The organism is Clostridium sp. AM46-21 (genome assembly GCF_003480025.1).
Taxonomy (GTDB): Bacteria; Bacillota; Clostridia; order Lachnospirales; family Lachnospiraceae; genus Coprococcus; species Coprococcus ammoniilyticus.
Window position 1 is genome coordinate 57,672 of sequence record NZ_QUIB01000009.1, and the last position, 57,671, is coordinate 115,342.

The 57,671-nt window shown below is 41.8% G+C and carries 49 protein-coding genes, 3 pseudogenes and 1 riboswitch (2 of these 53 cut by a window edge); of the genes and pseudogenes, 8 read left to right on the top strand and 44 right to left on the bottom strand.

All coding sequences use genetic code 11. From position 1 onward, the window contains the following. The 11 genes and pseudogenes from DW959_RS07730 to leuC all read right to left on the bottom strand — a co-directional run. A protein-coding gene (locus tag DW959_RS07730) for a hypothetical protein (RefSeq protein WP_118615824.1) crosses the window boundary here: on the bottom strand, window positions 1-524 show its 5' portion. 178 nt of this gene lie to the left of the window's left edge; 524 of the gene's 702 nt are visible here — the first part of the coding sequence; the start codon lies at window positions 522-524; the stop codon falls past the left edge of the window. A 41-nt stretch (window positions 525-565) separates the two neighbouring features. Next, window positions 566-1,171 carry a hypothetical protein gene (locus DW959_RS07735; RefSeq protein WP_147353072.1) on the bottom strand — a complete coding sequence of 202 codons (606 nt, stop codon included), beginning with the start codon at window positions 1,169-1,171 and terminating at the stop codon, window positions 566-568. Between the two features lie 2 nt (window positions 1,172-1,173). Beyond that, window positions 1,174-1,878 carry a hypothetical protein gene (locus tag DW959_RS07740; protein WP_147353073.1) on the bottom strand — a complete coding sequence of 235 codons (705 nt, stop codon included), beginning with the start codon at window positions 1,876-1,878 and terminating at the stop codon, window positions 1,174-1,176. Between the two features lie 405 nt (window positions 1,879-2,283). Then, window positions 2,284-3,369 (bottom strand): aspartate-semialdehyde dehydrogenase, encoded by a 1,086-nt coding sequence (gene asd / locus DW959_RS07745; protein WP_008402908.1) that lies wholly within the window; start codon window positions 3,367-3,369, stop codon window positions 2,284-2,286. A 26-nt stretch (window positions 3,370-3,395) separates the two neighbouring features. Continuing rightward, a complete protein-coding gene (locus DW959_RS07750; RefSeq protein WP_117821899.1) occupies window positions 3,396-4,559 on the bottom strand; it encodes a phosphoglycerate dehydrogenase in 1,164 nt (387 codons plus the stop codon). A 69-nt stretch (window positions 4,560-4,628) separates the two neighbouring features. Continuing rightward, the gene (gene serC / locus DW959_RS07755; protein ID WP_008402910.1) at window positions 4,629-5,711 is read right to left on the bottom strand and encodes a 3-phosphoserine/phosphohydroxythreonine transaminase; all 1,083 of its coding nucleotides are present in this window, start codon (window positions 5,709-5,711) and stop codon (window positions 4,629-4,631) included. A gap of 33 nt (window positions 5,712-5,744) precedes the next feature. Then, entirely contained in the window at window positions 5,745-7,427 is a 1,683-nt protein-coding gene (gene ilvB / locus DW959_RS07760) for a biosynthetic-type acetolactate synthase large subunit (RefSeq protein WP_117785426.1), read from the bottom strand. Window positions 7,428-7,452: 25 nt separating this feature from the next. Next, complete coding sequence (gene ilvD / locus DW959_RS07765; RefSeq protein ID WP_118615830.1) at window positions 7,453-9,129, bottom strand: dihydroxy-acid dehydratase; 1,677 nt, start codon at window positions 9,127-9,129, stop codon at window positions 7,453-7,455. Between the two features lie 14 nt (window positions 9,130-9,143). After that, a pseudogene (gene leuB / locus DW959_RS07770) lies at window positions 9,144-10,228 on the bottom strand (3-isopropylmalate dehydrogenase). Window positions 10,229-10,487: 259 nt separating this feature from the next. Beyond that, window positions 10,488-10,972, bottom strand: a pseudogene (gene leuD / locus DW959_RS07780) (3-isopropylmalate dehydratase small subunit). A gap of 18 nt (window positions 10,973-10,990) precedes the next feature. Beyond that, window positions 10,991-12,256 carry a 3-isopropylmalate dehydratase large subunit gene (gene leuC, locus DW959_RS07785; RefSeq protein WP_021944394.1) on the bottom strand — a complete coding sequence of 422 codons (1,266 nt, stop codon included), beginning with the start codon at window positions 12,254-12,256 and terminating at the stop codon, window positions 10,991-10,993. 165 nt (window positions 12,257-12,421) lie between these two features. On the opposite strand from leuC, the gene DW959_RS07790 reads away from it, so the two are divergent. Beyond that, window positions 12,422-13,441, top strand: a complete 1,020-nt coding sequence (locus tag DW959_RS07790; RefSeq protein ID WP_243023366.1) for a LysR family transcriptional regulator — start codon at window positions 12,422-12,424, stop codon at window positions 13,439-13,441. 47 nt (window positions 13,442-13,488) lie between these two features. Here the strand turns inward: DW959_RS07790 and DW959_RS14170 are convergent, their stop codons facing one another. The 9 genes from DW959_RS14170 to DW959_RS07835 form a co-directional block, all read right to left on the bottom strand. Continuing rightward, on the bottom strand, window positions 13,489-13,863 hold the full coding sequence (locus tag DW959_RS14170) for a hypothetical protein (protein WP_118615832.1): 375 nt from the start codon (window positions 13,861-13,863) through the stop codon (window positions 13,489-13,491). Beyond that, entirely contained in the window at window positions 13,794-15,188 is a 1,395-nt protein-coding gene (locus DW959_RS07800) for a DUF6541 family protein (RefSeq protein WP_182430067.1), read from the bottom strand. The genes DW959_RS14170 and DW959_RS07800 overlap by 70 nt, the downstream gene beginning before the upstream one ends. Window positions 15,189-15,385: 197 nt before the next feature. Continuing rightward, entirely contained in the window at window positions 15,386-19,141 is a 3,756-nt protein-coding gene (locus DW959_RS07805; protein ID WP_117807396.1) for a phosphoribosylformylglycinamidine synthase, read from the bottom strand. A 169-nt stretch (window positions 19,142-19,310) separates the two neighbouring features. Next, complete coding sequence (locus tag DW959_RS07810; protein ID WP_117821904.1) at window positions 19,311-20,249, bottom strand: M14 family metallopeptidase; 939 nt, start codon at window positions 20,247-20,249, stop codon at window positions 19,311-19,313. Beyond that, window positions 20,242-21,186: a M14 family metallopeptidase gene (locus DW959_RS07815; RefSeq protein ID WP_117785519.1), complete on the bottom strand. Its 945-nt coding sequence runs from the start codon at window positions 21,184-21,186 to the stop codon at window positions 20,242-20,244. Before DW959_RS07815 ends, DW959_RS07810 begins: the two co-directional genes overlap by 8 nt. 168 nt (window positions 21,187-21,354) lie before the next feature. Then, on the bottom strand, window positions 21,355-22,167 hold the full coding sequence (gene spo0A / locus DW959_RS07820; protein ID WP_117821905.1) for a sporulation transcription factor Spo0A: 813 nt from the start codon (window positions 22,165-22,167) through the stop codon (window positions 21,355-21,357). Window positions 22,168-22,339: 172 nt separating this feature from the next. Then, the gene (spo0A, locus tag DW959_RS07825; RefSeq protein ID WP_117821906.1) at window positions 22,340-23,164 is read right to left on the bottom strand and encodes a sporulation transcription factor Spo0A; all 825 of its coding nucleotides are present in this window, start codon (window positions 23,162-23,164) and stop codon (window positions 22,340-22,342) included. Between the two features lie 230 nt (window positions 23,165-23,394). Beyond that, window positions 23,395-24,507, bottom strand: a complete 1,113-nt coding sequence (locus DW959_RS07830) for a 4-hydroxybutyrate dehydrogenase (RefSeq protein ID WP_117821907.1) — start codon at window positions 24,505-24,507, stop codon at window positions 23,395-23,397. Window positions 24,508-24,610: 103 nt separating this feature from the next. Then, a complete protein-coding gene (locus tag DW959_RS07835) occupies window positions 24,611-26,029 on the bottom strand; it encodes a DUF512 domain-containing protein (protein WP_117821908.1) in 1,419 nt (472 codons plus the stop codon). A gap of 161 nt (window positions 26,030-26,190) precedes the next feature. Between DW959_RS07835 and DW959_RS07840 the strand changes: the two genes are divergently transcribed. After that, window positions 26,191-27,033 (top strand): M15 family metallopeptidase, encoded by an 843-nt coding sequence (locus DW959_RS07840; RefSeq protein ID WP_201815385.1) that lies wholly within the window; start codon window positions 26,191-26,193, stop codon window positions 27,031-27,033. Between the two features lie 67 nt (window positions 27,034-27,100). Here the strand turns inward: DW959_RS07840 and DW959_RS14175 are convergent, their stop codons facing one another. From DW959_RS14175 to clpX, 5 genes are all read right to left on the bottom strand, one after another. After that, the gene (locus tag DW959_RS14175; protein WP_179960532.1) at window positions 27,101-27,904 is read right to left on the bottom strand and encodes a hypothetical protein; all 804 of its coding nucleotides are present in this window, start codon (window positions 27,902-27,904) and stop codon (window positions 27,101-27,103) included. A 159-nt stretch (window positions 27,905-28,063) separates the two neighbouring features. Beyond that, window positions 28,064-29,806, bottom strand: coding sequence for a S8 family peptidase (locus DW959_RS07850; protein ID WP_226800984.1), 1,743 nt, complete (start codon window positions 29,804-29,806; stop codon window positions 28,064-28,066). Between the two features lie 62 nt (window positions 29,807-29,868). Continuing rightward, window positions 29,869-30,324, bottom strand: a complete 456-nt coding sequence (locus DW959_RS14865) for a DUF885 family protein (RefSeq protein WP_279220994.1) — start codon at window positions 30,322-30,324, stop codon at window positions 29,869-29,871. After that, on the bottom strand, window positions 30,324-31,745 hold the full coding sequence (locus DW959_RS14870; protein ID WP_279220992.1) for a DUF885 family protein: 1,422 nt from the start codon (window positions 31,743-31,745) through the stop codon (window positions 30,324-30,326). Before DW959_RS14870 ends, DW959_RS14865 begins: the two co-directional genes overlap by 1 nt. Before the next feature lie 346 nt (window positions 31,746-32,091). Beyond that, a complete protein-coding gene (gene clpX, locus DW959_RS07860) occupies window positions 32,092-33,558 on the bottom strand; it encodes an ATP-dependent Clp protease ATP-binding subunit ClpX (protein ID WP_117821909.1) in 1,467 nt (488 codons plus the stop codon). Window positions 33,559-33,876: 318 nt separating this feature from the next. Here clpX and DW959_RS07865 point away from each other — a divergent pair, with 318 nt between their 5' ends. Next, entirely contained in the window at window positions 33,877-34,215 is a 339-nt protein-coding gene (locus tag DW959_RS07865; RefSeq protein WP_008402931.1) for a P-II family nitrogen regulator, read from the top strand. A gap of 261 nt (window positions 34,216-34,476) precedes the next feature. Here DW959_RS07865 and proC read toward each other — a convergent pair. The 12 genes and pseudogenes from proC to ribD form a co-directional block, all read right to left on the bottom strand. Further along, window positions 34,477-35,270, bottom strand: a pseudogene (gene proC, locus DW959_RS07870) (pyrroline-5-carboxylate reductase). A gap of 80 nt (window positions 35,271-35,350) precedes the next feature. Then, the gene (locus DW959_RS07875) at window positions 35,351-35,740 is read right to left on the bottom strand and encodes a DUF6465 family protein (protein ID WP_117807390.1); all 390 of its coding nucleotides are present in this window, start codon (window positions 35,738-35,740) and stop codon (window positions 35,351-35,353) included. A 253-nt stretch (window positions 35,741-35,993) separates the two neighbouring features. Continuing rightward, window positions 35,994-37,361 (bottom strand): UDP-N-acetylmuramoyl-tripeptide--D-alanyl-D-alanine ligase, encoded by a 1,368-nt coding sequence (gene murF, locus DW959_RS07880; protein WP_117821912.1) that lies wholly within the window; start codon window positions 37,359-37,361, stop codon window positions 35,994-35,996. A 142-nt stretch (window positions 37,362-37,503) separates the two neighbouring features. After that, entirely contained in the window at window positions 37,504-40,047 is a 2,544-nt protein-coding gene (locus DW959_RS07885) for an ATP-dependent DNA helicase (RefSeq protein WP_226800982.1), read from the bottom strand. 32 nt (window positions 40,048-40,079) lie between these two features. Beyond that, the gene (locus DW959_RS07890) at window positions 40,080-40,622 is read right to left on the bottom strand and encodes a DJ-1 family glyoxalase III (RefSeq protein WP_117821914.1); all 543 of its coding nucleotides are present in this window, start codon (window positions 40,620-40,622) and stop codon (window positions 40,080-40,082) included. Between the two features lie 16 nt (window positions 40,623-40,638). Continuing rightward, complete coding sequence (locus DW959_RS07895; protein WP_117821915.1) at window positions 40,639-41,163, bottom strand: CYTH domain-containing protein; 525 nt, start codon at window positions 41,161-41,163, stop codon at window positions 40,639-40,641. 24 nt (window positions 41,164-41,187) lie between these two features. After that, window positions 41,188-42,000, bottom strand: coding sequence for a DUF1189 domain-containing protein (locus tag DW959_RS07900; protein WP_117821916.1), 813 nt, complete (start codon window positions 41,998-42,000; stop codon window positions 41,188-41,190). Continuing rightward, entirely contained in the window at window positions 42,000-42,563 is a 564-nt protein-coding gene (locus DW959_RS07905) for an HAD-IIB family hydrolase (protein WP_279220993.1), read from the bottom strand. Before DW959_RS07905 ends, DW959_RS07900 begins: the two co-directional genes overlap by 1 nt. Window positions 42,564-42,922: 359 nt before the next feature. Next, window positions 42,923-43,384 (bottom strand): 6,7-dimethyl-8-ribityllumazine synthase, encoded by a 462-nt coding sequence (gene ribE, locus DW959_RS07910; protein ID WP_008402941.1) that lies wholly within the window; start codon window positions 43,382-43,384, stop codon window positions 42,923-42,925. 100 nt (window positions 43,385-43,484) lie between these two features. Beyond that, a complete protein-coding gene (locus DW959_RS07915; protein WP_117821918.1) occupies window positions 43,485-44,681 on the bottom strand; it encodes a bifunctional 3,4-dihydroxy-2-butanone-4-phosphate synthase/GTP cyclohydrolase II in 1,197 nt (398 codons plus the stop codon). Between the two features lie 29 nt (window positions 44,682-44,710). Beyond that, window positions 44,711-45,367 (bottom strand): riboflavin synthase, encoded by a 657-nt coding sequence (locus DW959_RS07920; RefSeq protein WP_117821919.1) that lies wholly within the window; start codon window positions 45,365-45,367, stop codon window positions 44,711-44,713. Window positions 45,368-45,809: 442 nt separating this feature from the next. Next, a riboswitch (FMN riboswitch) is annotated at window positions 45,810-45,941 on the bottom strand. A 33-nt stretch (window positions 45,942-45,974) separates the two neighbouring features. Then, window positions 45,975-47,069: a bifunctional diaminohydroxyphosphoribosylaminopyrimidine deaminase/5-amino-6-(5-phosphoribosylamino)uracil reductase RibD gene (ribD, locus tag DW959_RS07925; RefSeq protein WP_117821920.1), complete on the bottom strand. Its 1,095-nt coding sequence runs from the start codon at window positions 47,067-47,069 to the stop codon at window positions 45,975-45,977. 123 nt (window positions 47,070-47,192) lie between these two features. Between ribD and DW959_RS07930 the strand changes: the two genes are divergently transcribed. Further along, window positions 47,193-47,699, top strand: a complete 507-nt coding sequence (locus DW959_RS07930; protein WP_117821921.1) for a YqeG family HAD IIIA-type phosphatase — start codon at window positions 47,193-47,195, stop codon at window positions 47,697-47,699. 136 nt (window positions 47,700-47,835) lie between these two features. Here DW959_RS07930 and DW959_RS07935 read toward each other — a convergent pair whose 3' ends face one another. Then, window positions 47,836-49,908 carry a hypothetical protein gene (locus DW959_RS07935; protein WP_117821922.1) on the bottom strand — a complete coding sequence of 691 codons (2,073 nt, stop codon included), beginning with the start codon at window positions 49,906-49,908 and terminating at the stop codon, window positions 47,836-47,838. A gap of 183 nt (window positions 49,909-50,091) precedes the next feature. Beyond that, entirely contained in the window at window positions 50,092-51,870 is a 1,779-nt protein-coding gene (locus tag DW959_RS07940) for a mutS domain V protein (protein ID WP_021944366.1), read from the bottom strand. Window positions 51,871-52,162: 292 nt separating this feature from the next. Here DW959_RS07940 and DW959_RS07945 point away from each other — a divergent pair, with 292 nt between their 5' ends. After that, a complete protein-coding gene (locus DW959_RS07945; RefSeq protein ID WP_021944365.1) occupies window positions 52,163-52,579 on the top strand; it encodes a hypothetical protein in 417 nt (138 codons plus the stop codon). 77 nt (window positions 52,580-52,656) lie between these two features. Here the strand turns inward: DW959_RS07945 and DW959_RS07950 are convergent, their stop codons facing one another. Genes DW959_RS07950 through DW959_RS07960 form a run of 3 tightly spaced genes read right to left on the bottom strand, consistent with a single transcriptional unit; the run spans window position 52,657 to window position 55,467 of the window. After that, complete coding sequence (locus DW959_RS07950) at window positions 52,657-53,535, bottom strand: hypothetical protein (RefSeq protein WP_147340229.1); 879 nt, start codon at window positions 53,533-53,535, stop codon at window positions 52,657-52,659. Between the two features lie 54 nt (window positions 53,536-53,589). Beyond that, on the bottom strand, window positions 53,590-54,480 hold the full coding sequence (locus DW959_RS07955) for a TPM domain-containing protein (RefSeq protein WP_117785438.1): 891 nt from the start codon (window positions 54,478-54,480) through the stop codon (window positions 53,590-53,592). Then, entirely contained in the window at window positions 54,481-55,467 is a 987-nt protein-coding gene (locus DW959_RS07960; protein WP_117821924.1) for a hypothetical protein, read from the bottom strand. A 222-nt stretch (window positions 55,468-55,689) separates the two neighbouring features. Between DW959_RS07960 and DW959_RS07965 the strand changes: the two genes are divergently transcribed. Beyond that, window positions 55,690-55,941, top strand: coding sequence for a chorion class high-cysteine HCB protein 13 (locus tag DW959_RS07965; RefSeq protein WP_117785440.1), 252 nt, complete (start codon window positions 55,690-55,692; stop codon window positions 55,939-55,941). Here the strand turns inward: DW959_RS07965 and DW959_RS14180 are convergent. After that, window positions 55,938-56,102: a hypothetical protein gene (locus DW959_RS14180; RefSeq protein WP_173783371.1), complete on the bottom strand. Its 165-nt coding sequence runs from the start codon at window positions 56,100-56,102 to the stop codon at window positions 55,938-55,940. The genes DW959_RS07965 and DW959_RS14180 overlap by 4 nt on opposite strands. 109 nt (window positions 56,103-56,211) lie before the next feature. On the opposite strand from DW959_RS14180, the gene DW959_RS07970 reads away from it, so the two are divergent. Both DW959_RS07970 and DW959_RS07975 read left to right on the top strand, forming a co-directional pair. Beyond that, window positions 56,212-56,823 carry a hypothetical protein gene (locus DW959_RS07970; RefSeq protein WP_021943384.1) on the top strand — a complete coding sequence of 204 codons (612 nt, stop codon included), beginning with the start codon at window positions 56,212-56,214 and terminating at the stop codon, window positions 56,821-56,823. A 77-nt stretch (window positions 56,824-56,900) separates the two neighbouring features. Continuing rightward, window positions 56,901-57,158, top strand: coding sequence for a hypothetical protein (locus DW959_RS07975; RefSeq protein WP_021943383.1), 258 nt, complete (start codon window positions 56,901-56,903; stop codon window positions 57,156-57,158). A 218-nt stretch (window positions 57,159-57,376) separates the two neighbouring features. Here the strand turns inward: DW959_RS07975 and leuS are convergent, their stop codons facing one another. Continuing rightward, window positions 57,377-57,671 carry the final stretch of a leucine--tRNA ligase gene (gene leuS / locus DW959_RS07980; RefSeq protein ID WP_021943381.1) on the bottom strand. 2,123 nt of this gene lie beyond the right edge of the window, so the window shows 295 of its 2,418 coding nt (coding positions 2,124-2,418); its start codon lies beyond the right edge, outside the window; it ends in the stop codon at window positions 57,377-57,379.

Consider the following 57,671-nt stretch of genomic DNA (forward strand, 5'->3'; position numbering starts at 1 on the left):
CGATTTTCATCCGCTTCATAATCATAAATGGTTTTATCTTTGCTTTCACCTGTAATAAGCTTCATGATCGTTGGCATAAACTCTTCCGCACTTACCGGAGAACTGCAAACTGCAAGCCTGTCATTCTTTTTATAGGGTTCTTTGATAAAGAAAATAGGCTGAATACCATCTACCGTCATGATTTTTCCATGATCTGCCGTTATTATGATCGTTGAATTATCATAAACTCCCATATTTTTCAATTCATCAAGAAAAACGTACACATCATTTAGATTATCGTAAGCCGCTTCTGGCAGATTTTTTCCCTTTCCATCCCCATAATCATGCATTCCGCTAAAATGGTAAATTGCAAATGTTCCAGAACTGCTGTTATATTCTAGTCCCTGTGTCTGTAATTTTAAATAAAAATCATCATCCAGGTCCGGCGAATCTTCCCCTCCGCCGGAAGAACTGACCGCACCATCAAAATCACTGGTAACAACTAAAGAAAATCTCTTTAATGCCAGCGGCAATACTTTATACATTGCCCCCTTTATAATATTTTTCCGGACTGCGTGGTAATCGACTAAGATCTCACCATCTGCATTTTCCTGTACATTATCATAATATTCATATAGATTCTTTGCATTAAGAAACTAACTGTTGCTTTATCCGTATATATATTACAAGAATACTGTTGTTCTTTTAGTGTATTATAAAATTCGACAGCCTTTTCTGAATGAAATGCTTCTTTAGAATATTCCCGACAAGGAATCGTATTATCAAATTCCTGTCCCGTTAACAGATAATTCATTGCCAGCGCTGTTCCGTCATATTTGCTGTCATAATTATCATAATATGTAAAATCATGCAGCGGCTCTAACGCATCCGGATATTGCTCTGTCATTTCGTCAATAAAATCATTGCTGTATGTATCAAGAACAAATACAAAAATATTTTTTTCTTCCGATACTGTATATTCATTTTTGCCTGAAACATAGTAATTTGTAATCTCTGCTTCTGAAGTATTCCTATAACCTCCGGATTTTATAACCAGATATACAGTTGCCGATATCTGAATACATAATAAACACACTGCTACATATTTCAAAATACTAAAGAATTTATTTTTAAATTTTGCAAACAAAATAACCGGAACTACAATACAGATTCCCCATACAATTCCGGTCATGATCATCTTGCCGGAATAATCACTCCATTTAATTGCATAAGCTCCGTAATACCAAGGTCACGATCAAATATCATAACCTGAATATAGGAAGCTACCGCTAATCCCCATAAACAACAACTGATAATCTTTGTTACATTCGTTTTCAATAAACTGACCAGAACAGATATGATAACGGATAAGAAAAAAGACTGCACGATCATACTACCCCAGAAATCAGATAAGTTAAATTCCAAGGTCTTTCGATTGGTATAATAAAATTCCAGTGTATTCTCTATAAATACCCAAAACATCAACAAAAACAGGGAAAGGAAGATATTAAAAAATCTTTTTATAATTCTTTTATATCGAACAACCTGTACTTTTCGGTTTTCTGCTGTTTCTGTAAACAGCCAGTATAACATTCCCGGATTTTTATCAACTGCTCCAAAGGTAAACAAACATAATAAAACAAGCCAGATGATCAATAATAAAGCAAACAGCCAATTTGAAAAATATTGAAAATCATCTGATCTTGCAACGATCATACATATAATAAAGGCAAAGAAGCCTGCAATATTCTGAAGCATATGCATTTCCCAAATGGATTCCCGCAGCTTTTTCATCACCATAAAGAAAGCATTTACCAGATATGACATAATAAAGAATCCCCCGCTGATCCCCCATTCGCCATTTGGAAGATATAACAGGATCAACATTCCCCAAAACATAAACGAACTCATCACTTGTTCATGCCAGTTCTTCAGCACTTTAATTACCCGATTATCTCTTCCAATATGATTGAAAAGGAATGGTAATCCTATTTGAAGAATAACCATGAAAAGAACAATTAGCAGATACAGTATTTTTACACGGCATTTACCAACAAGCACATAGTAAAACAATCCAGTCACATCATACAAATATAAAAAATACGAAAATAACATACATGGATTATTTTCCTTTCTTTTCCATATATAACGAAACACTGTAAGAAAAATAACACATATAATAAACCAGACCCCCAGCATTTTATCCTCCTCATACAAATCTTGCATTATGTTATGAAAGAAAAGAGGCTCTTTTTGTATATTCTAAAAGAACCTCCTTTTTTCAACTTATTGCTTTATGAACATTTATTTCTTTGTGATATATCCCTGTGCTTTTAATAACTCTGCGCAAAGGACAGCACCACCTGCTGCACCTCTGACTGTATTATGGGATAAACCAACAAACTTCCAGTCATATACAGTGTCTTCACGAAGACGACCAACGCTGATTCCCATACCATGTTCAAAGTCAACATCCATTGATACCTGTGGGCGATTGTCTTCTTCCAGATACTGGATGAACTGCTTTGGTGCGCTTGGAAGCTCAAGCTCCTGAGGAACGCCCTTATATGATACCAACTTTTCGATCAACTGTTCCTTTGTAGGATTCTTCTTGAACTTAACAAATACAGCTGCTGTATGTCCGTTTAATACAGGAACACGGATACACTGACATGTGATAACCGGTGTTGTTGCAGGAACGATCACTCCATCCTCGATCTTACCCCAGATACGAAGTGGTTCCTTCTCTGACTTTTCTTCTTCTCCACCGATATATGGAATGATATTTCCAACCATTTCCGGCCAGTCCTTAAAGGTCTTACCTGCACCTGAGATTGCCTGATATGTGGTAGCAACCACCTCATATGGCTCAAACTCTTTCCATGCTGTAAGAACCGGTGCATAAGACTGGATGGAGCAGTTTGGTTTTACTGCTACAAAGCCTCTGGTTGTTCCAAGTCTCTTCTTCTGGAAATCAATGACCTTCATATGCTCCGGATTGATCTCAGGTACTACCATAGGAACATCCGGTGTCCAGCGATGTGCTGAGTTGTTGGATACTACAGGAGTCTCTGTCTTTGCATATGCTTCTTCAATCGCCTTGATCTCTTCCTTTGACATATCAACTGCACTGAATACAAAATCTACAGTTGCAGCAACCTGTTCTACTTCATTTACATTATGAACGATGAGCTTCTTAACGCCCTCCGGCATCGGAGTATCCATCTTCCATCTATCGCCGACTGCCTCTTCATATGTCTTTCCGGCACTTCTTGGGCTTGCAGCCACTGTTACAACCTCAAACCATGGATGATTCTCTAATAATGCTATAAATCTCTGTCCTACCATACCGGTAGCACCAAGAATACCAACTTTCAGTTTATCACTCATTTTTACTAATCTCCTAATCTTTTTTCTTAGATCGCGCGAACCTTGATAACACCATCAATTGCAAGCAATGCATTGATATCGTCTTCTGTAGGAACCTTATCAATGTCAAGGATTGAGTATGCATATTCACCCTTTGCCTGACTGATCATTCCCGATACATTTCCGCCCTGCTTTGCAAATACGCCTGTAAACTGTGTCAGCATGTTAGGAATATTCTTATGGCAGATTGTAACTCTGGCAGTATCACCACATACGCCCATATTTACATTTGGATAATTTACGGAGTTCTTGATATTACCATTCTCCATAAAGTCTGTGATTTCTTTACATGCCATGATCGCACAGTTATCTTCAGATTCTTCTGTGGAGGCACCAAGATGTGGTAATGCAATTACATTTTCTGTACCTGCGATTGCCGGATTAGGGAAATCTGTTACATATTTTGCTACCTTGCCGCTTGCAAGTGCTGCCTTGATATCTTCATCATTTACAAGAACATCTCTTGCAAAGTTCAGGATTCTGACACCATCCTTCATCATGGCAAATGCATCTGCATTCAACATTCCCTTTGTTGCAGGAAGTGCTGGAACATGGATCGTGATATAATCACATTCCTTATAGATATCTTCTACATTTGTAATATGTTTGATGTATTTGGATAAGCCCCATGCTGCATCAACGGATACAAACGGATCATAACCATATACTTCCATTCCAAGTCTGACTGCGATATTTGCTACCTTGGCACCGATCGCACCAAGACCGATAACGCCGAGCTTCTTGCCGGCGATCTCATTACCTGCATACTGCTTTTTCTGCTTCTCAACTGCTTTTGCAAGGTTCTCGTCAGAAGCATTGTCCTTTACCCAGTTGTATCCGCCCATCAGATCACGGGAAGCAAGAAGCAGACCTGCTACAACCAGTTCCTTAACACCATTTGCATTTGCACCTGGAGTATTGAATACTACAACGCCCTTTTCTGCGCATTTATCAAGTGGAATATTATTTACACCTGCACCTGCTCTTGCAACACACAGGAGTTTGTCTGAAAGTTCCAGATCATGCATGGATGCACTTCTTACCAGGACCGCATCTGCGTCTGCATAATTATCCGTTATTTCATATGTATCCGGTAACAGCTTCATGCCACATGCAGCGATCGGATTTAAACAATTCACTTTAACTGCCATTTTTATTTAACTCTCCTTTATATCCGCCTCCGCATGCAATCCCAAAGGACTGCATGCAGAATGCTCTTATTATGAATTCTTCTCTTCGAAATCCTTCATGAATTCTACTAACTTCTCAACACCTTCGATCGGCATTGCATTGTAGATCGATGCTCTCATGCCGCCAACCGTTCTGTGTCCCTTCAGATTTACAAAACCAGCTTCTGTTGCAGCCTTTACGAACTTGGCATCTAATTCTTCATCACCTGTAACAAATGGAACATTCATTAAAGAACGATCCTCTTTTACTACAGTTCCCTTAAACATCTTGGAGCTGTCTAAGAAATTGTAAAGGATTGCTGCCTTCTTCTCATTGTGCTCCTTCATAGCTGCAAGACCACCCATCTCTTTTACCCATTTGAATACCTTGCCACAAATATAAATACCGTAGCATGGTGGTGTATTGTAAAGAGAATCTGCATCTGCCTGTGTCTTATACTTTAACATGGTTGGTGTAAATGGCATAACGTCATCACGGATCAGATCTTCACGGATGATCGCAACTACTACACCGGCCGGACCTACGTTCTTCTGTACGCCAAAGTAGATCATACCATAGTCAGATACATTGACCGGCTGAGACAGAATGTCGGATGACATATCTGCTACCAGAATCTTACCCTTTGTATTTGGAAGCTTGTGATATGTAGTTCCATAGATTGTATTGTTGTGACAGATATATACATAATCTGCATCCTCATCAATCGGAAGATCAGAACAATCCGGGATATAGGAGAATGTCTTATCTGCTGATGAAGCAACAGCATTTACCTTTCCATATTTTTTAGCTTCTTCGTACGCTTTCTTTGCCCACTGACCTGTGATGATGTAATCCGCTACACCATTCTTCATAAGGTTCATAGGTATCGCAGCGAACTGCTGGGAAGCACCGCCCTGTAAGAATAATACTTTGTAATTATCAGGGATTTCCATGATATCTCGAAGATCCTGTTCTGCCTCTTTGATGATCGTATCGAATGCTTTCGATCGATGACTCATCTCCATAACACTCATGCCTGTTCCTCTGTAGTCAAGCATTTCTTCTGCTGCTTCTCTTAATACAGATTCAGGAAGCATGGATGGACCTGCTGAAAAGTTAAATACTCTTGCCATTTTTTATCTCCTTCTTTTTTATTATTGTTATTTTTAATTATCAAGATCTTTGTCTGTGAAACAGGTGTCGATTGCAGCACCCGGAGCTACCATAGGCCATACCTTATCATCGGAATCGATCATAACATCCAGTACGGTCGGACCATCTGCTGTCAATGCCTTCTTAAACTCTGTTTCAAACTCTTCGATCGATGTGATCTTACTTGCATTTGCCCCAAGTGCTTTTGATACTGCTACAAAATCAACAGAATCATCTAATACTGTATTCGAATACCGCTGTCCGTAGAACAGATTCTGCCACTGTCTTACCATTCCGAGAACGTGATTATTTAATACCACCTGAATGATAGGTACTTTATAACGGGCTGCTGTCGCAATCTCGTTCATATTCATACGGAAGCATCCGTCTCCTGCGATATTTACTACAGTCTTATCCGGTCTGCCATATTTTGCGCCGATAGCTGCACCGACACCGTATCCCATAGTACCAAGTCCGCCTGATGAAAGGAAAGTTCTTGGCTCCTTATAAGTGTAATTCTGTGCCGCCCACATCTGGTGCTGACCTACATCAGTAGTGATTATAGCATTTCCTTCGGTAATTTCATAGATTTTTTTGATAGTTGCCGGTCCATTTAAGTGATCCATGTCGTATGTGACCGGATTTTTCTCTGTTAAATCCTTGATTTCTGCCATCCAGGAACGATTTGACTGAGTTGGAAGTTTACTGTTTAATATCGTCAGAACTTCTTTAGCATCACCCACAATGCTTGCATTTGCCGGAATATTCTTATCAATCTCGGCTGCATCGATATCAATATGAATGATCTTTGCATTTGGTGCGAACTTGGAAGCATTTCCAATGACACGGTCGGAGAAACGTGCTCCTACCACGATCACAAGGTCGGATCTGGATACTCCAAGATTCGATACCTTGGTTCCGTGCATTCCGATCATGCCGGTATAACGCTCGCTTGTACCATCATATGCGCCCTTTCCCATAAGTGTATCACATACAGGTGCATCTACCTTCTCGGCAAATTCTTTTAATTCTTCGGAAGCTCCTGAAATGATCACTCCGCCACCTGCCATGATATATGGTCTTCTGGATACTTTGATCATCTCGATCACTTTATTTATATCTTCTTCCCGGATTGTATCTGTCTTACGCTCGATCACTGCCGGTTCTTCATATGTATACTCTGCCTCTGCAGCCGTAACATCCTTTGTAATATCAACAAGGACAGGACCTGGTCTTCCACTCTTTGCGATCTTAAATGCACGTCGGATCGTCGGTGCCAGATCTTCTACATTTTTTACGATAAAGCTATGCTTTGTGATCGGCATTACAACACCTGCAATGTCGATCTCCTGAAAGCTGTCCTTACCAAGCATATTTACTCCGACATTTGCGGTGATCGCAACCATCGGAACGGAATCCATATATGCAGTTGCAATTCCCGTTACAAGGTTTGTTGCACCGGGACCGGATGTAGCCATACAGACACCGACCTTACCTGTTGCTCTTGCATATCCGTCAGCGGCATGTGCTGCCCCCTGCTCATGTGATGTAAGTACATGCGTGATCTCTTCCTGATGCTTATATAAGGCATCATAGACATTTAAGATTGCGCCCCCCGGATACCCGAACACAATATCAACACCCTGTTCTTTTAAACATTCAATTACTATCTCAGAACCTGATATCTTCTTTGCCATTTTCCTTTTGCTCCTTTAATACTCTCTACTTATCAGCCTTTGGTACCTCTAAGATCGCTCCACGATTTCCTGATGTTACCATAGCGGCATATCTTGCAAGATAACCGGTTGTTACCTTCGGTGTTCTTGGCTTCCATGCAGCCTTTCTCTGTGCAAGCACATCATCCGGTACATCTAACGTGATCGTAGTATTGTTAATATCAATCTTGATGATATCTCCCTCTTCTACGAGTGCGATCGGACCACCAACTGCTGCTTCCGGTGAAACATGTCCGATGGATGCACCACGGCTGGCTCCTGAGAATCTTCCGTCTGTGATCAAGGCTACTGATGATCCAAGTCCCATACCTGCGATCGCTGATGTTGGATTTAACATCTCACGCATACCAGGGCCTCCTTTCGGTCCTTCATAACGGATAACAACGACATCACCGGGTACGATCTTACCGCCCTTGATCGCTGCAATCGCATCTTCTTCACAGTCAAATACTCTTGCAGGTCCTTCATGCACCATCATCTCAGGTACAACAGCGGAACGCTTTACAACAGAACCGTCCGGTGCAAGATTTCCCTTTAATACTGCAAGACCACCGGTCTTACTATATGGACTATCCAGTGTACGGATAACTTCCGGATTCTTATTTGCTACGCCGTCAACAGCTTCACCGATCGTCTTACCGGTTACTGTCATACAGTCTTCATTTAACAGACCTGCGGATTTTAATTCATTCATAACAGCGTATACGCCACCGGCTTCATTCAGATCTTCCATATAAGTAGGACCTGCAGGAGCCAGATGACATAAGTTTGGTGTCTTGGCACTGATCTCATTTGCATAGGAAATATCAAAGTCAAACCCGATCTCATGTGCGATAGCCGGAATATGAAGCATGGAGTTGGTAGAACATCCAAGCGCCATATCAACGGTTAATGCATTGATGATCGCTTCTTTTGTAATGATATCTCTTGGTCTGATATTCTTTCTGTACATATCCATAACAGCCATACCTGCATGCTTTGCAAGCTTCAGACGCTCAGAATACACCGCAGGTATCGTTCCGTTTCCAGGAAGTCCCATACCAAGTGCTTCTGTTAAGCAGTTCATGGAATTCGCTGTATACATACCGGAACAGGAACCGCAGGTAGGACATGCCTTACATTCAAATTCATTTACATCTTCTGCTGTCATGGTTCCTGCCGAATAAGAACCAACAGCCTCAAACATACTGGAAAGACTGGTCTTATGACCTTTTACATGACCTGCAAGCATTGGGCCACCGGATACAAATACGGTAGGTACATTTACTCTTGCTGCAGCCATTAACAGACCAGGTACATTCTTATCACAGTTCGGGATCATAACCAGTGCATCAAACTGATGTGCAGTTGCCATTGCTTCTGTAGAATCAGCGATCAGATCTCTGGTTACTAATGAATATTTCATACCGATATGTCCCATAGCGATACCATCACAGACTGCAATTGCCGGGAACATGACAGGTGTACCACCAGCCATAGCAACTCCCATCTTAACTGCCTGTGCGATCTTATCCAGATTCATATGTCCCGGAACGATCTCATTGTAAGAACATACGATACCTACCAGCGGACGTTCCATTTCTTCCTTTGTCATACCGAGTGCATTAAACAGGGAACGATGTGGCGCCTGCTGCATTCCGACTTTTACATTATCACTCTTCATCTCTATACTCTCCTTTATTTTATGCGTTCTGCAATTAAATCTCCCATTTCAGAACAGCTTACCGGTGTCATTCCTTCCGAAATGATATCACATGTTCTGTAACCATCTACCAGTACCTGTTTTACAGCCTGCTCTACTGCATCTGCTTCCTTATCCAAGTCAAATGTGAAGCGAAGCATCATAGCTGCCGACAGGATCGTTGCGATAGGATTGGCCTTGTTCTGTCCTGCAATATCCGGTGCTGATCCGCCGCTTGGCTCATACATACCAAACTTCGTCTCATTTAAGGATGCAGACGGAAGCATACCGATCGAACCTGTGATCATGGATGCCTCATCGGAAAGGATGTCACCGAACATATTCTCTGTTAATACAACATCAAACTGTGCAGGATCCTTTACAAGCTGCATTGCACAGTTATCAACTAACATATGCTCGTAGCTTACTTCCGGATAATCCTTTGCCACTTCTTCTACGATCTTTCTCCATAATCTGGAAGAATCCAGAACATTTGCCTTATCTACAGATGTAACTTTCTTTCTTCTCTTCATTGCGATATCAAAACCCTTAATCGCAATACGATGGATCTCATTCTCATTATATACAAGGTTATCATGTGCAGTTAACACACCATCGATCTCCTCTGTACTTCTTGCTCCAAAATACAGGCCACCTGTCAGTTCACGCATGATCATCATGTCAAATCCACGATCTGCGATCTCTTCCTTTAACGGACAGGCACTCTTTAACTCCTCATAAAGATTTGCCGGTCTTAAGTTTGCAAATAATCCAAGCTCCTTACGGATCTTAAGAAGTCCTGCTTCCGGTCTTAAATTTGGAGGAAGCTTATACCATGGCGAGGTAGAAGTATTTCCACCAATGGAACCTAACAATACGGCATCCTTTGATTTTGCTACTGCTACTGCCTCATCTGTAAGCGGCACTCCGGTTGCGTCGATCGAGCATCCACCCATCAGGATCTGCTCATAATCAAATGTATGACCATATACTTCACCAACTTTATCCAGAACCTCATTGCTTCTGTTACGATCTCAGGGCCAATACCGTCACCCTTGATCACTGCTAAATTAAATTTCATCTTTTATTCCTGCCTTTCTTTACCAAGTAATGCAACCTCGCCTTTCGGCTCGGTTTGTGCTGCGCACTATACATTTGAATAACTTCTATGCTATATGTAAGCAAGCTTGCATAGCATAGAGTTATTGGCATATGCCTTTTCTTTACCAAGTAATGCAACCTCGCCTTTCGGCTCGGTTTGTGCTGCGCACTATACATTTGAATAACTCCTATGCTGTATGCAAGCAAGCTTGCATAGCATAGAGTTATTCAAATGTGCATTACTTGTTGTTAATGTAGTTAATCAGGCCTTCATTCTTAATGATCTCCTGCATGAATGGAGGAAATGCCTGCCCCTTATACCGGGTATCCTTTGTCTTATCGTAGATGATACCACTGTCAAAATTGATCTCTACTTCATCACCGTCCTCGATACCTTCTGCTGCTTCCGGGCACTCAATGATCGGAAGTCCGATATTGATCGAGTTACGATAGAAAATTCTTGCAAATGTATCTGCGATAACACAGCTTACACCGGATGCTTTAATCGCGATCGGTGCATGCTCTCTGGAGGAACCACAGCCAAAGTTCTTCTTTGCCACAATGATATCTCCTGCTTTTACGTTGTTTACAAATTCCTTATCTATGTCTTCCATACAGTGTTTTGCAGCTCCGCAGGATCTGATGAATTCAGATATCTTGCAGGGATAATAACATCTGTATCTACGTTGTCACCATATTTGTGTACTGTACCATATGCTTTCATTCTGCGTACCCTCCTTAATTATAATCCAAGTTCTTCCGGACTGCTGATCTTGCCTGTGATCGCTGATGCTGCTGCAACAGCCGGGCTTGCCAGATATACTTCTGAATCAACATGACCCATACGTCCTACAAAGTTACGGTTGGTTGTGGATACGGCTTTTTCTCCTGCTGCCATAACACCCATATGTCCACCAAGACATGGTCCACAGGTAGGAGTGGAAACTACAGCGCCTGCCTTTACAAATATCGTCATGAGTCCTTCTTCGATACACTGTAAGTATACTTCCTGTGTTCCGGGGATCACGATGACACGAACACCCTGTGCTACCTGTCTGCCCTTGATGATATCTGCTGCAATACGCATATCGGAAATACGTCCATTTGTACAGGATCCGATCACAACCTGATCGATCTTGATATCGCCAACTTCATCAATTGTCTTTGTATTCTCCGGCAGATGTGGAAATGCAACTGTTGGACGAAGTGTAGAAAGATCAATCGTATACTCTTCATCATAAACTGCATCTGCATCTGCTTCATACTTCTTGTAAGCCTTTGTGGAATGTTCCTTCATGTATGCTTCTGTTAATTCATCCACCGGAAAGATTCCGTTCTTGGCACCTGCTTCGATTGCCATATTTGCGATAGTAAAACGATCATCCATGGTCAGGTTCTTAATACCGTCACCAACAAATTCCATAGATTTGTATAATGCGCCGTCTACACCGATCATACCAATGATGTGAAGGATAACATCCTTACCGCTGACCCAAGGTGCTTTCTCTCCTACAATATTAAACTTGATCGCAGATGGTACCTTAAACCATGCTTTGCCTGTCACCATACCGGCTGCCATATCAGTACTTCCAACACCGGTTGAAAATGCACCAAGTGCACCATATGTACATGTATGAGAATCTGCACCGATACAGGTCTCGCCTGCAACGATCAGTCCCTGCTCCGGTAACAGAGCGTGCTCAATACCCATAGAACCTACATCAAAGAAATTCTTGATCTGGTTCTCTGCCGAGAATTCTCTGACACATTTACAATGCTCTGCACTCTTAATATCCTTATTCGGTGTAAAGTGATCCATTACAAGTGCAATCTTATTCTTATCAAATACTTCTTTCTTATTGAATTTGTCCATCTCATGAATTGCTACAGGTGTTGTAACATCATTTCCAAGTACAAGGTCCAAATCTGCCTCAATCAACTGTCCGGCTTCCACGCTGTCAAGTCCTGCATGTGCAGCTAAAATCTTCTGAGTCATTGTCATACCCATGTGCTTTGTCCTCCTGATCCTAAATCTTATTTTGTAAATAACTGTCGCTATTTCACGCATTTTGTTATTGAATATTTTTATTGATTTTACCACACCGGCTGGTATAATTACAATATATAATAGTAATACATTGTATAACTTGTATTTATATATCGGAGGGACGCCATGATCAATAATCTGAATTATTATAATGTGTTTTACATGGTTGCAAAGACTGGCAGCATCAGCCGTGCCGCAAACCAGCTTTATATCAGCCAGCCCGCAGTCAGCAAGGCGATCAGCAATCTGGAAGAAAGCATAGGGATTGCACTCTTTGTCCGCAATTCCAGGGGCGTTGCCCTGACCGAAGAAGGAACGATCCTGTATGACTATATCGAACGTGCTCTGGATAACATTGTAAAGGGAGAAGAAAGTCTGAAAAAATACAACGAACTTGGGATTGGTCATATCCGTATCGGTGTCAGCACCTCTCTCTGCAAGCATATCCTTTTGGACTACTTGAAGCCCTTCATCAAAGATAACCCGAATATCAAGGTCAGCATCGACTGCCACTCTACCAAAAATACGATCCGACTCTTAAAAAATGAAGAAATCGACATCGGTCTGATCTGCGAAACGGAACTACCTAAAAATATCACTTATTCCCATATACGCTCCATCCATGATATTTTCGTGGCAAATAGTGATTATATCGATAATTTTCCATACCGGGAAACAGAAGCCGGTCTGGAAGCAGGCGAAGAAACCGCCGATACACAACCGGAAGCTGCCAGCTATCCGATATTTTCCGGCTCGATCATAGGGAACCTGATCCCGCTTATGAATGTACAGCAGTCCGTTTCGGATTCTGAAGTCCTGACCGAAGATCATATCCGGGATATCTTCCGCCACTCTACACTTATGATGTTAGAGGAGGCAAATGTAACCAGAACCCATGTCGATAACTATCTGAATAAACATTCATTCCACTGTAACCAGCTTCTTGAGATCAATAACATGGATCTCCTGCTTGACTTCGCAGCGATCGGTATGGGAATCGCCAGTGTTGTCCGGGAATTCTCTGAAAGCTACCTGAAGGATGGACGTATCGTAGAAATCCCCCTTCCAACACCTATTCCAAAAGAAGTGTCGGCTTCGCCTATCTGCAAAACCGACACCAGTCAAAAGCGTTATGTACTTTTTTAGATTATTGTAATATTTCGTGATTTCATCACTTAATGCATTCCACAAAATCAGATGTATTGTGTGTCTGTATTTTCCCGTCCACTTTTATACTTTGTAAGGAACTGGATCACACCAAAAGCAACGATAAGCAACAGACTAAGCAGAGATATCCATTTCGATACTGTCTGCATTGTGGTTTTTCCGTACCAGACACAAATCGTTCCGCTTTTCCCATTCAGTTCCAGTCTGACCAGTCCGGTATCCGGATCTTTGGAAACCGGAAGCAGTTCCTGACTGCCGGCCGGATCGGCTACAGTTGCTTCATATCCTTTGTAGTAATATTTCGGAACAACACAACTGTCATAAGTACCATTTACATCAAAGGAATAGCTTCCATCTGAATGATATTCACCTGTCTCCGTCTTCTCATTCTCTCCATACAACCATATCGTTCCACTGTTATCACTGAACACTGTCTGTCCTCTGTCCGCTTCTGATGGCAGCCATTCACAAAAGCCGATCTCATTTGTATTTGCTGGTGTCTCGATATAGTCATATGAATAATCCATGTGCCGAGGATCTCCACCTGCCATACGACACTCAGATTAAAGACACCGGCCAATACGCAGAGCACAAAACACAGTTTGCAGTTTTTCTCGGATAAAAGACTGTGTCTGTATAATACATATAACTGGTTTCCGATTCCAAATGCTACAAAAAATTCTGTGAACATATTCAGTCTCCATGGAAACTGCAGACTGATAAGCGGTGTTTTATCTAATAATTTCCATGGGAACAACCGTGTTTCTATGAGTAACAAACCAACTGCAAGGCAAAGGCACAGAATTGCCTTTTTATTTTTTATCTGTGACCGTAGTCCAAGCATTACCAGTAACAGGAAAATACCAAGCTCTGCAAAGGAAACTGACAGTCTTCCACTTACAATACCAAGCATCGTCATCATCTCATCCTGTGTCTCAAATGCCGGATTCGTACTGACATAAAATGTTCCATCCGCAAATTGTTCCAATACCGGAATCCAGTAAAATGCAGTCAGCAGTACACAACCTAAAATCTCAGCCAGCACGCCCAGAATATGCTTTTTATCCCATACCTTTCGGATACGGATCAGCACCCATACCACAGCGATTCCAACACATAACACGAAGCTGATCGTGTGACAGAGCAGCAAACCGGAAAATACCAGACATAACAACCCTTTTCTCCGTTCTTCCCGTTCTGTATAATCATACAATGCCAGAAATACCAGAGGAATGAATGCCATAGCGACAACTTCTCCCATTGCCGACCGTCTGTATATATCTTCCAAATGATAATGTCCCATTGTATACAATACCATCGTAACAAGCCCCACAAAATGACTTTTTCCAATTACTTTTCCTGCCCGGTATGATGTATAACAGGTCAGTAACAGCAACAGGAAAATATATCCCTTCATGGCTCCTGCCGGTGACAGTCCCATAAAACGAAGCAGGATTGCAGGAAGCAGCAGGATATCCGGATAAAAGATTCCTGCTCCATAACCATACCCCTCCAGCAGTTTATCATAAATATATGCAGGGAAACCCTGTCCGGTCTTTATTGCATGATAAACACTTTCTATTCTCAGAATATGAAAAGTCATATCGTCTCCCTGCGGAAGCAGTTTCCCCATACATGGTATCATGCACAGCAGACTGACAACCAGCATTATAACCAGCCATTCCATTCGTTCTCTTCTGTTGTACCCTTTCTCTTTTAAATCCATAGTCCCTGACTCCTTTATATTTATCTCAGAACCCATGAGAAACCTTTTCCCATTTTCCGATTGCCATAGCACTTGTCAAAATCATCCGCTTATATGGGCTTTGATAAATAATAAAGCCCGCATAATCCTCTCTCAGCCACCAAACGGTTATGCCTCAATCCTATCATGCGGGCTTTTATTTATGATCTATTATTCTCTTACTTGAAGTAATCTACACCACTTTCAAAAATCTTCTGGTTCTGGTCGCCATAGATATTGACTGCAACCGCACGACCGGTACGCTCTGAATGTCCCATCTTACCAAGTACACGACCATCTGGGCTTGTGATACCTTCGATCGCATAGTAAGAACCATTGACATTGTAGTACTCATCCATTGTCGGGTTACCATTCATATCAACATACTGTGTTGCAACCTGACCATTTTCAAACAGCTTCTCGCACCATTCCTTGCTTGCAACAAATCTTCCCTCACCATGTGAGATTGGGATTGTGTATACACCACCAAGTTCAGCTTCCTTTAACCATGGGGACTTGTTTGTTACCACCTTGGTATAAACCATCTTGGACTGATGACGGCCGATGCTGTTGATCGTCAATGTAGGTGAATCATCTGTCTGTGGACGGATCTCACCGTAAGGAACCAGTCCGAGCTTGATCAGTGCCTGGAATCCGTTACAGATACCAAGTGCAAGACCATCTCTCTGCTGTAACAGCTTCATAACCTCATCTGCGATCTTCGCATTACGGAATGCTGTTGCGATGAACTTACCGGAACCATCCGGTTCATCACCTGCGGAGAATCCACCCGGGAACATGATGATCTGTGACTGGCTGATTGCCTTTGTAAATGCATCTACAGAATCACGAATGCCCTGTGCTGTCATGTTGCGGAATACGATCGTCTCAACCTCTGCACCTGCACGTTCAAATGCCTTTGCAGAATCATATTCACAGTTTGTACCCGGGAATACAGGAATGAATACCTTTGGCTTTGCAACCTTATTCTTTGCTGTATATACGGTCTTTGCATCAAAAAGACCGGTCTCGATCTTCTTCTGTTCTACACCTGACTCTGTCGGGAATACCTTCTCCAGTGTCTTTGTCCATGCAGCAAGTGCTTCATCCATTGTAACTGTTACATCACCATAGGTGAATGCTGCACTGTTATTTACAGTACCGATCTTCTTAACCGGAATACCAAGTGTATTTACATTCTCCGGCTTCACTTCAAGGATGATTGAACCATAATCCTTGGAAACCAGTTCTCTCTTTGTAATACAGGTATCAATATCTACACCCAGTTTATTACCAAATGCCATCTTGCTGACAGCTTCGATCATACCACCAAATCCTACAGCGTAAGCAGATTCTACCTTGTCTGCAAGGATTGCCTGATGTAACAGATCGTACATGGCAAGTACATTCTGATATACCGGGATATCATTTTCATCTTTTTCTATATCAAGCTTAACAAGCACATTGCCTGCTTTCTTAAGCTCCGGTGTTACTACGTTCATGTAACTTGCAACATCAACTGCAAAGGAAACCAGTGTCGGAGGAACATCGATATCATTGAAGGTTCCTGACATACTGTCTTTACCCCCGATAGATGGAAGTCCAAGTCCGACCTGAACATCATATGCACCAAGCAGGGCTGCAAATGGCTGACCCCATCTGTATGGATCTGTTCCGAGTCTCTTGAAATACTCCTGGAAGGTCAGACGGATCTTTGAAACATCACCACCAGCTGCTGCGATCTTTGCTGCAGATGTTACAACTGCATATACAGAACCATGATATGGGCTCCAGCTTGACAGATATGGATCAAATCCATAACTCATCATTGTGATCGTATCGGTCTTACCCTTCATAACAGGAAGCTTTGCGATCATTGTCTGTGTCGGTGTAAGCTGATACTTTCCACCATATGGCATCGTTACTGTGCCTGCTCCGATTGAGCTGTCGAACATCTCAACAAGACCCTTCTGTGAACATACATTCAGATCTGATAATGTGTCGATCCATGCTTTCTTTACATCTTCCGGTTCTTTTACAGAATCGAAATAATTATCTGCCTTTGCAGGAATCTCTACCTTAACATCTGTTTCCTGATGTGCGCCGTTTGTATCAAGGAATGCACGGGAGATATTTACGATCTCTTTTCCTCTCCATGTCAGAACCAGTCTTGGTTCTTCTGTTACTTCTGCTACAACAACGGCTTCCAGATTCTCTTCATCCGCATACTTAAGCATCGTATCTACATCTTTTGGATCTACTACGATAGCCATACGCTCCTGAGATTCTGAAATAGCAAGCTCTGTTCCATCCAGACCTGCATATTTCTTTGGAACCTTGTCCAGATCTACAACCAGACCAGGTGCAAGTTCTCCGATCGCTACGGATACACCGCCGGCACCAAAGTCATTACATTTCTTTATGATAGAAGCAACTTCTTCTCTTCTGAACAGTCGCTGGATCTTTCTCTCTGTTGGAGGATTACCCTTCTGTACTTCTGCACCACAGGTCTCAAGAGACTGGCTGTTATGTGCCTTGGATGATCCGGTTGCTCCACCACAACCGTCACGACCGGTACGTCCGCCGAGAAGGATGATCTTATCTCCCGGATCAGAATTCAGACGTTTTACCGCACGTCTTGGAGCTGCACCCATAACTGCTCCGATCTCCATTCTCTTTGCTACATAATCCGGATGATATATTTCATTTACAAGTCCTGTTGCAAGACCGATCTGGTTACCATATGAGCTGTAACCTGCTGCTGCGGTCGTAACGATCTTTCTCTGTGGAAGCTTTCCAGGAAGAGTATCCTTTAAAGACTTTGTAGGATCTGCTGCTCCGGTTACTCGCATAGCCTGATATACATATCCTCTACCTGACAACGGATCACGGATCGCACCACCAAGACAAGTAGCAGCACCACCAAACGGTTCGATCTCAGTTGGGTGGTTATGTGTCTCATTCTTGAAGAATACGAGCCATTCCTCTGTCTCACCGTCTACTTCTACAGGAACGATGATACTGCAGGCATTGATCTCATCGGATACTTCCATATCGTCTAATTTGCCTGCTGCCTTTAACTGCTTCATACCCATAAGGGCTATATCCATCAGACAGATGAACTTATCATCTCTGTCCTTATACATTTCTTTCATCTCTGCCCGGTAAGCATCAAATGTCTTCTCAAGCATATCCTTATAATCACCATCATCAAATTCAACATTTGTAAGCTCTGTTGAGAATGTGGTATGACGGCAATGATCAGACCAGTATGTATCCAGCACACGGATCTCTGTCATAGATGGATCACGCTTCTCTTCACCCTTGAAATACTTCTGGATATGAAGGAAATCCTTAAATGTCATCGCAAGTCCGAGGGAATCATATAACTCCTTTAACTTGTCCTCAGCCATATCCTTAAAACCATCAAAGATAATAACATCGGCCGGTTCATCATACTCGGTAACAAGTGTCTCAGGGATCTCCATACCACAGGCTCTGGAATCTACCGGGTTGATACAGTATTCCATAACTGCTTTTAACTGCTCATCCGTTACATTACCGGATAAAATATATGTTGTGGCTGTCTTTATGATAGGATCTTCATCTTCATTTAAAAGCTTAACACACTGTTCTGCTGAATCTGCTCTCTGATCGAACTGTCCCGGAAGGAACTCAACAGAAAATACCTTATCTGTATCTGCCATTGGAAGATTATCTCCCTCGTAGATCATATCGATCGGTGGCTCTGAAAATACTGTAACCAGTGCTTTTTTGTATGTTTCTTCAGACAGATTCTCAATATCGTAACGAACCAGTACTCTTACATACTCGGCATCGATATTCAGATAGTTCTTGATCTCGTCATGAAGTTCCTTTGCCTTAACTGCATAGTCAGGCTTCTTTTCAACATAAACTCTCTTAACTGTGCTCATAAAAACCTCCATTTTTATCATATGTTTTTTCCCATATTTCGGGAATTCATATTATTACAAGCGTTTCACAACGCCTATGATACCACTTTTGAAATTCATTGAATAGCTTTTTTCAGCTTTTCTTTTTAAATTGTTGCTGTTTACCGAATAAACCTCAAAACAGCCATCTTTAATTGTGCAGTCTGCGGATAAGCTTGAATACCACTGAATTCTGATAGATCATCGGTGCATTCTGCGCATAGAAAATAATTCCATCTGTCGGTGCGTAAATATCGGCTGCGATCTCTCCGGTCATCGGATTTATAACATTTGCAATAACATTTCCCCGAACCACTTCATCTCCCGGACTTACAAACCGCTTTAAAAAACCACCGGATTTATCTGACTTTACAGACAGCAGTTCCTCCTCATCAAGAACAGTCGATATATAACCTGCATGACAGTTGTACCGGATGATTCCCATTCTGGTCAGGAATCGGAGTACCGCTGAAACCGCATGTGCTGCACTCTCACCGTCAATCTTCTCCGTCACACCGGAATACACGGAAAACGCCTCGGTTCCTCCGATCTGCCAGTTATAATTTAAAGTTGCCTTATCATATGCCCTCGGTTCTGCTGTCAGAACATAAGGAAGACCAAACAGATTGGCCAGACTGGTACTCTGCTTTCCCGTCTCCATCATTCTGACATGCGGGATAAATTCTCCATCCATATAAAAGCTTGCAAACTGTATTCCATACGCATAATCTTTTACATGATCCATAACCGCTGCCGCTATCCTGCTGGTCGCCTGTCCTTCCGGATTTCCCGGAAAAGCACGGTTCACATCAGAATTATCAGAGATCCAGTATTTCTTACCGACATTAAAGGAACTGTAATTTAAGGATGGAATCAGCAGTATCTGTTTTCCCGATACGATTGCTCCTCTTGTCTCAAGTTCACTTAATTTTTTTGACAGCAGGGAGCAGATGTATAACTGCTGGAATTCATTTCCGCGCATAGCGCCCATGATACATGCCGCCTTTTCTCCTGTTCCGAAGCTGAAGCCTTTAATGGAATATTCTCCACGATAGGCGGTGTTCATCGTATATATGATCTCTTTACGCATTATTTGTCACACCTCCAAATATTCTGGCAACCAGCGAGCCTTCCTCGATCACCGGATAAGCACGAAGTGAGAATACCACGCCTCTTCTTGGTGACAGGATCGTCTCTTCGACAGAACCGGTCAGTACATTTACGATCTGTCCGATCACATCTCCCTTTTCGACTACGCCTGAGTGCTTTACCTTTGGTATAAAGATACCACTGCTCTCTGCATTCACAAAAGAAACATCCGTATCTCGGGCAATCTTCGGCATATGTGTATTATATGCGCAGCCGTCCCAGATCCCCATATATTCCATCAATGAAAATAATCCTTCAACGATCTGATCCGCATAGTCATAATCGATCATAAGTGCAACACCTGATTCTACGACCATACTCTTTACTCCAATCTCATTTAACGAGTATGCAAGGCTTCCTTCCATAACGGTAGAGGATGGATGCACCCATACAACATCCGTATTCATTCTGGCAGCATACGGAAGAATATCATCGGCAATATCCGAATTCACCCGTACCTGTGGTAATTCTTTCAAATATACGCTGCTGGAATGCAGATCGACGCAGATATCCGAACCTTTAATATCCTGCAGCACAAGTGCCGCCGTATACTCCCCGACCGTTCCTTCTGTAGAACCCGGAAACAATGTGTTCATATCAATATCAAACACGGGAACATCTCTCACCTGTGCTTCTAAGCCCATTGGATTAATAAACGGATATATGTCCACGATTCCTTTTAATTTATCAAAATCCTTTTTGATCCGTCGGATCACCTCATAGCAGATATACTGTCCTGCCACTTCATCTCCATGTACACCGGATACAATACTTAATCTTTTTTCTTTTCCTGTGGCAAAATCGGGAGCCAGACGATTTTTCTTTACCCGCATTACCTCATCGATCAGCATATCTGCTGACGCTACTGTTTCTATCATTTCTTCTTCCTTTACAGCAAAAAACAGAGCCCCCATGGCGCTCTGTTTTGTTTTTTATTTATTAGGATCCCTGTCTTATACGGGATTTCCATCTTTTATTTCAGCACCTTATCTATTATACACGTTTCTCTCATTATACGTCAACAAACAAGGAACTTTTTATACACATCATGCTCTTTTTCGATATTCGATTCGGAGCTTATCTGCGATCAGTGCAATAAATTCTGAATTCGTTGGTTTTCCTTTACCAGCATTCACCGTATATCCAAAAATATCATTGATCACATCGATCTGTCCTCTGCTCCATGCAACCTCGATCGCATGACGAATCGCACGTTCTACGCTGGATGATGTCGTTTTATATTTCTTTGCAATCGTCGGATATAAAAGCTTCGTTATGTAATTCAACATATTGACATCGTTTACTGCCATAATGATTCCTTCACGAATATATTGATAACCCTTTATATTAGCCGGAATTCCTATATCCCTGATAATATCCGTTACATCACTCTCAATATTATTCGCTGCACCAGACAATTCCTCTCTATTCTGGATGCAGATCAGATCTTTTGAGATCTCAGTCTGTACCTCTTTTCTTCTGTTGTAAATCTGATGAATTCTTGCAATGAGCTGCTCAGAATTATATGGTTTCAATACATAAAAAGATGCCCCCAGTTCGAACGCGCACCGTATCAGTCTCTGCGAACCAACCGATGTTACAATGACAAATAATGTATCTGGGCATTCGCCTGATTCCCGGATCTGTTCCATTACCCCTAATCCATCCAGAACCGGAAGACAGATATCTAAAAGTACAACATCTGGCTGATATTTTTTTATTGATTCGATCGCACTCTCCCCATCACTTACCTTATCAAGAACCCTCATCCCTGTTCTTGTGTTCGCTGCTGTAAGCTGACGTGCTATTAATTCACAGTCGCTATCAGCAATAATAATACTGATTTCTTGATTGTTCATTATTCAATCCCCCTTAATCTTTTTTGTTTGAAAAATCGACTGTTTCTAAAGTATATTTGTGATTTCGACAAATGTCAAGAACTTACCAGGTTCACAGAACCCCCTCTGATAAGTGAATTTTTATCCATTTTTCGACATATTTCGTCGTCACCTGATGGAATGCACCATATTTCTAAGAAATACTTTGCAGGGAATACTCCGTTTTCTGAAGCATACTGCGATTATCCAGTCGAATTTTGTCTGCAATCAATGCAATAAATTCCGAATTTGTCGGTTTGCCCTTTCCCGCATGGATCGTATATCCAAATAATTCATTGATCGTATCCATACTGCCTCTGCCCCAGGCAACCTCGATTGCATGACGGATCGCACGTTCCACTCTGGAGGCTGTCGTTCCATATTCCTCTGCAATCGATGGGTACAACTGCTTTGTAATTGAATTCAGGATGTCCATATCGTGAACTGCCATCAGGATCGCACTGCGAAGATACTGATATCCTTTTATATGTGCAGGAACGCCAATCTCATGTATGATATCAGTCACTACGGCTTCCAGCATGGTTCCATCCGAACCTGTTTCCACCAATTTCTGATAATTATCATTTCTTTTAGCCTTCATAACATCCTCAATGATCTCCCGGATCTTTCGTTCATCATATGGCACATCAAGAATTCGCAATACAAGGCGGTCTGCAATCTTATAGTAGATGAAGTCAAGATATTCTTTATGTGTTTTCGATCCACACAGAAGAATCCTTGTATTCTTCAGATTCTTATAGTGCATGATCTCTTCTGTTATCTCCAGGATATCTTTGCCCGGCAAAACCTCATCCATGATCACAACATCCGGTTCCCGTTCCAGAATCTTCTTCACGGCTTCCTGTCCACTGTCACATATCCCCGAAATCTCATACCCCGGAATCGACTTCACGATAGATACAAGCTGTTCCACTTCTCTTTTGTCGCGCTTTACTATCATTATTTTTACATAATTCATAATGTCCCTCCTGCTCTTCTGCCTTGGACAACATTATATCTCTATGATACCTGCTTTGGAATATGCTTCTCTCCGCAAGTTGCGACAGCTTTTCGCCTCTGAGGAACAATTTTGTACCGTCTCGACATTTTACAAGCAAAACTCCGTAGAATTATGTCTGATCTGGGTAATAAAAAGAAGATGATGTTCCATCTTTCTTTTTTTCTATATCCGAAAAGGCTCCGTCCGGATTAAAAGAGTTCTTTATATATCTTGTAAACTCTGTCCCGGTCAAGTTCCACGAAGTTATTCGCCATCAGACGACCCTGATTCGTCATAACGGAATCGGTAAATTCGACAAGATCCTGCTCCGTTACCCCATATTCATGCAATGCTTTCTTTGGAATCAGAATATTTAAAAGATCCTCCAGAGATTCATAGACATTTTCAACATCGCAGCCAAGGATATCTGCAATAAATGCATTTAATTTTGCAATTTCTCCATCCTGCCTGATCTCCATATAATTCTTCATGACTCTGGTAAACATGGCATAGTTCGATTCTCCATGTGCAACATGATAGGTTGCTCCAAGTGGATAGCTTAAGGCATGTACTGCCGCACAGCCAGCATTGCCAAATGCGATTCCGGCGTAGTTTGAAGCTACAAGGAAACGGTCTAACAATGGAATTCTGGCCTCCGGTCCTTTCTCACGGATCTCCATATATCCATGAAGGATCATATCGATCGCCTTATAGCCAAACATACGTGTATATTCATTTCCTTTCGGAGACAAACTGGACTCTACTGCATGGACAAGTGCATCGATCGAACTGGTTGCAAAGAAGCGGAACGGAAGCCCCTTTAACAGCTCCGGTATCAGGACCGCAGAATCTCCATACATCTCATCGACTGCCAGTCCCTTTTTCGTTCCCCTGCTGTTTAATGCAAGGATCGCTATATTTGTTACCTCTGAACCGGTTCCACAGGTAGTTGGGACCAGTACCAGTTCTTTATCTTTTTCTATCGGAAGCTTGCCATCATACAGATCAAGAATCGGGGATACATACTTTAATGCAAACAGCTTTGAAATATCAATTACCGTTCCTCCACCGATTGCTATAATTCTTTTATGTTCACCCTTTATATCCTTATAAATTGCCTCCGCCATATCATCTGAAGGCTCACCTGCACCATATTTTTCCTGAAAGATAACATCACATTCCAGATCCATCTTTCCAAAAAACGGTTCATAGATATATTCATTTGTAATTACCAGATCACCTTTTTCGATATGGAATTCATCAGCAAATTTCTTACATGTGTCATACTTATAAATCGTTGGTTTGAGCATTAACTGTTTCATACGTATCCTCCATTCATTTTCTCTGATATTTCTGTACCAAAATTTTTGCTCACATTGTACCACTATAGAATGAAATTACAATTACCCAAAAAGAGCATCTTTTTTACTCTTCTGTATTATCAAATGCCTGAATATATCCAACGGTTTCATTGTTTCGATCCATCGAATAGGAAGGATCGATGACTGCCTGTATAAAATCTGCACCTCCGGATTCGATCGGTACCACCTTTAAGCCCAACTGCTTCTCTACCTGTGCAACTGTCATATCATCTAAAAATACCTGTTCTCCCATTCGCAGCATATTCGATGGAATGAGCAGCGCTTCTCCCAGATCATCTCCTGCTGCCTGCCGCTCTTTTAACTGGGTCGTCAGATCAATGCCTGTAATCAGTCCGGATACTGTGATTGTTTCTCCAAAGAAGTCATTCCGGATGCAATATACACGGATCGTAAGTCTTGGATATGCCTGCATCAGCCTTGCTGCAAAGTCTACAATCGTACTATATGTCAGTTTTCCGGTTGCCATACAGATCGTACGGCGGAATGTTTCTTTCTGTTCCTGATATTCCGGTGAAGCCAGCAGCTCCTGATAGGCTTCATCAAATTCCTCTAAAAACAATCGCATCATTCCAACGCCATTTTCAAGCTGGATATAACCATCATAGCGTTCTGCTTCCGGAAATTCCCGTCCGGCCGTTATATACCACTCATCACTTGCATGAATAAAATGAAGCGAATACCTTTCATAGAATTTTTTCTGATAACTCTCGATCAGATCGATAACCTGTCCCGCTTCTTCCTTCGTAAATAATTCTAATGGGTACAAACCTTTTCGGAATTTCGTAAGTCCGGCAGGAACAACGGATACACTCCGCATAAATGGCAGATACTTTCCAAGATCCCGGATACTCCGTTCCAACTCTGCCCCGTCATTTACACGCTTGCAGAGAACGATCTGCCCATTCATCTCTACATGCCCTTCAAAAAGACGATCCAGATATTTCAGCCGGTCACCTGCAAAACGATTATGCAACATCTTGCAGCGAAGCTCCGGATTGGTCGTCTGAACCGATATATTGATCGGTGCAAGCTGCATCTTGATGATACGATCCACATCCTCATCTGTCATATTTGTAAGCGTGATATAATTGCCCTGCAAAAAAGACAACCGGGAATCATCATCCTTAAAATAAAGTGTCTCTCTCATCCCCGGCGGCATCTGATCAATAAAACAGAACATGCATTTATTGGTACAGGAACGATAATCGCTCATAAGACCGTTTTCAAACTCCATCCCAAGATCATCATCATAATCCTTCTCGATCTCAAGCAGCCATTCTTCTCCATATGATTTACGGATCAACACCTCTATATATTCATCTTTGATCATATAACGATAATCAAATACATCTTTTATTTCTTTATCGTTGATTGCAAGCAGATAATCACCCGGTTCTATTTCCATCTCTTCTGCAATGGAGCCCGGATAGACTACCGTAATTAAATGTTCTATTTTCTTCACAGTTATTCCTCATCATTTTCTAATGTATCTTCCCCATTATACCATTGCAAAATAAAAAAGAAAGATGATAAATATGCAAAAACGATGCTTTTTTGAGAATTTTTGTATGCTTCTATGGCGTATCCTTCTGTACATAAACAAAAGACAAAGGAGCCAACATCATGTTGCATATATTTGGAACTGTAATTAAGAAAAAGAAGGTCATAATTCTGGGGATCATCTATATACTGTTACTGATACTTGTAATCCTTGCAGGAAAGGCAAAAAAAATGAAACTTCAGGAACAGGTCTCCCAGTCAGACTCCAGGCCCATCACAACAGAACAGGTTTCTGTCTCCGAAGATTCCACCGAGAAAACCAAAGCATCCTCCGGCAGCTATTCTTCCTTTGATACTGCATCCGTTTTACAAACGCTTGCCTCCGCAACAGAAGCAAAAAACAACGGGCTGCTGACACTGGTCAATATGTCTCATACCCTGCCAGCCGACTGGACCGTTGATCTGGTCGAACTGCGAAACGATCAGTCGATCGACCGCCGTGCTTATGACGGGCTTCAAAAAATGATGGACGATGCAAGAGCCGAAGGTCTTGACCCTCTGATCTGCTCTTCCTACCGTACAAATGAAACACAGGAACGGCTCTATACAAATAAAAAGAATTCTTATCTGGAGCAGGGTTACAGCGAAGATGATGCTACAGCCCTTGCTGCTACCTGGGTTGCCTATCCCGGTACCAGCGAACACCAGCTCGGCCTTACCGTTGATATCTGTTCCATTGGCAACCAGGAGCTGGATTCCTCCCAGGAAGATACCGCCACCCAGCAATGGCTGATGGCAAACTGTTATAAATACGGCTTCATCCTACGTTATCCGGCAGATAAATCCGATATAACAGAAATCTCTTATGAACCCTGGCATTACCGCTATGTTGGTGTTGAAGCTGCTACAGAAATGTACCAGAAGCATCTTTGTTTAGAGGAATATCTGGAACAGCATACCAATTAAAAAAGCAGTTCAGTCTCCGGTGATCTGTTCTTCACCATCCAGACTGGACTGCTTTTTATTTATATTCTTATTCTGCCGGAATAAATGGAAGGTCGATCGGTTGATCTGCTTTTGTGGATGGATCCGTTGTAGCTTCTGTCGTAGCCTCCGTTGTCTTCTCTTCCGTCGTTTTCTCTTCCGTTGTACGCTCTTCTGTCGTCTTTTCTTCGGTTGTCTTTTCCTCGGTCGTACGTTCTTCCGTCGTCTTTTCCTCAGTCGTCTTCTCTTCGGTTGTCTCCTCCTCGGTTGTCTTCTCTTCTGTCGTCTTTTCTTCCGTTGACGGCTCTTCGGTTACGATCGGCTTCTGTTCCTCGGTCGTTACAACCGGAAGTTCATCTTCGGTTCCCGCTGCCGTTGTTACCTCATACGTCGTAGAGGCTTCCGTAGAGTAAGATGTGTGTGAATCATAGGTATTATATTCCGATGTTACTTCTATTTCTTCTTCATTCTCGGAATCGTCATTAATATTTGTAGTTGGCAAAGGCTCTTCTGTAACAATATTTACTTTCTTCTCCTCAGTAGAACTCTCTTCCTGTTGCGTCTCCTGCTTTGCCTTTTCATATTTTGCTTTATTTGTCTGAAAGAACACACCAAAGAAGGTATATTCACATATGATAAGTACAGCAAGCACTGCAACTATGATCTTCAGTATATTATCCTTCCTCCAGAACCGTTTCTTTGCAGGAACTTCATCCGTTTCCGGAACATCTGTCTGATGTGTCTCTTCCGGCTCGGTTTCATCTATATCTTCTGTCTCTATGATCTCACTTACTTCATCTATATCTTCTGTTTCAAATATTTCTGAGTTATCCGTATGAATCTTTTTATCCATATGTACCTCCGACTATTATTATCCATTCTGGCACATTTTATACATGCCCTTTACCTGTTGGTTACAAACACGTCTTATAGTATAATACACCGCACAAAATCTGTAAAATCATTTTACGAAAAATTATAAATCTTTTACATTTTTGTTACATTTACAGTGTCAGGTCCGGAGCGAATCAAAGGTATTATACACATTCAGGATTCCATAGCCCCACTCCGGGTTCGGATATTCCCTTGCAAACAGATATCCCTCTGTATCGTTCATGACATATGAAAACGGACTTCCTGCCGTTCCCGGACGAACTGCTCCCCGAATAAAATAATTACGGATCTGATTTCCATTTACAAACCGTGCCAGATCCCGGTCTCTTGCCCATTGCAGGATTAATGCCGCACACCCGGCACAATGCGCTGCTGCAACAGAAGTACCTGTTTTCCTGACAAATGTTCCTGCTCTGCCCGGACCATATACATCAACACCCGGAGCAACAAAATCCGGCTTGATATCATCTGCCGCCGTATATCCCCTGCTTCCATCCAGAAACAGTGTATCCGAATAATGATCATATGCCCCCACTCCCATCGGAACTACTCCTGTAGCCGGATTCACAAGCGTTGTTTCAGGCGTTGGTCTTATAAACCGGGTATCCGGGGAAAGAAATGCCGTGATCGGCAGCCATGCATGAAAGGTCTTCTCGGTATCACCGCTTCCATATACCCGGATCCGCCACAGACCATTTGGCGGATCAAAAAAGCGCATCATGATCAGTTCTTCTCCCGACTGATCCTCCACAAGAAAATAATCGATATATATGATCCCACCACCAAAAACCGGACGTATGACTTCACTTTTATCAAAGCGGGGAGTAATCTGACTTACAAACTCCCCACCCGGAATCTCAAATGCCACAGAATATGTATTGGGAACCGCTCCCCAGATTTCAAGTGTAAAGCTGTTATTTCCCGTAACATTAATCTCCATTTCCGTATAAGTGCTTCCCCCTTCGATCCTGCCTCTGAAATGATGCCCCGCAATTCCCTCATTTCCTGCCGGAACGGACACAGCGACTCCGGTCATGATACCAACATTTGAAAGCAGTGCTTCTAATGCAGAAGAACCAGTATGGCTCCCACTGTTCGAACCAACTCCAATCAGGATCGATATATTTTTCCGAAGTCTGCTTGCCTGTCTCCGCAGAAATGCTACCCCCATCATAATATCATTTTCCTGATATGCTTCTACGTCCTCCGGCACACCATATAATCCTCGCAGATTATTCTTTGCCTGCTTTAATTTTACAATCACATATTCTGCTTCCGGCGCCACTCCTGTGAAATCAGCTGTCCGTTTTCCTGCTGCAATCCCTGCAAGAAAGGTTCCATGTCCATTTGCATCTGTCAGGATATCCGCTTCATTTCGTATGGCTTCATTAATATCCTCCTGCTGATATACCGTTCCATATCCGGGATTTTCTTCCTGATCTGACGGTCCCGGCACGGACTGATCCCATGCTGCAATAATTCTTGTATTTCCGGCAACATCCAGAAACAGATCATTCCGAATATCAATCCCGGTATCGATAATTCCGATCAGAATTCCCTTTCCGGTAAGTCCAAGGATCGATTCCTGCTGTATATTCACAGCTCCGACTGCTTCTACACTACTGGTATCCATCAGCCCATACAATTTGGGGAAAAGTGTATATTCCAGTCTGGAAAAGATCTGCATATAATCCTCCGGCTTCTCCCTGTATAAAACAGCAAACCGCTCATCAATAAAGAGCAGGCAGCCGTTTTCTCTGTAAATATCCAAAACAGCTTCCCGCTCTTCGTTGTATTCAATCAGATAGTCTGCATAATCTTCCCTGTACGCTACATTTTCACATTCCATTTCGATTCCCATCGTATGCTTTTCGTATACAGTCTATTCCGTCTGATTTCTTTCTATACCTTTTTTTGCACCTGTTATATGATCGGCCCCTGCAGCTTCTTATCCACTTGTTCCTTCAGTATATCAAACTGACATGGACCTGTTTCCAGAATAATCGTGTTAAATGTTTTCAGGTCAAAGTCATCTCCCATTTTCTCTTCTGCATAATCCCGCAGTTCTTTCATTTCATAATATCCGGTCGAATAACTCTGATATACTGCCGGATCTCCGACCATTGTCGTGTACAGCTCCTGTGCAGCACTGCCATCCATTCCATTCTTTGTCAGATAATCGGCTGTATCCTGCAACGTCCATCCCTCATAATTGATTCCCAGATCCACTCTTCCCATCATAAGATAACTCATCTCATCATTCAACTGATAAAGGGCTGCAATGGTGTCTCCATATTCCGGTTCCTCATACTCATAGTAATATAAAGAATCATAACATGCATACATCGCCCATCCTTCTTTATATCCTAAGAAGTTCATCAAAGTCCGGACCGCTCCGGATCCGTTGACATATAATAAGCATTTTGCAGCATATGACCCGGATATCCCTCATGTGCCAGTGTCGTCCACATGCCATCCGTATGCAGACCATTCACCCGGATCAGATTATTATCCGGATCATCGATTGCCGGCGCCATATAATAAGCCAGTACATCATCCATGATCGTTTCGAGGTTCTTATCCAGCGCCTCTGCCTTATAGTTTATCGTTCCTGCATCCGGATAATGCTCTGATGCCGTTTCCATCATTTTATCGACCATTTCCGAAGCTGTCATCTGATCGGTTTCCGCAAACATTGAATCATAATTGGAAGCAAAATATTCATATGCCGCCTGATTTCCCAAATAATACTGATATAACGATACCATGAGTTTTTGAAGCTCTGTATCCAGCATATCGATTACCTCTTCCGGCGACTTGGCTGTTCCTGCAAAATTTTTCAGCAGATATTCATAATATTCCTTGCCACCATCATAGTTGCAGATACCACCATCATTGGTTCCGGTTCCCTTCAGACCGGAAAGCACCGCTGCAACATTCTCAAATGCCGGAAGCAGGGAATTCTCAACTGCCTGCTTATTAGCCTCCTTGTATTCTGCCTTTTCCTCATCCGTCAGAAAATCAAGTGCGTCAATATTATCATTAAATGTTGTTACCATAAAATGATTTTCTTTATCTGCAACAAAATCCTTGCACTGACTGATGACTTTATCGCAGACTGCATCACTCATAAAATAACCTTTTTCTGACTTTTCCTGTTCAAAATCCAGATACTCTGCAAAATAATCCGGAATCTGACCAAGCAGTTCAATATAACGTTCCACATCTCCCTTATCATCAAATCGGTAATCTGTGAAATTCGTTGCAATATTGGCCTGAAGTCCACGCATCGGGGAAAACGGCTCATACAGATATACATTATCAAAAATTCCCGCAGACACTTCAAAATACTCATCCAGCACATCATAGGTCAGCTTCTGATCCTCTGTCAGGCAGGAACGGTCAATAGCATCCAGCTTCTTTACCCAGCCTTCAAACTCTTCCTTATCCTGTCCGATCTCCTCTGCTGTCATTCCCGGGTCTCCCAGTGTGACCTCCGGTTCTTCCAGACCGTAATCCGCACCATCCTTGATCGTATAATTATACGTCAACGTGTCGTCCGTAACAACATCCTTAAAATAATCATCCAGATACTGTTCAAATTCCTGCTGCTCCTTCAGCGCATCCTCGGAGAAAGACTCCTGCGCCCTCTCTGTATTTTCAGTTGTATCGTTTTTGTCATTCAGATGTCTGCGCTCTCCCTGCGTCTCTCCACAGGCAGATAATCCAACCGCAAGAGAAATGCAGATAGCTGCAGCCATTACATTTTTACAGGTTCGTAATAATCTCTTTTTAAACATGCCCTGCTCCTTTTCGCTTTTTTTCATAGTATCACAGGATTCTGCGACCATCAAGGACTACCTTGATACAAGACTGCGGTATCAGCATCGGAAGAGTCCCTGATCATCTTTCTGCAATACATCTGTATTTTTCTTTTATCTTACCCAGAGATAACCATTTACATACTGGTGCCGCTGCAATACAACACATTCAAAAATTCCGGTAATGTTCCATTTCTGCTCTGCAATACCATCTCACGATCTAAAAATTATGATCCAATATAATAAAGGCTTAAAGACCGTATATTTTCTGTATACAATCTTTAAACCTTATTAATTACAGTATTTTTTCTTATTGCATCAATTATTATGATTGTTTTGTCGCACAGGCTTCGATCTGCATCGGCTCTACACCACGAAGCTCGATGATCGGATTGCCCTTGCCATTTACATAATCTCCGGTTATGATCACCCTGCCAATGCTATCATCTCTTGGGATCTGATACATGATATCCAGCATGAATTCCTCAATGATCGCCCGAAGCGCTCTTGCTCCTGTATTCTTTTCAAGTGCTTTTTCTGCGATCGCTTCATATGCAGAATCATCAAACTGAAGATCTACCTCATCCAGTGCCAGCAGCTTCTTATACTGTTTCAGGATTGCATTCTTCGGTTCCTTTAAGATCTTGATATACATATCCTTATCTAACGCATCCAATGTGAATAAGACAGGCAGTCTTCCAAGAAATTCCGGTATCATACCGAATTCCCTGAGATCCTCGTTGGTCACCTTCTTTAAGATATTCGGATCCTTGTCGTATTTGTCCTTCAGATCTGCGCGGAAACCGATCGAGGACTGTTTATTCAATCTTGCTTTAATGATATCTTCGATTGCCGGGAATGCCCCGCCACAAATAAATAAAATATTCTTTGTATTGACCGTTGTCATAGGAACCATTGCATTCTTGCTTCCGGAACCAACCGGAACCTCAACATCTGCGCCCTCCAACAGCTTTAACAAGCCCTGCTGAACGGATTCTCCACTCACATCACGGCTGTTGCTGTTCTGCTTCTTTGCGATCTTATCGATCTCATCGATAAATACGATTCCCTTTTCTGCTTTTTCAACATCATTATCAGCGGCTGCCAACAGCTTTGACAATACGCTTTCTACGTCATCACCGATATAACCGGCTTCCGTAAGTGTGGTCGCATCTGTGATCGCAAGCGGTACATTCAACAGCTTTGCGATCGTTTTTACAATATAAGTCTTACCACAGCCTGTCGGCCCTACCATCAGCATATTGGATTTCTCAATCTCGATATCATCCATGGAATCTGTCAGTACACGCTTATAATGGTTATATACTGCAACAGACATTACCTTCTTGGCATATTCCTGACCGATCACATATTCATCTAACATTGCTTTGATCTTATGCGGTGCAGGGATCGTTGCAAGTGTCATTTCCTGCTCTTTTTTCTTCGGCTTTGCCGCTTTCTTCTTCACCTTCTGTTTATCCGGTATATCATTCATTCCCATCAGTCTGCTCATGTCAATATTTCCCATATTGGAAAGATTGGAGAGATCCAGGAACTGCATTCCGCCAAATCCGCCCTGATTCAGATTATCAAAGGTCTTCTGCATACAGTCTGCACAGATATGTATATTGCCCGGCATATCGATCAGCTTTCCGGCAACACTTTCCGGTCTTCTGCAGAGATAACAATATTTCTCGTATTCGTCCTCATGCTTGTCTTCTGTTTTATGATCATCAGTCACCGTCTGACTGGTCAGTTCTTTATTTTCATCATCATTTCTATAATCAGACATTTTCATCCTCCATACTTTTGTTTCCTGTCTAAAACAGCTATCTATATTAAATGATATAACTCTGCTACATGATACCACAGATTCCACCCATATGAAAACAGTATTATTTCTGGTAAAACGGTTAAATTTTTCTAAATAATTTTCTTATTGCCACCCTCGATTAATTAAATTAAGTACAGCTACTCTCATTCCTCCCTGTTTTCCTGTTCTTTCTTCAGATAATATACAAAATCTCCCATTCTGTTCCACTTGTAGAAATGAAACCGAGAATATGGTATCATATCTTTAGTTATATATGTATAGAATGGAGGGTTATACATGAAGAAATTATCAATTATTGTCCGTTCTGAAAAACTGGATGATGTAAAAGCCATTCTGGACGAATGCGGATCCACCGGTGCTACTGTATCAAATATTATGGGATATGGTAATCAGAAGGGTTATAAAACAACATACCGTGGAAGTGAATATGTGGTTAACCTGATTCCGAAGATCAAGATTGAAACCATCGTCAAGGATGATGTTGCCGATAACATCATCTTTAAGGTATGTGAAAAGATATCAACCGGAAAAGTCGGCGACGGCAAGATCTTCGTCTATGATGTTGCCGATGTCATCCGTATCCGTACCGGCGAACACGGTGACACCGCCTTATAACATCTACCTGTCATACAAATAAATCCGCTGTGCTATACCACACCTGTTATTCCGCAAAACACTTCCGTTCTAGTCCTCGAGCAACGGTACATAAAGCTGCAAAAGACGCAACTTAAGTACCGGTCTCGGACAAGGTTTGCTTCATAACAGTGTAATATAGCACAGCGGATTTGTTTGTATGACAGCTACGTAAGAATCAAATGCAAGTGTTCTGCGAAATAAAGTTATAGCTACCACAAGCACAGGCTTTTATAGCGGCTGTTATATTCCGCGAGCTTTGCGGACACAGGCTTTCATTGCTTCGATCACGGAGGAACGGAAGCCTTTTTCTTCTAAAACGCGAACAGCTTCTATCGTTGTTCCGCCAGGTGAGCAGACCTGATCCTTTAATTCACCCGGATGTTTTCCCGTTTCAAGTACCATCTTTGCACTTCCAAGCACGGACTGTGCTGCAAATTTATATGCCTGTGCTCTTGGCATACCATCTGCACTGCTCCATCTGCCATAGCTTCGATCAATATATAAATATATGCCGGAGAACTTCCGCTGACCGATACACATACATCCATCAGATTTTCCGGTATTGTCTCTACTTCACCAAAGCTTCCAAGAATCTGAAGAACTGTTGCATAATCTTCATCGGTAACATATTCATTCCGACATGCTCCTGTCATACCCTCACCAACCAGTGCCGGTGTATTTGGCATTGTCCGGACAAGCCTCACAGCTCCTCCAAACTGTTCCTGTAACCAGTCTAATGTTTTTCCCGGTGCTATACTGATCACAATCTGCTCTTTACGGACTACGTCCTTTATCTGAGCGATCACCTCCGGATAATACTGTGGTTTTACCGCCAGAACCAGAATATCACTGTTTTCTGTTACCTCCAGATTATCGGTTGATACCTTTACTCCAAGCTCTTTCTGAACTCTGTCAAGTGTCGCTTTCGTCTTTGCAGATGCTATGATATTCTCTGCATCTATGATCTGCTTTCTGATAATTCCCTTTATGATCGATGTTGCCATATTGCCACAGCCAATAAAACCAATCTTCATATTTCACTTCTTCCTTTCTAATTATACAGAAAAAGCAGCATCCTTATGTTAAGAACGCTGCCCTTCCAACTATTTATAGATTAAAGACTGTAAGAACCTGATTCTCCATCAGCTGTATAGTATACCATACCTGTTTCTGGCTGGTAATATACGTTCAATTCCTTAACTGCCTTATTGCCAAGTGCTTCTTTTGCTTTTGCTACAATGTCAGAAACATTGATCTGTCCATTGTTATATTCAACAAAAACTGTCTCTGTTGTCTTAGCTGCTGGCTTCTTTGCTGCCGGCTTTTTAGCTGCTGGCTTTTTCTCTTCTTTTACTTCTGCCTTTACTGGCTCAGCCTTTACTGCTGCTTTTACTTCTTTAGCAGCTTCAGCTTTCTTTACAGCTTCAGCTTTAGCAACAACGCTTTCTACTGTTGCCTTTTTTGCAACAACCTTTTTTGCATCTTCAGTCTTCTTAGTAGCCATGATTAACACCCTCCGTTTTAAAACTAATTTCTATCACTTTACTTATGTAACAATTCATGTATGTATTCTTTATTCAAGCTAGGATTGATATTACTCCATTTTCCTTTTTTTTTCAATACAAGTACTGTTTTTTCTCCGTTTTGTACCACAGAGTGTTTTTTTTCATGAAAATCAAAGTCATTTTAGACAAACAAAACTACCAAATTTTATGAAATTTGGTAGTTTATATGGTTGTTTTGTATAATTTGCATAATTAATTCGTAAGAATTTTGACAATTTCGTCCATTTTCATGCCGTGTGATCCCTTGATCAAAACAACATCCTCTGGTCTCATAATAGCCATCAGATAAAGTGCCACTTCTTCATTATCCATAAATGAAAATGTTTTTGCATACTTTGTGTCGCAGACATCCAGTGCCTTTTTAATCTCCAAAGCTTCCTTTCCGATTACCACAACCTCATCGATCTTCTTGTCCCGCAGGTATTCTCCGATCTGATAGTGATAGCTGGCACTGTCAGCTCCCAGCTCAAACATATCTCCCAGTACTGCGATCTTTTTTCCCTCGCAGTCCATATCACAAAGCACATCAATGCTTGCCTTCATGGAATCCGGGCTTGCATTATAGGTATCATCGAGGATCGTATATCGATTCTCCATATGGATGAGTCTCTGTCTCTGTCCTTCAAAATGTTCAAAGGCTTTTGCTGAAATTGTTATCGGAATTCCCATCTGATATGCAACTGCAATACCTGCCAGTGCATTTCTCACGTTATGTTTTCCGAGGATATCCATGGTAACATGAACGGTCTCACCATTATGAGTACAATCAAATTCCATGCCCTGCTCTCCACATTTTACATTGGATCCCTGAAAATCACAAATTTCATCTATACCAAAAGTAAGTGTCCGACATGGCATATCCGCTTTTATCTCACGCAGTAATGGATCATCTCCATTTAACAGCAACAGGCCGTCCTTATTCATATGATTGATAATAGACAGCTTCTCTTTTCTGATATTCTCCTGGGTTTTCATAAATTCAATATGTGCAACACCGATAATCGTCACCACACAGATCGATGGCTTTACAATCTCAGACAATATCTCCATCTGACCAGGTTCACTGATCCCCATCTCGATCACCGCAGCATCATATCCATCTGTCATTCTGGAAAGTGTCATCGGTACACCGATCTGTGAATTTTCATTTCCATTTGTCTGAAAACAGCGTTTTGCTGTGCTGACAGCCGCTGCAATCATCTCTCTGGTCGTTGTCTTTCCTACACTTCCTGTCACTCCAATATACGGAATATCATACCGGTCACGGATATCCATTCCAATTGCCTGAAGTGCTTTCATCGTGTCATCAACACGGATAAACGGCTTCTCTGAAATAACAACATTATCATGCTCCGATGTCAGAGTTGCAGACGCTTTCTCCATAGCGGATTCAATAAAACGATGTCCATCAACTTTATTACCCAACAGAGGAATAAACAAATCTCCCGGCTGTGCTTTTCTGGAATCAATACACAGGCCTGTGATCGGTGTATCTTCATCGCCGCAAAGCAGGAAACCTCCTGTTGCTTTCACAATATCTTTTACTGTAATATTTTTCATTTTTCCCCTATCTGCCTTTCCAGAACAGTTTCATAATTTTATATAAAAGCATGCACTGCATGCAGGCTGTAAAAAATGCCTGCGTCCATTCTATCACATGTATATGCGAATTTCCAGTATTCTTGTATATATATTCCCGTTTTCAGGAAAGATTAAGATTCGACCAGAACTGTTCTATGCTCTGCGAAATCTGATCAAAATTTCCAAAGACCGCATCCTGCCACTCCACCGGAAATAACGAATTATATTCCCCGGTTCCAAATCGTTCATCTAGCAACAGGATCACTCCGGCATCCGCTTCTGTCCGGATCACGCGTCCGGCTGACTGAAATACTTTATTAATGCCCGGATACAGGTATGCATATTTAAAACCATCAACCGATGAGCCAGCATATGCCTCCATACTCTTTCTGGCATTAAAATAGTCCATCATGATCTTTCTCTCATTGCACACCTGCGGAAGTCCCGGACCTACTACAACCGATCCGATCAGCCGTTCTCCGGTCAGATCAATCCCCTCAGAGAAGATCCCGCCCATGATACAAAAGGCAACCACATTTCTTTTCGCTGAAAAATGATCCAAAAATGCTTCCCGGTCTGCCTCCTTCATGTTCTGTTCCTGACAGAGCAGTTCCATGCCAGAACAATCACCCTCTATCATCTGCTCATAGACCTCCTGAAGCATCTTATAGGATGGCAGAAACACCATATAATTTCCGGAATGTGCGTTAAACAACTGCCTGATATATTCAGCCACGCGCTTATACTCCTTTACAGACCGTCTGGTATATTTCGTAGATACATCCACACCAACCATGATCTGTCGTTTCTCCGGATCAAACGGAGAAGGAATATAGATAGCCTGATCGGTCACCGTATCGGACAGCATCTCCATGTAATATTTTACCGGCAGGATCGTTGCCGAAAAGAAAACAGTCGATACACCCTTATCCAGGCAAAGCTTCAGATTATTCGCCGGATGGACGCAATATAACCGAACCATAAATCTGCCATCCGACTTAAGCTCATCATAGATCACATAGCTGTCATCGATCAGATCCGCAATATTTAAAAATGTCGTAAGTGCAAAATAAAACTCCAGTATCTCCTTACGTTCCGGGATCTGTTTGTAATCTTCTAAAAAAGCCTCCATCGTCGTATGAAGATGCAGCAGCTTCAGATATAGAACCCCAATATCATTTAAAATCTGATATCCATGCTCCGGACATTTTTTCTTCAATTCCAGGAGCTCCCGGTTGCAGGATTCCAGACTCCGTGCCAGTTTTTTGCTGTACGGCATTACCAGCCTCTTTACAGCAAGGAAATCTTCTTTATACAGCGTGGCACTGTACATGGACGATGCCCGGTCCACCAGATTGTGTGCTTCATCTACCAGAAATACATACCGTCCTGTATCATATGCTGTCTGTGAAAAGAACCGCTTCAGATTCACTCTCGGATCAAACACATAGTTATAATCTCCAATAATAGCATCTGCAAACAGGCTTGCATCCAGTCCCAGCTCAAAAGGACAGACCTGATACCTTTTCGCATAAGCCCGGATGATCTCCCGATCCATTTTTTCCTCCTGAGTGATCAATTCAAATAATGCATCATTAACCCGGTCAAAATGTCCTTTCGCATAAGGGCAGTGCTCTGCATCACATTCCATCGTCTCATTCAGACATATCTTCTCTTTGGCAGTCAACATAACGGAAGAAAACTTCACTCCACGTTCCCGCAGCAATGTAAGTGCCTGATCCGGCACGGTTCCGGCGATCGTCTTTGCGGTCAGATAAAAGATTTTCGATACCAGCCCGGTTGCAAATGCCTTAACGGAAGGAAACATCGCTGCCATCGTTTTCCCGATTCCGGTTGGAGCCTGCACAAACAATCTGCGCTCCCCTTCAATCGCCTTATACACACAGGCAGCCATCTGCTTTTGTCCTTTCCGATATTCATATGGAAATTCCAATTCTGTAATTGACGCATCTCTGCTTCTTGCATGTGATACAGCATGATCAACCCATTTCATCATCTCATCCACTGTATCATGAAACCATTTCTCAAGAAATGAACAAGAAAACACATAAAAAAAATGTTTTACTTCTTCACTTTCCAGATTCACATATGTGATCTGTACATTGATCCGATCCAAAGACTGCTCTTTTGCATAAATATAGGCATAGCACATTGCCTGTGCTACATGAACTGTTTCCGGCACTTCGATATCAGCAAGTTTTCTGTATACACCTTTGATCTCGTCGATCGTAACATCCGCAGGCTCATTCATTTCCTGCATCTGACCGATTGTTCCGGCAGAATTTTGTTCCATGAAGTCTTCACCGACTTCCAGATCCAGACTCTCCGTTTTTTTGAGCAGCAGCCGGCTCCAATATCTACCCTCTACCCGAATCACCTGCCGCTCAATTTCCTTCTTCTTCCTGCTTCGGTTCTTTTCACCTCTCAGATCTATGATCCCATCTGCTCTGCCCTCTACCGTAACATCCAGATCATGAATTCCTTTCTTCATCGTGATCTTTAAAGGAACTTCTGCATCATAATAAGACCCTGCCATTTTCTGAAGCTTCCGATGCATCTTACTTCCTGCATTCATTGCTTCCTTTGACAGAGTCCCATTACTGCTGCTTGTAATATCGCCGCATCTGTATATAAATTCTACCATATGCCTGACCGAAACTTTAAATTCCATAATTCTTATTTGTAAACAATAGCTGCTGCCAGCTTCTCTGATGTATCCTGATCTGTCAGGATCTCAACCAGCTTCAGACCAAAATCAATAGCTGTTCCCATACCTCGGCTTGTAATTACCTTACCGTCTGTTACTACACTGTCATATAATACTTCCGCACAATGAAGTCCCGCCTCCATTCCCGGATAGCAGGTAGCCTTCTTATCCTTTAAGATGCCAAATGCTCCAAAAGCAGTAGGTGCTGCACAGATTGCTGCAACATATCTTCCTGCTTCATACTGTCCGCATACAAGATTCCTTACCTTCTCATTTGCGATCAGATTCGTCACACCGGGCATACCACCCGGAAGTACGATCATATCTGCATCATCTGCAAGTTCACTGATTTTCTCATCCATCTTTACTGTGATTCCATGTGAACCTGTAACCGTATCCTGATCGTCTGCTGCCACCATAAGGCAGTCAACCTTTGCACGTCTTAACAGATCTACAACGGTCAATGCTTCTACTTCTTCATATCCTGTTTCAAATAACATTCTGACTTTCATGCTTCTGCCTCCATTCTTAATGTCCGAAAACTCTTGCCATAAATGCAAGTCTCTGTTCTTCATTCATACTGCTTAATGCGCTGTTATGATACGCTCCATCCATAGATACATCTCTGGTAAACCAAGCCGGTGCTGCGAAATTATCTGCATCTTCCTTTGTCTCAAATTCGACTTCTGCATAGATCAGCCCCTGATACAGCCCCTCAAAGACATCCAGTTCAATCTTAAGTCCTGCATCTTTTTCCTTATCGCCGGTTGTTCCCTCTGTATCCGTAAGCGGGATGATATACCGACGTTTCGTCACCAGATTTCCATCAACCTTACCAAGCAACCGTTTATAATCCGTCTCATTCATCGGAAGCTCGAATTCCTGTCGTTCCAGTAATCCGCTTGACTTTACTGTAAGAATATATTGTTCATCTGCCTTTCGGATACGGATGACGGGGCTGGTCGAGATATACCCCTGCTCCAGTTTCTTATATGGATACGCTTCCAGTGAAAACGGTATCTCTTTTATCAGATATTTTCTTTCGATCTCCATAAAAGCCTCCTTTTATATCGCCCTTTATAACCAATCCTCCGGTGGTGCCGTTGTTCCCACATGACTTGCGATACCTCTGTTTATCATGGAAAATGCCAGGATCAGAGTGATCACAAACATGATCGATGATGGAATCAGGAAGTCCAGACAGGTATTCACGGATGTCAACAGCATCGGTAAAGTCAGTCCGTAAAGACATACCCGGAATACATTTCCATAGGACAGCCCTGTATGAAGACCTTTCGCAAGTGTCCGTGCAACGATCGAAAATACAAGTGCAAGGAAGATCATCTTTATTACACTTCCGAACATCATTACAATGTACATAATGACAATAGCCACATAGAACGCCGGCACTGCGGATGCAAGCTGATCATTGTTAAACCCATCATAGAATAATTTGTCGAGATCCATCGTTGAATATTCATACGTCTGTCCGCCGTTTATCATTCCCATAACTACATTCTCTTTGCCAAATGCAATATACACGCCATTTGTCTTGATATCATCAAGTGTAATTCTGTCATAATCCGTATTCATATATATCGTTGCATTTCCAATATCCAGTGACATCTCTGATTCTGCCGTAAGCTTACCATCCTCGATCACAAACTGCGGAACCTTATTCGTGATCAGGTTATTTAACCCTCCCACATGCATGATAAAGGTAATGACACCGATTCCAAACTCGATAAAGGTCAGGATAAAAGCAATCAGAATCATAAATCCTGCCGTCTTGCTCGCTTTTAACTTCGTCAGATGCTTATAATTTTTCGGGCTGGATACTGCGATGGCTAACTGATCGACCATCGTTACTTTTGAATATTCTTCGTCCATTAGATAATCTCCATTTTTTTCATAGCTTTATAGATTCCGTCTTCTCTGACATCATCCGCTACAAGACGGACTTTCTTCTTCAGATACTCCGGACCTTTTTTCATTATAATACTATTTGGCACATATGCCAACATCGGTTCATCATTACTTCCGTCTCCAAACGCATAGGCATTTTCTAATGGCAGGTCAAAATAATCAAGCAGATACCGGATACCGGTTGCCTTCGTATATCCCTTTGGTACGACCTCACAAAAATTTCCCTCTCTCTGGATATACATATAATCTTTTTCCAGATATGTCTTAAACTCTTCCAGATACGGAGTGTCAGCATCATACCATGCACAAAATTTATCAAAGATATGATCATTTGCCGGATCATCATTCTCCATATAGGTGCTGGTCGCTTTAAAATAACTGATCAGTTCTTTTAAATGCTCATTATCGGAAAAAGCAGAGCTGGTAAATACCTTGTCCGCGTGTTCAAATACGGCATCCATTCTATATTCCTTACATTTCTGAACAACGCCTGCACAGACCACATATGGTGTATCATGATGAAACAATGTCTCTCCATTATAAACAATATGCGTTCCACAGCCGCAGACAAAGCCATCAAGCCTGCGCTTCTGATCTCTTCTGTCACATTGCAGAATACTCTTCCCGTATTGATAAATGCCAGGTGCCCGTTCTCTCTTGCCTTTTGTATTGCCTCTTTTGCACTGTCCGGAAAATACCGTTTTCCATCATCCGTGATCAGAGTTCCGTCGATATCAAAAAAGAGAATCTTTCTTGTCTTATTCATATCTATTTCCTCCGTTTATTATCGCATAAGAACAAAAACGCTCCACGCAGTATGAATACATTCAGGGTTCTATGACCTTTGCATCATAAAACCCTGAACCTCGTTTATACTATGCAATTTTTATAACTGCTTCATCAGGTCAATCATCTCAAGTGCGCCCATTGCACAATCGTAACCCTTGTTACCTGCCTTTGTTCCGGCACGCTCGATTGCCTGCTCAATATTCTCTGTTGTTACAACACCGAACATAACAGGAATACCGGATTCAAGTGAAACAGATGCGATTCCCTTGGACACTTCATTACATACATAATCATAATGACTGGTTGCTCCACGGATAACTGCTCCAAGGCAGATCACTGCATCATATTTTCCTGACATCGCCATCTTCTTGGCTACAACCGGAATCTCAAATGCTCCCGGGACCCATGCAACAGATATGTCATCCGGATTTACGCTGTGACGTAATAATGCATCCTCTGCACCGCTTACCAGTTTTGATACGATAAATTCATTAAATCTTGCTGCTACAATACCGATCTTGGCACCATTTGCTACGATCATTCCTTCAATCTTCTTCATTTTATTATCCTCCTGTTATTGATTCGATCTCAATATTTACAATTGCTTATTCTCTGTTACCACTAAATCATTATGCATATAATTCCCAGTCCATATGGCTTTACAGATCAAGTATATGACCCATCTTTTCTTTCTTTGTCTTCAGATAAAATGCATCAAATTTGCCCGGCTGCATCTGGATCGGTACTCGTTCCACAATCTCAAGATTGTATCCTGACAAACCATATACCTTTAATGGATTGTTCGTAAGCAGTCTCATCTTTCTGACACCAAGGTCTACTAAGATCTGTGTTCCAATCGTGTAATCTCTTGCATCCTCAGGGAAGCCAAGCTTCAGATTTGCCTCTACGGTATCTAAACCCTGATCCTGTAACTGATATGCTTTGATCTTATTGATCAGACCAATCCCACGTCCTTCCTGTCTCATGTACAGAAGCACGCCTCTGCCTTCCTTTGCGATCATCTTCATCGCTGCATCATACTGCTGGCCACAGTCACAACGGGCTGAACCAAGTGCATCTCCGGTCAGACATTCGGAATGAACTCTGCATAATACCGGCTCGCCATCCGTGATATCACCCTTTACCAGTGCCACATGATGCTCGCCATTTAATTTATTGATATATCCATAGATCGTGAACTCCCCATATCTGGTTGGCATCTTTGCCTTTGCTACACATTCTACAAATACTTCATGTTCCTTACGATACTGAACTAACTTTTCGATCGTGGAGATCTTCAGGTTGTGCTCCTTGGCAAATGCAAGCAGATCATCTTTTCTTGCCATTGTACCATCATCCTTCATGATCTCACAGCACAGACCACATGGCTTCAAGCCTGCAAGTCTGCACAGATCAACCGTTGCCTCTGTATGTCCGCCTCGTTCAATCACTCCGCCCGGAACAGCACGTAATGGGAACATATGACCCGGTCTGCGGAAATCCTCCGGCTTTGCAGCTTCTTCTACGAACTTTCTGGCTGTAATGCCACGCTCATACGCTGAGATTCCGGTTGTAGTGCTTACATGATCAACAGAAACTGTAAATGCAGTACAATGATTATCTGTATTTGTGATGCACATCTGCGGAAGATTTAATTTCTCCACATAAGAATCATCCATCGGCATACAGATCAGACCTCTTGCATATTTTGCCATAAAGTTCACATTCTCCGTGGTCGCGAATTCAGATGCGCAAATGACATCTCCTTCGTTCTCTCTGTCTTCGTTATCGAGCATAACGACCACCTTACCGGCTGCCAGATCTACTAATACTTCTTCTATACTGTTTAATTCCATCTGTCTTTACCTCCATAGGAACATTTATTTTATAAGAATCCATTTTCTGCCAGAAAATTCATATCTACTTTTTTCCCTGCATCCGGTTCTTCTTTGTCTTTAAAATGGAGCAGCTTATCTACATATTTGCCAATCACATCGTTTTCCAGATTGACCACTGCTCCGGTCTGCCTGCGGATCAACGTTGTCTCCTCCGCCGTATGTGGGATGATCGAAACCTTGAAGCAGCGATCATCGACATAAGCAACCGTCAGGCTGATTCCATCGATCGTAATCGATCCCTTCTCGATGATATACTTTAATAGCTTTTTATCACATGTTATTGTCACCCAGATTGCATTTTCTTCTCTAGTGTACTCTGTGATCACCCCGGTTCCGTCGATATGTCCGGATACGATATGTCCACCAAATCTTCCATCTGCCGCCATCGCCCGTTCCAGATTTACCCTGCTGCCGGAGCTTAAGGTTCCGAGATTGCTTCTTCTTATCGTCTCTGCCATCACATCTGCCGTAAACAAATGCCCCGACATTCCTGTGATCGTCAGGCATACCCCATTGACAGCTATGCTGTCACCGATCTCGCTTCCCTGCAGAACCTTATCTGCCTCTACGGTCAGGCGACCGGATGATGTGCCTTTTTCTATCTTCTTAATCGTGCCTGTCTCTTCCACAATGCCTGTGAACATGACTGCCTCCTTTTCGGGGACGTTTTTTTGCAAACAGTCATTTCGTCACCCCATTGACTCTTGTTCCGTAAAACGCTTGCGCTCTATTTTCATGTAACGGTACTAAACTCACTGCCCTTTGCAGTTCGTTAAGGACCGACATGAAAAAAGGTTACTACACAAGATCAATGGAGTAACAAACTGACTATTTACAAAAAAACTGTCAACCTAATTAATTAACAACTTACTCGCTGAATTACTTCTTTTAACATGTTAAGTTCCTATATAACTTAACATAAAAAAAGCCAGAGAACTATGTCTCCGGCGGGTTGTTTGTTATGAAATGTTGTTGCAGATTTCTTTAATATTTTTTCATACAACAGCATATTGTAAAACATTCAACTACACATTCCATCATGTCCGTATTCATGTTTTAATTTCAATTTGCTATTGAAATTCTCTCTGCATTCTTCTTTCATCCAGACTTTACTGTCGGCTTTGGATTCTCACCAAATCATGCCTTACGGCTCGCGGGCTCACATAGATTACTATGTATACCGCCGGTGGGGAAATGAGCCCCGCCCTGAAGACTTCAACATGGTTATATTGGCACAGTTTGTTATGTTTGTCAAGCTGTTATCTGAAAATACTGAAGCATAATATCTGCTCCAAACCTCTGAATGGAACCAAGCTCAAACGGATAGGATTCTGCCGGTGATTCTACTCCCACACCACCGACCGGCGTATAGCCTGCACTTCCACCAAAAATCTTCGGTGCTATATAGACATCGACCTCTTTTACAATGCCTGCTTTTAATGCACTTTCATTTAAAGTGCCTCCACCTTCAAGCAGAATTCCGTCTATATTTCTTGCTCCGAGCTGTTTCATCAGTTCCTGCAGATCCACATGACCATCCACACTCTCCGTCTCGATGATCTCAACACCTGCCCCGATCAGCTTCTGCTTCTTATCTGCCTGATCCTCTGACTGTATGGTTGCAAGAATCGTCGGTACTTTCGATGCTGTTCTAACGATCTGGGAATCCATTGAAATCCGAAGTCTGCTGTCGCAGATAATTCGAACCGGATTTCTTCCTCCCTCTATCCTGCAGGTAAGCGACGGATCATCTTTTATCACCGTCTCGCTTCCGACCATGATACCTGTAAGTGCATTTCTCTGCTCCATTACATGGGCTCTTGCTTCTTCGCCGGTGATCCATTTACTCTTTCCACTGTATGTTGCAATCTTCCCATCCATAGTCATTGCATATTTCATTACGACATATGGTGTCTTATTTACAATATAATGGAAAAATACCGGATTCAGGCTGTCACATTCTTCTTTTAATACATGTGTGATAACTTCAATTCCTGCATCCCGTAGTATCTGATATCCCTTTCCAGATACAAGCGCATTCGGGTCATCTGATCCGACATAGACTCTGCTGATCTTATGCTCGATGATCGCATTCACGCACGGAGGCTGTTTGCCATAGTGGCAGCAGGGCTCCAGCGTCACATACATTTCCGCGCCCGCTGCGTCCTCTGTCAAATGTGCAAATGCATCCCTCTCCGCATGAAGCTCTCCGTATCTTCTGTGATATCCCTCACCAATAATCCGCCCATTCTTTACGATCACTGCTCCAACCAGCGGATTCGGATTTACCGCTCCGATTCCTTTTTTTGCCAATTCAATGGCTCTCCTCATATATGTTTCCTGCATACTGTCTAACCTCGTATTTCCTATCTGACAATTATCTGTTTCTTATATACTTCCTGTATATTTCTTGACAAATCCGTTTTACACTATTTATAATTTTACTATCTTATACTATTGGAGTTTAACATGTTTCAGAAATTTTATCCATCAGAATATTATACATCAACCTATGTCATTGATTTTGCCGAATATTATAAAAAGGGCTATCGCGGCATCTTATTTGACATCGACAATACCCTTGTTCCCCATAATGCTCCGGCAACAGAAGAAGCAATCAGACTTATCCAGAAGTTAAAAGAGATCGGATTTGGTATCTGTCTGGTATCCAATAACAAAGAGCCCAGAGTTGCGGAATTCAACAAGCCTTTGGATGTAAAGTACATCTATAAAGCCGGAAAGCCAAAACGCACCGGTTACCAGAAGGCCATGCAGCTTCTTGGTACTGATACAGCAAATACCCTCTTTGTCGGCGATCAGTTGTTTACAGATCTCTGGGGCGCAAATAACACCGGTATCACTTCACTGTTAGTGATGCCCATCGACAAAAAAGAAGAGATCCAAATTGTCCTGAAGCGGATCCCTGAAAAATGGATTTTGCATTCCTACCTGAAAAAACATCAGATTGTACGGTAAATCAGGCAGGCATGTTCCATAAAAATAGTATCAGTTCTCATTTTTCTAACAATAAAGAGGTATACATTTCAGATCTAAGTTTTTCATCTGGAATGTATACCTCTTTTTATTTGCTCTTATTGTCTAAGCTTTTATACTAAACTAACATATCCATATTCAGACGTTTGATTACCTGGAAGGATTTTGCACGAAGCTCTTCTGCATCAAACTGTGACAGCATGGTATCTTTGTCCCACTTTGTCTTCATCAGTGCATTTAACAGATCTTCGATATACGCCTTTACATATTTTACATTTTCTTCCGACTTGTCTTTCAGAAGAACTACGATGTTATCAATTGCTTCAATCACACCGGACTCCTGCTGCTTTACAGGTGCCTGACCTGATTCATCAGATAACTCGATAACCTTACCTGTCTTGGTAATGATTACCTTCTTATTCGGAGAGCTTGCAGCCTTTGAAGTTCCCTTCTTGTCAAGCATTCTGTGAATTACTTTTACAAGACATGCAACAGCATAAGTTGCTTCTTCTGCAGTTGGCTTCTCAAGCCCCTTGTCATTATGCTGATTCCATAACCACTCAGACTTACACAACATTTCTTCTACAGATGCATCACGTAGTAATCTTGCAAGGTCTGCATCAGCCGCTGAGCTTTTGTTCTTTCCGAAGAAACCACCACCGGATGTCTGTGTCTCCTGACCGTACTTTGCAGGCAATACAATCTTTGCATAAGTTTCCTGTAAATACTTCTTTGCTGTATTCAGATCATATCCTGAGCTGATGATCTGCAGCTTACCACCGCCAAGTCCATTAACGATCATATCTTCAGCAGCCATAAATAACAGGTGCTTCTGTCTGTCGTCGATCATCTTCTTGATCTCATAGTTGGTCTTGCTCTTCTCAAGGATTGAATTCTTACGAACCTTAAATGCCTTGATCTTTTCCTTTACACTGAAGAACTGCTTCAGAAGATTTGGATTTGCATTTACATAATTATTGATCCATGTTAATTCAATGTACTGATGCTCGATCTTATTTGAAATCTCATATACATTGTATCCGTCAAATACAACATTTAATGTTGTATAGAGAAGTTCAAGCATCTCATACTTTTCTTCCCATGAACGTGTTGACATATCCTGATTTACGATTGCCTTGATACCACATTCGTAGAATACAAGGTTATATTCATACAGACCTTCAAAGATATTTGTCTTGCCATTCAACTGAGAACCGGTTCCAAGTGTCTGAAGATTCTTCTTCATCTCCGGTTCATCCTCGATATATTTGTATACCTTCTTGATAAATCCTGAAACCTCAGCAAGAAGAGTATCGATCCTCTTGTTGTAAATCTCCTGCTTGGAGATAGCAGATACAACGCTTCTGGACAGTACACTTGTACTCTGTGCACTGTTACAGTTACGAATCAGCTCCTTGAAATTCTCATATACCGCAAGATTGTCAATTGGAATGTATTCTGCATTTAATCCGTAGAATTCAAATGCTTTTCCATAATTCTTGTCATTGATATATGCATTAAACAAGCCAATGCTGAACTGAATCTTATAATCATTTCCAACATGTGGATCTTCCACTACATAGTCAAAGAGAACTTCCAGATTGTTGATGTATGCATCTGATTTTGCTGATGAAAGTGGGAGTCCCATCTCCATTACAACATTGATCAGATCCAGATATCCCATCACTGCCTTATCAAAGTTCTTTGGTCTGTCGTCATCCTCTAAGATCTGATAACTTACATTGATAAGTAATGGTGCGATACGCTCGCCGATCAGCCGCATAGCCTCCGGGAACTTCTCTGTCTGATACAGATAGATCAACCAGATGCTGTATCTGTAAATACCAGTTGCACTGATAGGTGCATCGATGTCTGATGGATCAATATCACCATAAATAAATTTAAATAATGGCTCTATCCACTCTTCAATCTCATAACGTCCGGTTGCCTTAATATTAAAATCAACGAATTCAGCAAGCTCATATAACTTTGTACACTGAGCCTTTACTTCATCATCAACCATCATGGATGATAAATCAAAATTACTGTCTTTCAGATAATCAATAACAAGTGCATAAAAACCGTCCTCAACCTGCTCGTTCAAAAATCTGATCAGTAATCCTTTGTTATTGGATGCTGCTATGGATAGAACATTATTATCATTGTCTGATGCAATGTTAGCTGGTAGCATATTCTATTCCTCCTTTTTTGTCTATTCTTTGTATGCTTTCGATAAAATTTCCTTCATATTTATAACTATATCACAAAACATTTTACTCTTCAATCAGTTTTTGGTAATTTCTACAAATCGTCATTGTGCATAATTGCTGAAAATACAAATCCTATGAATTGAAAATCGTTTTGTCAGTATTTACTAATCAAGTCCTGCCATATGAAGGATTGCCATCGCATTTGTCGTTGTACATCTGCCATCCTTCTTCTTATAATCAAACTTTAACTGATCACCTTCATAGTACTCCTCAAAATGATAATTTGCTGCCGGCACTCCGCTCTCACTCTTCAGCTCACACAGTTCAAAATCGTGCGTAGATACAAGTGTCATGGAATGATCATCCGACAGCTTTCGGATCACCTGGGTTGCTCCTACAATACGGTCTGCCGAATTTGTACCTTTAAATATCTCATCGATCAGACATAACATCGGCATTTCATTCTTCTTATATTCAACCATCGACTTGATCCGGAGTATCTCTGCATAAAAGGTTGATATACCATTACTGACATCATCCGTCACGCGCATGGATGTAAATATCTTCATGTAATCTGCATGCATTTTCTCTGCGCATACCGGAGCTCCGGCATATGCAAGGATCAGGTTGATGCCAAGGGTTCGTAAAAATGTTGTCTTGCCGGACATGTTAGAACCGGTAATGATCGTAGCTCCCCCTTTAAAGGCTGCATCATTTGGAACTACCTTCGACGGATTGATCAACGGGTGACGCAAATTTTCTGCTGATACTTCTACTTTCTCATGTCTTGTCACCTCCGGATAGGACACCTCTCTGGTACGGGCAAGTACTGCAAAGGATAACAATTCCTCCATTCTTGAAATCGCATGGATCCAGTCCTTCACCTGACTGCCATACTGGTCTCTCCACTTATCCATCATAATTCCAAGATGAAAATCCCATAAAAACAATCCACATAATACCTGATGTACGATTGGATTATAACGGATATTGAATGCTGCGCTGATACGCTCCAGCTTCTTTACAGCATTCAGTGCTCCGGAATCTGTAGAGATTGTATTCTTGATATCATTCAACAACTCTGAATCAAATGTTTCACCGGAGACCAGTTCAAACATCCGGATATAGTCATTGATCACATATCCAAATGAGATCATCGGCATAACCGCCTGTCCTGCAACACCTGATGTGATCCATGCAAACAGCAAAACTACAAAAAAGGAGATCAGGGAATATCCCAGATTGACTTTTCCCATAATACCCAGAATCAGAAGCACGATCGTTATCAACGGAAGCAGAAAACGAAGCACTTGGAAAATCTCCGGTATATGATCATCACTGGTACAATAGGCAACAAATTCATCGGATGAATATTTTTTCTTCTTTCCGGTTTCTGACTTCACACACAATGTCTCAAAGTCCATGGAGAAGTCATGCTTCTCTGCAAGCTCCTGTATCGCGATCTGACGTTTCGTTCTGTCCTCTGCCGCAAATTCAGGCTGTCTTAACGTTTCAGCAAGCATCTGCCTGCCATCCTCTGTTCCTGCCACACAGATAAACTGATAGATGGAATTCTTTCCCATAATATCCAGATCCTTTGCTACAAGATCATCATCGGTCAGATACTCGGAGCCATCTTCTGCGAACTCCTTCCAACTATCATCATAACGTTTCATATACCGCTCATATACGATCACCTTTGCTTTCGTATATTCCAGTTCCTCATTCAGCTTACCATGCCGGAACACCAGCAGTACAAAAATAACGACAGCCACGATACCTACTGCAAGAAACGGTATATTGGAATCATATAGTCCGACGATCAGTCCGCCCAGCATCACAAGGAACATCAGGAACCGGATTGTACCAATATTGGAATAACTATGTTCCAGCTCCTTCTGTCTCTTTTTTAAATCTTCTAACTCTGTCTTAAATCGACCCATTTTTCTTCCCCCTCTGATCTCTGCTATTTTTATTTGTTCTTAATTTTATCTTCATATATGTCCTTTCAATCCTCTTCCAGGAAAATCCTCACGCTGATCAATATACGATCATATATCTTTCAAAACTATAGCATACTTCATCTTATCAGGCAAATGTTAAAAGTTCGTGAAATCTGCCTGCATTCCCTTTTTGTTTATCATTGTTTTCTTGCTTTTTCCGTGTATACATATTAAAATTATGGAAACGTTATTTATAACGACTTTACATCATATATAAAGGAGATTATGTATTATGGGAAAAGGTAAATTATTCAAAGCCGCTGCTACGATCGCTGCGATCGGCGGTGTTTGCTATGTATTCCGGGATAAGATTAAAAATTCTACTGTATACCAGTCATTGGATATGGATGACAAGGTAGAGAAAGTAAAAAATACGATTAAAGAAAAAATGCCTGCAAAGGAAGAACCGGAGCGTAATTATTTCTCTTTAGATGATGCTCCTGTGGAAGGAACAATCGATCAGCAGTCAGAAAACACCTCTGACATTTCGGCAGATAATGCCAAACCGGAGGAAACAGAACATTCCACTGAAGAAGCAGCCACTGTTACAGAAGAAATTGAAAGCCCGATTCTTTATGAAAATGAAGGCTTATCCGATGTATCAGAGGATCTCGATGTGATCGAAGAACAGGACAAACTGGATGTATAAGCACATCACCAAATGATTGCTTTGCAGTATAGCTATTAAAAAACGGGGCAGACCCAGTAACACTCCACTGTGTTATCCTATCTGTCCCGTTTTTTCTTTTGTATATATGGCAATATTGTATCCAGGATCTTCTCATCATGAAAATCATGCTCAAATATTGCACCATTTGCATTTGAAATGATCAGCTTGTACACATCCCGCGGCGGCATCCATGGCAGTATTTTCTTTGTTTCCTTATGTCTGGAAACCACATCGATATCCCGCAGCACAATGATATCCGTCCGGAATGGGGTCCAGATTACCAGATATTTTCTGGTCACATAACAATTTCCTGTTTCATAAACCAGTGCATCATGCAACTGACGGTTAATATCTCCTGTTAACAGCTTCTTGTCACGATATCCTTTCATCTGACGAATCTGTGGATGCTTCCATGGATAAAACCAGTATACAATTCCCTCAATGATCGATAATATAATCACTGCAAATGCAATGATCAACGCAGCCTTTACGATCATATAAAATGTCTTTGGATAATCCACCTCACTGATCAGATAATCGTATGTGATAGTCTCTAACTGCTGCTGTTCGATTCCTACACTCTCCGCACATTCTGACAATATATAATTATATGCCGCAGGATCCTTCTTCAACTGTCCCTGCACCAGATAATCACAGATGATCGTCTCATCACTGTCAAGCAGAACAACCATAAATTTACCATTTACCCAGACATAATAATAACCGCCTACCCGTTCTCCATCTATCTCATAATCGTATCCCATATAGGTCAGCTTCTGAAACCGCATTTCTACATTAGTGGTGCCTGCATCATATAAGACTCCTAATTGCTGCGGATCATCCACATGATAAAAATCCAGATTATTCAACAGATGAAAATGCCGCATACCGCCAACGATCAGCAACATGATCACGATCGTAGGCAGTAATGACATTCCTGTATTCTTTAATAATAATATATTTAACTTCTTGTTCTCTAGCATTTCGTTTTAAAAATGGCTTCCGCCACCACCGTGGCTGCCGCCTCCTCCACCGCTGCTGCCGCCTCCGCCGCTGCTGGATGATTCGATCTTAACACTGGTAACTTCCTTGCGGACAAATATATCCCTTCTGTCCAGTACCTGCGCATTTCCATTTACATATGTATTCAGATTAGTTGTCGTTTCGCCTGCCTTCTTTGACATATTCGTTATAAAGAATATAGCTCCACAGATCAACACCAGAATCACAATATAAAATGGGGGAATCTTCAGGCCGCCACCACTGGAGCTCTTCATACACTGTACCGCCCCCTGGATCATAGTTGCAAACCCCTTCTCTGCATCCTCTCTCAGGTACTTGCCACCTTTCTCTGTTAGGCTGGATGCTTTGGAATCACTGATCCTTGCTCTGACTCTTGTTCCTGTTGTGCTCATCCATACATCACCAGCTTCATAATTTGCAGCTATAATGATGCTGTCGCTTGGTACATAGCCATCGCTGGTGCTCCGGTTACTTTGTGGGTTGTATTCCCAGTTTTCCCAACCAAAGCGTTCCTGCTCACTGAAGCTCTTGGCAACTGTCTTGATTGCCTCAAATTCTTCATAATAAGTATCGTCCATATAAGTACCGAACATACTCTGTGCCTGTGCATTATCGATCGTCATTACAACGATATCCATGCCTGTTTTGTCTTCCCATTTTGCAATCTTTTTTTCCAGTGACTGTTCCTCATTGCCTGTCAGTTTATCTGCATAATCAAACACACGCTGATCTGTCCTGCATTCCGTATTACTCCGTGCATCATGCTTCAGATTGCTGTTTGAAACGATCAGTCCCATGATCATAAATACAATACCGATCGCAAATAATATAAGAACTGTTATCCTGAATTTTTTCATTTACAACACCTCCAGAAGCATAGCAATTCCACTGGCACAAGCCGCAACCGATGCAGCAAATGCTGCTGTCAGTCCGATTGCACGGCTGACACTTCTTGGCGGAGTTCCAACACACTTTCCAGTCTGGCCATTTACATAAAACATATAATTCTGTCCTTGATACCGATATTCATAAATCCACACCGGCATCAAAGCAAATTTATTTCCAAGCAACTGATTATTGGCATTCATGTTTTTAGTCAACAACGAATTATATCCACTGGCTTCACTTTTTGCCCACTCCATGGATGTATCGTTGATCTTTTTAACCGCACGTCCGGATAACTGATCTGGGGTATAATTATAAACCTCTGCCTCAAAGCCTGACATGAACTTATTATCATGCTTTAACAGCGCATCATATCCATAAGGCTCCATCAGGTCCATAATTCCATCCGGCATCTCGACTGATGCATCAACCGGAATTCCGTTGTATTTGATATGCAATTTCCGGTATACATCAAAATAAGATGTCTCCGTGTATCTCCTGTCTCCGGATGTCCATGTCCGCACCTTCGTACCAATTGCGGTATAATCAACATTGGAATCAAAATCATATATCCAGAATGGAACATATACTCCCCGAAGCTTTTCCAGTGTCTTTGTCGATAAAAAGTCCGCTGGCAGGAATAACTTTTTTCCAAATTCTTCCTTTAGCTTCTCTTCTGCCAGATGTTTTGAAAACTTAAATGGCAGGATCATATCCGGTCCATACGGATACACCACAAAGTCATCTCTGATCAGAAATGTACCACAGGCTGGACATTTTCCTGCTGAACCATATTCATTCCGATATGTGATCTGTGATCCGCAGGACGGACAGATCATCGGTGTCTCCGACGGTATACTCTGCTCACAGTCACTTCCACCACAGCTCAGGCATTTCATATGTCCACTTTGTGGATCAAATACAACATTTCCACCACAGTTTACACATTTATAAATCATACTGTTATCTTCTCCTGTTTTTACCCCTTTATAAGCGCTTTTGCGTTCATTATTTCGTGAGCATAACTCACTCAATGCATTCGAAAAATCGTCCTTACAAGCAAGCGATTTTTCACCATTATATCATATCTATGGTTTTTTCGTATATTGTTTTTGTATTTTTGTCACATTTGTCTTTCCCCGGAATACTCTATAGCATAAAGAAAATTGGAGGTATTTACCATGAGTGATTTATCAGCAACACAGTGCGGTTGTGGAAAAAATGGAATGTTTGGTTTTGGTGGAGGCAGCAGCTGCTCTTGCATCATCATCCTTCTTCTTCTCTTCTCCTGCTGCGGAAATGGTTTTGGAAATGACTGTGGCTGTGGCGGCGGAAGTAATGGCTGTGACTGCATCTGGATCATCCTGATTCTCCTTTGCTGCTGTGGTGGATGCGGCAATGGAAATGACTGCGGTTGTGGCTGTGGATGCTAACAGCAACCATTCCCTTTCATTTCAAAATGATGCGGGAACATATGAAATGCGATCAGTGACCATTTCACCAATATAACAAGCATGCTACCGGAATTGTCCCATGCCTTACCGCTGGCAGTTCCGGTTATTCTTGCAGCATCCATTTTCTGTTTATTATGCATAATTACACCTGACTATTCATAAATAACACTATGAAACTTATAACAGAAAACGGGTAACCGGCTAACCATCCGGAAACATCCGTATCACAGTACTCATAAGGAGGTTTCCATGAATCAGATTCCGCACTCCCATCCACTTGACAAATTAATATCGGATGACCGTCTGTTTCTTCTGGAAGCAATCCTACCCTTTGTGGAAGGACCTATGCGCATGCCACTCGTTATCTATCTGAAAATGATGGAACTCCAACAGATCATGCGTGTGATCAACAATCAGTCCTATATCCGTCAGTGTGATTTCAACCGTGATCTTCATAATCAAAATGATATTCTGGCATCGCTGGCCCAGTGTGGCTTTCCGGATATCGCCGATCAGATGAAAAATATGCAGCAGGCAATGAATATGATGCAGGTTATGAATGCCATGAACCGGACCGATTCTGAGTTTCCGGATTTTCAAAGCATTTTCCAGGCTTATGACCAAACCGTTCAAGCTGAACCGGATAACACATCTATATCCACAGATACAGAATATACAAATAATAATCCGTCCATACAGGGGAACAGAACAGATGAGAAAATTCACGATTCCTCCACACATGAAAACACGAAAAATACCAGTACGACTGATCAATCATTATCCCAACATAGCGACAATTCCATAGATCACATCATGCAGTTGTTACAGGAATACGACACGAACACCCGGTCTGCAACCTGACCGGTCATTATAGATTATAAATACATATAACCGGAATCAAAATAAATCCTATAAAACAGAAAGGACGATCCATTGCCATGAATCAATTTGAAAACGATCCCCGTCTGAAAAACCTTATGCCCCTGAAACGTCAGATTATTCTGGAACTTGCAAACGGTTCCCACAATGCTACTATGGAACAGATGTTTCCTCAGATCATGCAGTTAAACCGGGAGCTTCAAAAACGTAATCTTTCTTTCTCAAAAGAGGAATCCAATCTCATCATGGATATTATGATGGAACAGGCTTCCCCTGCTGAACGCCAGAAGATCGCCATGTTTCGTAATTTCCTGTAAAATATAAATAAGCAGCTTTGCCTGCCTTGCAGGCTCACTGCTTATTTTGTATTTATATTTATGAAATAATATGATTTCTACGTTCTTCGAACTCCCGAAATCATCCCACAACATGCGCATTCCGAGCATCCGCTCTACATGCTTATGTTGTTTTTTCCGTCAAATAAATAAGCAGCTTTGCCTGCCTTGCAGGCACACTGCTTATTTGCTTGACAGATTTATTTCATCACAATGTTTACAATTCTTCCCGGTACATAAATTTCTTTTACGATATTGCCAGTCAGCTTGTCTGCGATAGCTTCTTTTGCCTTTGCAATAACATCATCCTTTGGATCAGCCTTATTGATTGAAAGAGTTGCTTTCATCTTACCATTGATCTGGACTGCAATCTCTACTGTAGACTCAACAGTCTTTGCCTCATCAAATGTTGGCCATGATGCCTGATAAAGATATCCATCGTAACCAAGAATACTCCACATTTCCTCTGTGATATGTGGTGCAACCGGATTCAAT

What these genes read in the sequence shown, in the direction of transcription:
- DW959_RS07900 (WP_117821916.1), bottom strand. Translation starts at nt 42,000, where the DNA reads ATGGACGAAGAATATTCAAAAGTAACGATGGTCGATCAGTTAGCCATC.
- DW959_RS07740 (WP_147353073.1), bottom strand. Translation starts at nt 1,878, where the DNA reads ATGTTTTGGGGAATGTTGATCCTGTTATATCTTCCAAATGGCGAATGG.
- DW959_RS07920 (WP_117821919.1), bottom strand. Translation starts at nt 45,367, where the DNA reads ATGTTCACAGGCATTGTGGAAGAGACAGGCACGATTAAGAAGATAGAA.
- ribE (WP_008402941.1), bottom strand. Translation starts at nt 43,384, where the DNA reads ATGAAGAAGATTGAAGGAATGATCGTAGCAAATGGTGCCAAGATCGGT.
- DW959_RS07930 (WP_117821921.1), top strand. Translation starts at nt 47,193, where the DNA reads ATGTTTCAGAAATTTTATCCATCAGAATATTATACATCAACCTATGTC.
- ribD (WP_117821920.1), bottom strand. Translation starts at nt 47,069, where the DNA reads ATGCAGGAAACATATATGAGGAGAGCCATTGAATTGGCAAAAAAAGGA.
- DW959_RS07840 (WP_201815385.1), top strand. Translation starts at nt 26,191, where the DNA reads ATGTTGCATATATTTGGAACTGTAATTAAGAAAAAGAAGGTCATAATT.
- DW959_RS07800 (WP_182430067.1), bottom strand. Translation starts at nt 15,188, where the DNA reads ATGGATTTAAAAGAGAAAGGGTACAACAGAAGAGAACGAATGGAATGG.
- DW959_RS14870 (WP_279220992.1), bottom strand. Translation starts at nt 31,745, where the DNA reads ATGTTTAAAAAGAGATTATTACGAACCTGTAAAAATGTAATGGCTGCA.
- DW959_RS07950 (WP_147340229.1), bottom strand. Translation starts at nt 53,535, where the DNA reads ATGTCATTACTGCCTACGATCGTGATCATGTTGCTGATCGTTGGCGGT.
- DW959_RS07975 (WP_021943383.1), top strand. Translation starts at nt 56,901, where the DNA reads ATGAATCAATTTGAAAACGATCCCCGTCTGAAAAACCTTATGCCCCTG.
- DW959_RS07960 (WP_117821924.1), bottom strand. Translation starts at nt 55,467, where the DNA reads ATGATTTATAAATGTGTAAACTGTGGTGGAAATGTTGTATTTGATCCA.
- DW959_RS07915 (WP_117821918.1), bottom strand. Translation starts at nt 44,681, where the DNA reads ATGGAATTAAACAGTATAGAAGAAGTATTAGTAGATCTGGCAGCCGGT.
- DW959_RS07965 (WP_117785440.1), top strand. Translation starts at nt 55,690, where the DNA reads ATGAGTGATTTATCAGCAACACAGTGCGGTTGTGGAAAAAATGGAATG.
- ilvD (WP_118615830.1), bottom strand. Translation starts at nt 9,129, where the DNA reads ATGAAGAGTGATAATGTAAAAGTCGGAATGCAGCAGGCGCCACATCGT.
- leuC (WP_021944394.1), bottom strand. Translation starts at nt 12,256, where the DNA reads ATGGGTATGACAATGACTCAGAAGATTTTAGCTGCACATGCAGGACTT.
- DW959_RS07850 (WP_226800984.1), bottom strand. Translation starts at nt 29,806, where the DNA reads ATGGGAATCGAAATGGAATGTGAAAATGTAGCGTACAGGGAAGATTAT.
- DW959_RS07955 (WP_117785438.1), bottom strand. Translation starts at nt 54,480, where the DNA reads ATGAAAAAATTCAGGATAACAGTTCTTATATTATTTGCGATCGGTATT.
- DW959_RS07735 (WP_147353072.1), bottom strand. Translation starts at nt 1,171, where the DNA reads ATGACCGGAATTGTATGGGGAATCTGTATTGTAGTTCCGGTTATTTTG.
- clpX (WP_117821909.1), bottom strand. Translation starts at nt 33,558, where the DNA reads ATGTCTGATTATAGAAATGATGATGAAAATAAAGAACTGACCAGTCAG.
- DW959_RS07865 (WP_008402931.1), top strand. Translation starts at nt 33,877, where the DNA reads ATGAAGAAATTATCAATTATTGTCCGTTCTGAAAAACTGGATGATGTA.
- DW959_RS07810 (WP_117821904.1), bottom strand. Translation starts at nt 20,249, where the DNA reads ATGCGTAAAGAGATCATATATACGATGAACACCGCCTATCGTGGAGAA.
- DW959_RS07815 (WP_117785519.1), bottom strand. Translation starts at nt 21,186, where the DNA reads ATGATAGAAACAGTAGCGTCAGCAGATATGCTGATCGATGAGGTAATG.
- DW959_RS07935 (WP_117821922.1), bottom strand. Translation starts at nt 49,908, where the DNA reads ATGCTACCAGCTAACATTGCATCAGACAATGATAATAATGTTCTATCC.
- asd (WP_008402908.1), bottom strand. Translation starts at nt 3,369, where the DNA reads ATGAGTGATAAACTGAAAGTTGGTATTCTTGGTGCTACCGGTATGGTA.
- DW959_RS07830 (WP_117821907.1), bottom strand. Translation starts at nt 24,507, where the DNA reads ATGAAACAGTTAATGCTCAAACCAACGATTTATAAGTATGACACATGT.
- spo0A (WP_117821906.1), bottom strand. Translation starts at nt 23,164, where the DNA reads ATGAATTATGTAAAAATAATGATAGTAAAGCGCGACAAAAGAGAAGTG.
- DW959_RS07805 (WP_117807396.1), bottom strand. Translation starts at nt 19,141, where the DNA reads ATGAGCACAGTTAAGAGAGTTTATGTTGAAAAGAAGCCTGACTATGCA.
- murF (WP_117821912.1), bottom strand. Translation starts at nt 37,361, where the DNA reads ATGAAAAATATTACAGTAAAAGATATTGTGAAAGCAACAGGAGGTTTC.
- DW959_RS07890 (WP_117821914.1), bottom strand. Translation starts at nt 40,622, where the DNA reads ATGAAAGTCAGAATGTTATTTGAAACAGGATATGAAGAAGTAGAAGCA.
- DW959_RS07945 (WP_021944365.1), top strand. Translation starts at nt 52,163, where the DNA reads ATGGGAAAAGGTAAATTATTCAAAGCCGCTGCTACGATCGCTGCGATC.
- DW959_RS07875 (WP_117807390.1), bottom strand. Translation starts at nt 35,740, where the DNA reads ATGGCTACTAAGAAGACTGAAGATGCAAAAAAGGTTGTTGCAAAAAAG.
- DW959_RS07895 (WP_117821915.1), bottom strand. Translation starts at nt 41,163, where the DNA reads ATGGAGATCGAAAGAAAATATCTGATAAAAGAGATACCGTTTTCACTG.
- DW959_RS14175 (WP_179960532.1), bottom strand. Translation starts at nt 27,904, where the DNA reads ATGGATAAAAAGATTCATACGGATAACTCAGAAATATTTGAAACAGAA.
- spo0A (WP_117821905.1), bottom strand. Translation starts at nt 22,167, where the DNA reads ATGAACAATCAAGAAATCAGTATTATTATTGCTGATAGCGACTGTGAA.
- DW959_RS07970 (WP_021943384.1), top strand. Translation starts at nt 56,212, where the DNA reads ATGAATCAGATTCCGCACTCCCATCCACTTGACAAATTAATATCGGAT.
- ilvB (WP_117785426.1), bottom strand. Translation starts at nt 7,427, where the DNA reads ATGGCAAAGAAGATATCAGGTTCTGAGATAGTAATTGAATGTTTAAAA.
- serC (WP_008402910.1), bottom strand. Translation starts at nt 5,711, where the DNA reads ATGGCAAGAGTATTTAACTTTTCAGCAGGTCCATCCATGCTTCCTGAA.
- DW959_RS14180 (WP_173783371.1), bottom strand. Translation starts at nt 56,102, where the DNA reads ATGCATAATAAACAGAAAATGGATGCTGCAAGAATAACCGGAACTGCC.
- DW959_RS07750 (WP_117821899.1), bottom strand. Translation starts at nt 4,559, where the DNA reads ATGGCAGTTAAAGTGAATTGTTTAAATCCGATCGCTGCATGTGGCATG.
- DW959_RS07885 (WP_226800982.1), bottom strand. Translation starts at nt 40,047, where the DNA reads ATGGTAGAATTTATATACAGATGCGGCGATATTACAAGCAGCAGTAAT.
- DW959_RS14865 (WP_279220994.1), bottom strand. Translation starts at nt 30,324, where the DNA reads ATGAACTTCTTAGGATATAAAGAAGGATGGGCGATGTATGCATGTTAT.
- DW959_RS07790 (WP_243023366.1), top strand. Translation starts at nt 12,422, where the DNA reads ATGATCAATAATCTGAATTATTATAATGTGTTTTACATGGTTGCAAAG.
- DW959_RS07940 (WP_021944366.1), bottom strand. Translation starts at nt 51,870, where the DNA reads ATGGGTCGATTTAAGACAGAGTTAGAAGATTTAAAAAAGAGACAGAAG.